Origin of the sequence: Kribbella sp. VKM Ac-2568 (genome assembly GCF_004345365.1) — a bacterium.
Classification (GTDB): domain Bacteria; phylum Actinomycetota; class Actinomycetes; order Propionibacteriales; family Kribbellaceae; genus Kribbella; species Kribbella orskensis.
Genome location: NZ_SLVF01000011.1, coordinates 282,236 through 330,777, shown reverse-complemented (window position 1 = coordinate 330,777; position 48,542 = coordinate 282,236). Strand labels below are relative to the sequence as shown.

Below are 48,542 nucleotides of genomic sequence, written 5' to 3'. Positions count from 1 at the left end.
CCCGCCCGCGCACACAGCATCAACACCTGCTCGAACAAGGCCTTGAACGCGGCTTCGTGCTCGCGGCGGAACGTCGAGATCGTGCTGTGATCAGGCACGTCTTGGGCGCAGATCACCCGGAACGCCACATCCACCGTGCACAACCGCTCGATCTGCCGCGACGAATGCACCTTGTGCGCATAGGCATACAACAGCAACGTCACCAACATGTCCGGGTCATAAGCCGCCCGGCCCTGCCCACTGCGGGCCCGGCCGGCATGGAACGCCGCCGTGTCCATCTCCTTGACCGCATCGATCACGAACCACGCCAGATGACCCTCTGGCAACCAGTCCGCCATGTTCGGCGGCAACAAGAACGCCTGATCACGATCAACCGGCCGATACGAATTCGCCATACCCAATACTCGAACGCCCACCCGGTTACCCACACCACCGCCACGCCCATTTCTCAACAGGCTCTGTAAGGCGCCAGCCGCCGGACAGGGTGCCAGTGGTGGGCTCGAGCCCGCGGAGGGCACTCTGCAGCCCCGCGAAGGGCGCGCCGCCGGGCGGGGCCGCAGAAATCTCAAGAAAATTCTGCTGATCTTTCCGGAATAGCCCGCAAAACGCTGATTTGAAGTCTACGCGGGAAACCCTGTGCGGCCACCCTGAGGGAGGGCAATTCCTAACCGATGATAGCGCGGCGACCGGTTTGACTGGGCGGTGATTGTTTGACTCCGGGCCGTTGTTGAACGGAGCAGCATCGCTCATTTTTCGCCAAATGTTAAGCGATCCGGAGCGCATTGCGAAGGGTAGTGGAGTCGTCACTTTCGGTCCGTAGCGGGACCGTCTGGTCGTGTCGTATCGTCGCCTCATCGCCAGGCCTTGGTGGGGGTGCTGGTGCTCTGAATCCTTTGTGTTCAAGGCGAACTTCGGAGCTCGGATGACCATGGACGGTACTGTCGTGGTGCCCGGAACCACTATGGGTGCCCAGTGGGTCGACGACGTTCTGCTGGCCGGACCGGCGAGCGACGTCTGCTTCCATCTCCCTACTCCCATTGATCGTGGAATGCTGCGCCGGCTGGTCCGGGACCGGCAATCCGAACTGGCGGAATCGGGCTTCCGCCCGGGTGGTGCCGCCGCATTGCGGTTGCCCCCGTCAATGGCATTCATCACGCATTTGCTGGCGGTTTGGCGCAGTGGCGGCCAGGCGATCCTGCTGGATCACCGGCTGACCGACTACGAGGTCCGCCGGGCGATCGAACGGCTGGTTCCGCAGGTCGTGGTGTCGCCCGAGCGGCCGGTCGGTTCAGGGCTGCGCACGTTCGTCGAGATCGACACCGACGTGGCCAGCTACTCCGGTCACCCGGCGAATACCTCGCACGCGGTGGTCCAGCTCAGTTCAGGCTCGACCGGGCCGTCGAAGGTGATCGGCCGGACTGCCGAGGACCTGGTCGAGGAGGTACTGCGGTACACCCGGATCGACGGGGTTCCGCAGCGCGGCGAGCGGGTCATCCTGCTGCCCTCGATGGTGCACGTGCTCGGTCTGGTCGGCGGCCTGCTGTACGGCCTGCACGCCGGCGTGACGCTGGTCCCGCCCGCGCGGTTGACCGGTGACGCGATCGTGCAGGCGATCGCTAGCGACGACAGCCCCGCCACCGTGCTGGGAGTGCCGTTCCACATCGGCCTGCTTGCCTCGGTCAACGAGCCGCCGCCGCTGCCGCAGTTCAAGCGGATGACGACCGGTGGCGAACTCGTGCCTGCCGCGATCTCGCGAGCGTTCGAGGAGAAGTTCCAGGTCCCGCTCGGCAACATGTACGGGATGACCGAGGTCGGGGTCATCGGCACCGACCTGTTCGGCCGCCACCGCCCGGCGATCTTGCCCGCGCCCGGCATCGAAGTACGGGCTGTCGACGGGGAACTGCACATTCGCCGGCCGGAGTCGCCGTACCTCGGGCTGTCGGATCCGGCGCGCTGGGCCGATGGGTGGCTGCGGACCAAGGACGCGGGGGTGGTCGACCCCGAGACCGGGCTCGTCAGTATCAAGGGGCGGCTCGACTCGCAGGTGTCTGTCGGCGGGCTGAAGGTGGACCTGACCGAGGTGGAGTACACGCTCGGCACGTTGCGCGGCGTGGAGGCGGCGGTCGTCGTCTTCGACGGCGGGATCACCGCCTACCTGCAGCTCAACGAGCCGCGCACCGTCGCCCGGATCGAGGCCGACCTGGCCCAGCAGCTCGCGTCGTACAAGCGGCCGCGGAGCGTGCGGCTGGTCGATCAGTTGCCACGGACAACCACCGGGAAGCTGGTCCGCGACGTCACCGTACTGCGCAAGGCAGTGCCGTGATGCTCGCAGACCTCCACGGACCGGACACCAGCCGGTACTGCGACCGCGAGCACGGCATCAGCGTGCAGGGTCAGGTAGAGCAGCGCCAGGGTGGGTTCGGAGGGCACCAGGCCGCCGGTCAGAGGGCCACCGGTCTGGGTGCCCGCATCGGGGGGCGGCGAGTCGAGGGGTTCCCGCGAGTGGACGGATTCCGGCGGAGGCAGGGGGCCCGCCGGAGCGAGGGGTTCTGGCGGGAGGGGCATCAATCGGCGAAGACCCGAGCCGCGCAGACCGCGGCCGAGTGCCTTGCCGACGGCTTCCTTCGCCGTCCACAACCGCAGGAACGCCTCGACCTCGTCGGGTTGAGCGGCCATCCAGGCCAGCTCGGCCGGGTCGAACCAGCGCTTGGCGAGGCCCGCGACCTCGAAGGACCGGCGGTTCTCGACGTCGACGCCGACCGGACCGGCGGCGCTCGCGGCGGCCGCGACCAGATCGTGCCCGTGACTGACGCTCACCCACAGGCCGTCCACGTGCGGGCGGCCGGCTTCGTCGTGCCGCAGTACCGGCTCGCCGCCGACGAGGGTGGCGGCGAGCGCGAGCAGCAGGGCGTGTGCGGCCGACCGCTGGTCACCGTCGACAGGCTTCACCCAGACGTGCACGGGCTCCGGACCGGATCCCGGACGTTCTTCCACAGAAAGAAGGTATCCCGATGAGGGAAGAGGTTCGCGAGTTCGTCCTCGCGCAGTTGCAGGACATGAACTACGACACCGAGGGCATCGACGACGACACCACCCTCGGCCCGGCCGGGGTGGATCTGGAGTCGCTGGCGCTGGCCGACCTGTCGGTCCGGGTGGAGGACCGGTTCGGGGTGCGCTTCTCCGACGACGAGTCCGAGGAGCTGGCCCTGATGACGGTCGGCGAGTTCACCACCGCGGTGGCCGGCCGGGTCGCGCAGCAGGTCTGATGAACTCGTCCGCCCCGCACCCCTCCATCACCCCGCCGCCGGCGGTCACCTCGCCGTCGCCCGCCTCGCCGTCGCCCGCCTCGCCGTCGGTCGCGTCGGTGCAGTCGCCGTCCGTCCCTGGGTCGCCTGGACGGGCGGAGATCGTGGACTGGCTGGCGGCGCTGGGTGACCGGCCCGCGGGGGAGGTCCGGGAACGGATCGACTCGATGGAGCTGGCCTGGCTGGTGCATCAGGTCGAGCAGCGCTACATGATCGAGCTCGACGACGACCAGCTGGACCGGATCAGGACCATCGGCGATGCCGTCGCCGTGCTCGCGGAGGTGATCCCGGGCCATGGCTGACCCGCGACCGGTCTCGATCACCGGGCTCTCGGTGCTGAGCGCTCTCGGCCGGGGTGCCGAGGCGCAACTCGCGGCGGCGCTGCCCGGCGCGGCCGCCTTCACCGAGGTTCAGCGCTTCGACACCACCAATCGGCGGGTCCACCGCGCAGCGACGGCCGCGGATGTCCGCTCGCTGGAGGAGGAGATGCTCGACGCGATCACCGGCGCCTGCGCGGAGGCCGGTCTCAACGCGGCACAACGAGCCACAACCCCTTTGTTCCTGGCGGTTCACGGCCGCGCCGGCGTTCGCGGCCTGGCGTCGCGAGCCACCCGCATCTACACCAGCGCCTGCGTCTCAGCCAGTACTGCGGTCGCCGACGGGGCCGCGCTGATCCGCGGGGGCTACGCGAACCGGATCGTGGTGGCAGCCGGCTACCTGGTCGAGGCGGATCAGTACGCCTTGTTCGACGCGGGCCGAGCGCTCTCGGACGACGGTGTGGTCCGCCCGTTCAGCCTTGACCGCAAGGGCTTGCTCCTCGGTGACGGCATGGTCGCGGTGGTTCTCCAAGCTGGTGAAGGCCAAGCGGAGATCGTTGGATGGGGCCGTGCGGGCGACGCCTATCACCCGTGCCAACCGGCCCCTGACGGCCGTGGGCTCGCGGCCGCGATGACCGCCGCACTCCGCAAGGCGGATCTCCCGCCCGAGGTCGTCGGCTACATCAACGCCAACGCCACCGGAACCAGCTTCAGTGATGCCTCCGAGGCGGCCGCGATCCGCAGCGTGTTCGAGGCGGATGTCCCCGTCAGTTCGACGAAGGCCGTGCATGGTCACGCCCTGGAAGCCTCCGGACTGCTCGAACTCGTGCTCACCGTGCTGGCCCTGCGCGCCGGCAAGTTGCCGGTGAACGCCGGATTCACCACGGCCGATCCGGACTGCCCGCTGGATCTGATCCTGGATGCCCCCAGGCCGGCCACAGCGCAGTACGGGCTGACTTTGAATGCCGCCTTCGGCGGCGCGGACACGGCCCTGCTGGTGCGTGCTGGATGAACCGCCTCGCCGGAATTCCTGAACCCCGCATGGTCACGGACAGTCACTGGCCGCAGTCGGCTGACGACGCGCTGGCAGGGCCTCCGCCACTGCCCGGTTTCGTCGGGTCATCGTTCAGCCCGCTCGTTGCCGCCGTGGCTGATGGTTGCCTGAAGCCCTGGTTCGGCGAACCGCCTTTGCAGCAAGGCGAACGGACCGGGATCGTGCTCGTCAGCCGGACCGGTGATCGGGCCAGCGCCGAGCACGTCCGCGCCGCGGTTGCCGACGGCAAACGAGTCGGCCCGCTCTACTTCTTCCAGTCTGTGCCGAACAGCGTGGCCGGCTATGTCGCAGCCCGCTGGGGATTGCGCGGACCGGTCGTTTGCCTGAGCCCGACCACCGACGCGCGGCGTACCGGGCTCGACCAGGCAGCACTCCTGATCGCGGACGGCGACGCGGACGACGTCCTCGTCGTACTCGTCGAACAAGCGGCCGCCGGCGACACCGCCGTGGCCCTGTTGGTAAGTGGGGGAGATCCGTCATGAAAAGTCTCAGGGCCCAGCTAGCCGCCGACCCGGCCATCGGTGCGGGCAACGTGCTGGCGACCGTGATCGCCCACGGCGCCGAGCTGCAGGGGCCGGGGTTGACCTTCGACACCGCGGTCGACCATTTCCCGGCCGAGCACCCGCTCACGCTGGGCGAGCTCGACGAGCGCGTCCAGGCCCGTACGGCGTGGTTGCGGGAGCACGGCATCGGTGGCCGGGACGTGGTCGCGATCTGGGCGACGGAGGCCGCGGACATCGTGCTGAGCTTCCTCGCGCTCACCCGGGTCGGCGCGATCCCCGCGCTGATGAACGGCAAGATGGCCCCGGCCATCGCGGAGGAGTACATCCGCCGCCTGCGCGTCACCGGCGTACTGGCTGATGCCGAGCATCGGGAGAAGCTCAGCGGGGCGCCGATCCTGGCCGAGCCGAAGGACCTCGGCACCGGCGATCCGGCCGCGGCGCCCGAGCACTACCGGCACCACCAGGACGATCCGGTCGTCATCACCCACACCTCGGGGACGACCGGCGTGCCGAAAGCCGTCCTGCACACGCACACCACCTTGTACGCCGCGCTGAAGCACCTGCTCACGATGCCGCAGGCGCAGGGCACCGACAGGATCCTCAACGCGCTCCCGATCCCGCACACGGCGACGATCCTGATGGTCAACCAGGTGCTCGGCAACCGGGCCGAGATGCTGCTGCTGTCCAGCCAGGACGCGCCGAACCTGCTGCGGCAGATCGAGCGGTGGAAGCCGCGCGGGGTCTACGGGTTCGCGGTCACCTGGGCCGGCCTGGCCCGCGAGGACCTGAGCCGGCACGACCTCGCCTCGGTCCGGATGTGGTTCAACACCGGCGACTGCGCGCACGAGCCGCACATCCGCAAGCTGGTCGCGGTCGGCTCGCGCGAAACCGTCACCAGCCAAGGCCGTACGACGGTCCCGGGGTCGCACTTCATCGACGGGCTCGGGTCCAGCGAGATGGGACACAACGGGTTCCACGTCACCCACACGATCGACAGCGAGCACTACGGCCGGTGCATCGGCAAGCCGTACCAGTTCGCCGAGGCGACCGTGCTCGACAGCCGTGGCGAGGAACTCCCGCCGGGCAACCCGGGCCTGCTCGGCTTCCGGTCGCCGTCGGTGTCGCCTGCCTACTGGAACGACTCGGTCAACACCTACAAGTTCCGGCTGAACGGCTGGTTCCTCACCGGTGACCTGGTCTACCGCGACGAGACCGGGCACTTCTTCCACCTGGACCGGGTCCCCGACGCGGTCGCCGGGTTCGAGGGACCGCAGCTCTACACGTCGATGTCGGAGGAGCGCATCCTCGCGGCCCTGCCGGAAGTCCTCGACTGCACGGTGATCATCGTCCAGGAGAACGGCCGTTTCCTCACCGACGTCCTGCTCGAACTCTCGCCCGACGCCGACCCCGCCGCAGACCGCACCGAGCCAGTACGCCGCGCCGTCGGCGAGGAGGTCGCGGCGACGATCCGGCGGATCGCGGTCATCGGCGAGGACGACGTACCGGTGACGGTGACGGGGAAGGTCCGCAAGGTCGCGCTGCGCCAGGAGCGCCTGGACGGCGTGGCGGCCGGAGCCGGGGTGCGTCGATGACCGCGGCAACCATCACCGGGATGGGCCTGCTCACCCCGGTCGGCCGAGGTGTGGAAAACGTCTTCGACGCGTTGCTGCACGGCAAGTCCGGCATCAGCCGCCCGCCGGCCGGCCATCCGGTCGCGAACTCGGTCGAGCTGGCGGGCTTCCTGCCGCCGTTCGACGCGGGCACGATCGCGAGCGGCCCTGACGGCAAGGTGATGGACCGCACGGTGATACTCGCCCAACTCACCGCCGAGGATGCGCTGGCCGATGCCGGTCTGGTCGTCGGCGAGAACGTCGACCGCGCACGCATCGGCGTGATCGTCGGCGGCGTGGGCGGCATGGCCACCCTCGAGAACCAGGTTCTGGCCCGGGCCGAACGCGGTCGCGCGGCCGTCAGCCCCTACCTGCTGACCGGGATCCTGCCGAACATGCCCGCGGCAAGGATCGCGATCCGCTTCGGCCTCCGCGGCTACACCTCATCAGTCGGTACGGCGTGCGCGTCCGGCGCGCAGGCGATCGCCGACGGCGTACGGCTGATCCGCACCGGCGAGGTGGATGTGGTGATCTGCGGCGCGAGCGAGGCGCCGCTCTTCCCGACCTTCGCGGAGACCTTTGCCAACGCCCGGGCGCTCGCCCGGAACTGGGATGACCCGACCCAGGCGAGCAGGCCGTTCGACCTGCGCAGGAACGGGTTCGTGCTGTCGGAAGGAGGCGCGCTGCTGGTGCTGGAGAGCGCCGAGCACGCCACCGCCCGGGGCGCTGCCGGGTACGCCGATGTCGCGGGCTACGGAGTGAACGCCGACGCGCATCACCCGACGGCGCCACGACCGGACGGGACGGGGGCCGCCGACTGTATGCGCAGGGCCTTCGCCAGCGCCCGGGTGAGACCCGAGCAGGTCGGTTACGTCAACGCGCACGGCACCAGCACGAAGCTCGGCGACGTCGCGGAGTCCGTCGCGATCGGCCTGGCCTTCGACGGATCCAGCCCGGCGGTGAGCTCCACCAAGGCCCTGACGGGCCACATGCTCGGCACCTCCGGCGTGGTCGAGGCGGCCGCCAGTGCGCTGGCGGTGAACGCCGGCCTGCTGCCGCCGACGTACAACCTCGAGGACCCGGATCCGGCCTGCCCGCTGGACCACGTCCGCAAGGAGCCGCGTGAGGTGCGCGTGGAGTACGCGCTGTCGAACTCGTTCGGGTTCGGCGGCCAGAACGTCAGCCTGCTGTTCGGACCACCGAGCACAGAGATCAAGAGTGAGGGGAAGGCCCGGTGAAGTCATCGTGATGGAGATCTACGGGATCGACCACGTGGAGATGTACGTCGGCGACGCGAAGCAGGCCGCGTTCTACCTGGGACACGCCTTCGGCCTGCAGGTCCACGGCCAGGCTGGTCCGGAGACGGGCCTGGCCGGCCAGCGATCGCTGTTGCTGCGGGAGAGCGCCGTACAGATCGTGCTGACCTCGGGGCTGGCCGCCGACCATCCCGCGGCGGAGTACGTGCAGCGGCACGGTGACGGAGTCGCCGTCGTGGGCCTGGAGGTGGACAACGCGTCCGTGGCCTACACCGAGTTGCTGGCCCGCGGCGCCGAGTCCGTGGCCGAGCCGGTGACGTACACGGACGAGCAGGAGACCACCGTGGTGATCGCGGAGGTGGCCGGTTTCGGCGACGTGGTCCACCGGCTGGTCGAACGGCACGGACCGCGGCGGGAGTTCCTGCCGGGCGCGTTCCAGATCACCGAGCCCGCGGGTGGTCCGGACGAGAAGCTGTTCAGCGAGATCGACCACCTGGCCATCTGCGTGCCGTCGGGCCGGCTGAAGCCGACGGTCGACTTCTACCAGAACGTCTTCGGGTTCCTGCCGATCTTCGACGAGTACATCGAGGTGGCCGGACAGGGGATGGAGTCGACGGTGGTGCAGAGCCCGTCGAAGCACGTCACCTTCACGCTGATCGAGCCGGATCCCAACCGCCGGCCGGGCCAGATCAACGACTTCCTCACCTGGCACGCGGGCGCCGGAGTACAGCACATCGCCTTGCGCACCAGCGACATCGTCGAGGCGGTCAGCACGCTGTCCGAGCGCGGGGTGAACTTCCTCGCCTCGCCGTCGGCGTACTACAAGGCGCTGCCCGACCGCGTCGGCGAGGTGGAGACGCCGCTGGAATCCCTGGAGGAGCTGGGCATCCTGGTCGACAAGGACCACTGGGGTCAGCTGCTGCAGATCTTCACCGAGTCGATGCACGTCCGCCGCACGCTGTTCCTCGAGATCATCGAGCGGCGTGGCGCGATGACGTTCGGCAGCGGCAACATCAAGGCGCTGTACGAGGCCAAGGAGCGCGAGCTGCAGGGGGTCGAGGTATGACGGCCCTGGAGTTCACGCTGTCCGAGGACGAGATCGCGCTGCTGCCGTCGGACGAGGATGTCGCGTTCTACCAGCAGCACGGCTGGTATCTGTCGAAGAAGCTGCTCACCGACGACGAGACCGACGAACTCGTCAACGCCAGCGAGCGGTACTACGCCGGCGAGCGGGACCGCAAGCTGCCGGCCAGGCCGCCGAAGCTCGCCTACTGGGACCCCTCCAAGGGCGATGTCCAGCGGCACAACGATTACGTGCACTACGAGCACGACGGACTGGCGAAGATCCTGCGCAAGCCGCTGATCGGCGCGGTCGCGGCCCGGCTGGCCCAGGTCGAGGAGATCCGGATCTTCCAATCCACTCTGATCTACAAGCCGCCGGTGCCGGGGGAGCCGTCGAACATCGTGCCCTGGCACTTCGACAAGCACTACTGGTCGTCCTCGTCGTCGGACCGGATGCTGACCGCGTTCATCCCGTTCCACGACTGCCCGCCGGAGATGGGCACCATCACGATGGTCGACGGCAGCCACCGGTGGCAGGAGATCGGCTCCGACGACACCGTGGTCCGGCACTTCGCCGAGCGGGACCGGTCCCAGCTCGACCAGATGCTGACGGAGAACGCGCAGTACAACGGCGTCGAGGTGGTCAAGGTGCCGATCACCATTCCCCGTGGCCACCTGAACTTCCACCACTGCCGGACGTACCACGGGTCCGGCGCGAACGTGAGCGACCGGCCGCGCCGGGCGATCTCGCTGCACCTGCAGGACGGCGGCAACTCCTACCGGGAGTTCCCGCTCTCCGACGGCACCCTCGCGGCGTACAACCACGACGCCGTGGTCCGCCGGACCCCGGACGGCCGACCCGACTACGCCGACCCGGACTTCTGTCCCACTCTCTGGGCCGATCGCTGACAAGGAGAACGACATGTCACGTTACGACTGGGGTCAGACCCACCCGGGCATCGAGCAGCTCGAGAAGGCCGTCGGCGACGCCCGGGACAAGGTCGTCCAGCACCCGCTCTACGCCAACCTGGACACGCACGAGTCGCTCGTCACCTTCATGGAGCACCACGTCTTCGCGGTCTGGGACTTCATGTCGCTGCTGAAGTCGCTGCAGCGCGAGCTGACCTGCGTCACGGTGCCGTGGATCCCGACCGCGCACACCAGCAGCCGTCGGCTGATCAACGACATCGTGATGGTCGAGGAGAGCGACGAGCTGGGCGACGGTTTCGTCAGCCACTTCGAGCTCTACGTCGACGGCATGAAGGAGGCCGGGGCCGACACGACCGCGATCGAGAAGCTGGTCGACCTGCTGCGCAACGGGGGTTCGGTCGTCGACTCGTTGAAGGAGGCCCGCGTCCCGCAGGCCTCGATCGACTTCGCCGCCACCACGTGGGACATCATCGAGAACCAGCCGGTGCACTGCCAGGCGGCCGCCTTCGCCTTCGGGCGCGAGGACCTGATCCCGGACATGTTCACCCAGGTGGTCGCGGTGAACGAGCGGTCGAGCAGGCTCAACACCTTCGTCGACTACCTGGAACGCCACATCGAGGTGGACGGCGAGCAGCACACCCCGATGGCGATGCAGATGGTCACCGACCTGTGCGGTGACGACGACGCCAAGTGGGAGGCGTGCGCGGACACCATCAACACCGCGCTCGCGGCCCGGGCCCGGCTCTGGGACTCGATCCTCGCCGCCGTGAAGGGCTGAGTCATGTCGACCGTCGATCTCTACCGGACAGTGCGGCTGATCCGCCGCTTCGAGGAGCGTGCGATCGAGTTCGTCCGGTCCGGCGAGATCGTCGGTGGCATCCACCCGTACGTCGGTCAGGAGGCCGTGGCCGCGGGGGTCTGCGCGGCGCTCCGGCCGGACGACCTGATCACCAGCACGCACCGGGGACACGGCCACGTGCTGGCCAAGGGGGTGAATCCGGCCCGGATGTTCGCCGAGCTGATGGGCCGGGAGTCCGGGCTGAACAAGGGGCGCGGCGGCTCGATGCACGCCGCCGACCTCAGCCTCGGCATCCTCGGCGCGAACGCCATCGTCGGCGCGGCCGGGGCGATCGCCACCGGCGCCGCCTGGGCGCAGCGCCGGCGCGGCCGGTCGACCGTCGCGGTCAGCTTCTTCGGCGACGGCGCGGTCAACGAGGGGATGTTGCTGGAGGCCTTCAACCTGGCCTCGCTCTGGCGCGTCCCGGTGCTGTTCGTCTGCGAGAACAACGGCTACGCCACCACGATGCCGGTGCACTCCGCGGTCGCGGGCAGCATCACCGGCCGGGCCAAGGCCTTCGGCATCCCGGCCTTCAGCATCGACGGGCAGGACCCGGAGAAGGTGCTCGCGGCAACCACTGCCGCGGTGGACCGGGCCCGGGCCGGCAAGGGTCCGACCTTCCTGGAGTGCCGGACCTATCGCTTCGACGCGCACCACACGTTCGAGCACCGGGCGCGTCTGAACTATCGCTCGACCGAGGAACTCTCCACTGGGCGGTCGCGGGACCCAGTGGAGATACAGGGCGCACGGCTGGCTGCCGAGGATCGGACAGCCGTCGATGCCGAGGTCGAGGCCCTGCTGGACGCGGCGGCCGGGATCGCGCTGGGCAGTGCCCATCCCGATCCCGCCGCCGCGCTCGAGTACCTCTACGCCACGCCGATGCCGGGACTCCGGAGGTGATGCGCTGATGCCCAAACTGTCCTACCTGAAGGCGTTGAACCGGGCGCTCGGTGACGAGCTGGACCGGGACCCGGACGTCTTCCTGCTCGGTGAGGACATCCGGGCGGCCGCTTCGAACCTGACCGCCGGGCTGTTCACCCGGTTCGGCCCGGACCGGGTGCTGGACACGCCGCTGTCCGAGCAGGCGTTCACCAACTTCGCCACCGGCGCGGCACTGGCCGGACTGCGGCCGGTGATCGAGTTCCAGATCCCGTCGCTGCTGTTCCTGGTGTTCGAGCAGATCGCGAACCAGGCGCACAAGTTCTCGCTGATGACCGGCGGCCAGTGCAAGGTGCCGGTCACGTACGTCGTACCGGGGTCGGGGTCGCGGACCGGGTGGGCCGGGCAGCACTCGGACCATCCGTACAGCCTGTTCGCGCATGTGGGGGTGAAGACGGTCGTGCCGGCCACTCCGGCCGACGCATACGGTCTGCTGCTGTCGGCGATCCGGGACGACGACCCGGTGGTGGTCTTCGCGCCGTCCGGCGCGCTCGGGGTCAGGGACGATGTCGACTTCGCGACATTGCGCCCGGTGCCGTTGGGCCTCGGCCGGATCGCCCGGGCCGGCAGCGACGTGACAGTCGTTGCCTTGGGCCACCTTGTGCAGGACGCACTGGCCGTGGCCGACGAGCTCGCGGGCGAAGCCTCGGTGGAGGTGTTCGACCCGCGCACTGTCTATCCGCTGGACGTCGACGGCCTAGCCGCTTCGGTGGCCCGGACCCGGCGGCTGGTGGTGATCGACGACTCGAACCGGACCAGCGGGTTCGGCGCGGAAGTCCTTGCCGTGGCAGCCGAACGGTTCGACCTGGACGCCCCGCCCCGGCGGGTCACCCGGCCGGACGGTGCGGTGCTGCCCTTCGCGCTCGCGCTGGACCGGGCCGTCCAGCCGGGCCGGGACGACCTGCTCGAGGCGATTCGCGGCGTACTGACTGAAGGGGGACGGCAGTGACCGAACGACCATCCGCGGCCGAGCTGTGGCCGGTGCTGTCGGAAGGCGTCCGCGACAAGTTGCTTGCCTACGGCCACAAGCACTGGCAGCAGGTCTACGAGGACGTCGCGCTGCAGAGCCAGAACTGGATCCCGCTCCGCTCACCGGTCGCGACGCGCGCCGGGTACGACGAGATGAACCGCATCACCCAGCGGGTCTCGCAGCTCGTCCTGGACGCCTGCCGCCGCCGGGCCCGGACCGCCGGTGAGCTACGGCAGGTTCTGCAGGTGCCGGCCGACCGGATCCAGTTGCTGGACGAAACAGAGCCGTTGACCGGTCGGCTGATCAACGCGATCCGTTCGGATCTCCTACTGGAGCAGGGCATTCCGCGGATGGTCGAGTGCAACGTCGAGAGCGCGCTGGGGGGCGTACTGGATGCCGACGGCGTGATCAAGCGATGGATGGACGTGTACGCCGGGGAGCCGCTCTTCCGGGCGATCGGCGCGGCGGCCCCACCGTCGGCGATCGACGCCCGCTACGACGCGATCCGGTCCGACGTCGGGCCGGGCAAGGTGACGGCGATGCTGTTCACCGCCGGCGGCGGCTACCCGGGCGCGGATCGGCCGAACTACATGATCAACCGGCTGAAGCCATTCGCCGACCGCGGTCGCGAGCTCGGCGTCGACCTGGTCGTCTACCCGGTCGAGTGGGTCGAGCAGGACGCCGACGGCCGGCTGATGGCCGGGGAGCAGACGATCGACGCCGTCTGGCGGATGTTCGTGCCGCCGTTCGTGAACGACAGCCCCGGCCTGCAGGCGCTGCGGCTGGCGAACAAGGCGGGCACCTTCCGGATGTACCTGCCGACCGCAGTCTGGCTGCTCAGCAACAAGACGATCTTCGCCTGGCTCTGGGACGACCTCGACGAACTGCCCGAGGAGGACGCCGAGATCGTCCGGGCGCACATCCCGCGCACCTGGATCTACGGACCGGAGCTGCGGCAGCGGACGCTCAACGAGCGCGAGCACCTCGTCTTCAAGCCGACCGACGACTATGGCGGCCACGGCGTCTTCATCGGCCCGCAGACCAGCACGGAGGGGTGGGCCGAGGCGCTCGACGCAGCCCAGGGCCCGCACGTCATCCAGGAGCTGATCGAGGCCGATCCGCTGACGATGCAGTTCCTCAAGCCGGAGACCGGGGAGGTGGTCGAGGCCGACGTCTCGTACTGCGTGTCCACCTACCTGTTCGACCGGATCCCGGCGGGGGTCTTCACCCGCTTCTCACCACCCGGCGCGGGCGGCGTCGTCAACCTGACCCAGGGCGCCCTGACCGGCGGCCTGCTGCTCGTGAACGGAGAGCTGACGTGACCTTCGACTGGCAGCGGACCTCGTTCGACTACTGGGACGAGTTGCCGCCGGAGACCAAGGACAGCGTGCTGGCGGCCGGCGCCGAGGACTGGAGCAAGGTCTTCAGCGGTGTGCTCACCTTCAACAAGTCCTGGCGACCGCTCCGCCCGGTGATGATCCACCAGGACAAGTACGCCGAGCTCGGCCGGGTGATGGACCGGCTGCTGCAACTGCTGCTGGAGACCGGGCTACGGCGTGCGTCGACGGCAGGCGAGCTGCGCAAGCTCCTGGGTACGCCGGACGGCCTGATCGAGTACCTCGACGATGACGAGGTGCTCGGCGACGACCTGATCCAGTCGGGCCGCCCGGACATCCTGATCGCCGGCGGCGTACCGAAGTTCGTCGAGTTCAACATCGGCAGCGAGGTGGGCTGCGTGTGGGACACCGAGAAGGTCTCCGGGCGGTTCCTGGAGCTGTTCGAGCGGCACGGCCTGGATCAGCTGGTGGCGGTCCAGGCGCCGCCCTCGCCGGTGGACGGCAGGTACCACGCGATCATCCAGACGCTCGGTCTCCGGCAGGGCGACCGGCTCACGATGGTGATGCGGACCGACGGGGAGTACCCGGGCAACGACGACATCCCCGCCATTGTCAGGTCGCTGGACCCGTTCGTCGAGCGGGGTCAGGCGCTGGGGATCGACATGGACGTCGCGCCGGTCCACTGGCTCGGGGCCGACGAGGACGGCAGGCTGCACAACCAGGGTCGTCCGGTCGACGCCGTCTTCCGGCTCTACGTCTGCACGGAAATGCCGCAGAACCCCGGCCAGGCGGCGCTGAAGGCCGCGGTCGAGGCTGGTGAGTCCAAGGTCTTCACGTCCTCGGCCGGCTGGCTGCTCGCGAACAAGATCATGCTCACCTGGCTCTGGGACGACCTCGACTCGCTCTCCCTGGAGGACCAGGAGCTCGTTCGGCAGCACGTGCCGTGGAGTCGCCTCATCACCGCCGAGCTGCTGGAGCACGCGACCGAGCGACGGGCCGAACTGGTCCTCAAACCAGCCGACGAGTACGGCGGCGCCGGGGTCCTGGTGGGGCACGAGTGCGAGCCGGGTGCCTGGCGCGAGGGACTGGAGGAGGCGATCCGCCGGGGTGACTTCCTGCTGCAGGACTACGTCCGGCCGGACCGCCTGACGATGGACTTCGTCAACCTGGAGACCGGCGAGCGCCTCCAGGCCGAGGTGCCGTACTCCGTCGGTCCGTACACGTTCGGCCGGAAGGCGTACGGGTGCTTCCTGCGGGTGGGCTGCCATGAGCAGGGCGAGGTCCTGAACCTCAAGCGGGCTGTCCACGTGACCGGCCCGCTGCTGGTCGGAAGTGCCTGATCAGGGCCGGGGGTACTTCTGATGCATCAGGGTGATGTCCTTCAGTTCCGCGTCGCGCGGGGTGTCGAGCACGGAGCGGATGGTCCGGGCCATGGTCTCGGGCTGTACCCACTCGTCCGGCACGTACTCCTTGCCCTCCTGGACGTGCACCTTGGCCTGCAGCGGCGTCGCCACCCGGCTCGCGTAGATGCTGGTCACCCGGATGCCACGGTCGAACTCCTCCAGCCGGAGCGTCTCGGCGAACGCGCGCAGGCCGTACTTGCTCATCGCGTAGCCGATCCAGCCGGGCCACGGGTAGAGGCCGACCAGCGAGTTCACCAGGACGACGCTGCCGCGGGCGGCCCGGAGCGCGGGGAGCGCCAGGCGGGTCAGCTCGGACGGTCCGACCAGGTTCACCTCGAGGTGCTCGCGGATGAGCGCGGGGTCGCTCTCGCTGAACGGTCTGCCCTCGCAGATGCCGGCCGCGTGCACCACCGCGCCGAGCCGCTCGGGAAACGTCACGCTGCCCGTCAGGGTGTCCGCCTTGCCGATGTCGCCGACCAGCACCTGGGCGCCGGGCAGTTCCGCGCCGAGCTTCTCCAGGTTCTCGGCGTTGCGCCCGAACAGCACCAGCGGCTGTCCGTCGGCGTGCAGGGACCGGGCCAGCGTGCTGCCGATGCAGCCGGTGGCGCCGGAGATCAGAATCGCGTCGTTGTCGGCCATGCCGGGACTGTAGACGAAGTGATGCCATTTCGGCAGTGTTCGGAAATCACCATCAGAGGATCACCAGATGAAGGAGCAGCCGGTGTCGAGTGCGCCCAACCCAAATGTCATCTACCCGTTCAGTGATCGTCGGCGCACTGTATTCCTGAAACCTCTTGTTACGGTTCCCTATGTCCAAATTGGGGAATTCACCTATTACGACGATCCGGACGATGCGGCCGGTTTCGAGCGGAACAATGTGCTGTATCCGTTCGGGCCGGAGAAGCTGATCATCGGCCGGTACTGCCCGATCGCGGCCAAGGCCACCTTCCTGCTGTCCTCGGCGAACCACCCGCTGGTCGGCGTCTCGGCGTACCCGTTCTTCATCTTCGGCGGGGACTGGGCGGAGCGGACGCTGGAGCCCGCCCTGGGGGCGCCGCGCAAGGGGGACACGGTGGTCGGCAACGACGTCTGGATCGGGTACGGCGTGACCGTGATGCCCGGCGTGACGATCGGCGACGGGTCGATCATCGCGACCGGGGCGGTGGTGACGTCCGACGTGCCGCCGTACTCGGTCGTCGGCGGCAACCCGGGCCGGGTGCTCAAGCGCCGGTACGACGACGAGGACGTCGACCGCCTACTCCGCGCGGCCTGGTGGAACTGGCCCGTCGACCTCGTCACCGAGCACGCCCACACCATCTTCACCGGCACCCCGAAGGACGTGGAGGAGGTGGCTCTGAAGCATGGGCTAGTGACTGAGGTGGGCGCCTAGGCGTCTGATCGTCTCGGCGGTGGCGACGGCGTCGCTGCGGGCGTTGCCGTGGCGGCCGTCGGTGCTGTAGAGGCTGGGGTCGGTGGAGAGAGGGTGGTCGGTGAGGTGGACGTGGATGGTGCCCAGGCGCTCGGCCAGCGCGCGGGTGCGCCCGGCCAGGGTCCCCATGCGGGCGCGGAGGCCGGGGCGGAGCCACTCGACGACCGCGGGGGAGTAGGACACGTCGAACATCCCGAGCGTGATCACGTCCGCCCCGACCGCCTGGAGGGCGGTCACCATCGCGCCCAGCTCGGCGTCCACGCGGTCGGCGTCGTACCGAGCGCTGAAGGCGTCGTTCCCGCCTCCGACCACGAGCGCGAGATCCGGTTCCAAGGCCAGCGCGGGAGCCAGCTGACGAGCGCGGATCTCATGCGCCCGGAGCCCGCTCTCGCCGAGGTTCAGGTAGGCCAGTGCCGGCGCGGACGCCCGCAGCTCAGCTGCCAACCGGTCAGCCCACTGCAGCTCGGAGTACCCCTCGACCGGCTCACACAGGCCCTCGGCCACGCTGTCACCCAGTACTGCGAACCGCCGCCAGGGGTGGCCCGCCAGCAGCTTGGCCGACTCGCCCTCGGCCAGGCAGTACTCGTCGGTGGCCTCGGTGATCACGCCGCCTCCTCGGACGCCGGGGACTGGTGGCGGGCGAGCTCGACCGGGTGCCGCCACCAGCGGTAGACCGGCACCAGGGTGACCACCAGCAGGATCATCCCGGACGCGATGAGGGCGGGCCGCAAGCCGAAGGTGGCAGCCGACCAGCCGGCCAGGACGCCGCCGATCGGGATGCCGATGAAGGCGATCGCGCCGGTCACGCCGAATACCCGGGTCTGCAGCGCGGCGGGCACCCGTTCGTACAGGGTCACACCCATCACCGGGTTCACCGCGGCGTTCGCGATGCCGCAGCAGAAGCTGACCGAGACGACCACCCAGAGCTGATGGGACAGGCCCAGCGCGAACAGCCGCGGCGCGCCGCCGATCGCCGCGCCGATCACGAACGACGCGTACTGCGGCAGGCGCGGGCCGAGCACTATGAAGATCCCGTTGCCCAGCAGCGCGCCCGCGGCGAACCCGCCGAACAGCAGCCCGAGGGCGGCCGGCGACTTGAGCACCTCCTCGACCCAGAGCGGTATGAAGACCGCCGTGCCGGCCTGGTTGAAGACGTTCAGGAAGAAGACCATCACGATCATGCCGAGCAGCAGCTGGTCCCTGCGCAGGTAGCTGAAGCCGCCTCGTAGCGCCTGGAAGTAGGGCTCTTTCGGCGGCGCCGGCGCGTCCTCCGCGGCAGGCGGCAGCCGGACCAGGGCGGCCACCAGCGCGGCGCAGACCAGGAACGAGATCGCGTCCACCCAGATCGCCTTGTTCGGCCCGATCCAGCTGATCAGCAGGCCACCGAGCGGTGCGCCGACGAGCGTCGCGGTCCGGGTGAACCCCTCGTAGGACGAGGTGATCCGGATCATCTGCACCCCGGCGGCGTCGGCCATCGGCTTCAGCATCACGTGCTTGACCCGGTCGCCGAGCCCACGCAGCGTCCCCGCGATCGCGACCAGCAGGCAGAGCCAGGCGAACGACGAACCCGGTGTCATCACGATCGCCGCCATCGCGACGGCGCTGCCGAGGTCCGTCACGATCGACGTCCGGCGCAGCCCGAACCGGTCCGCCAGCGGAGCCGCCAGCACGCCGGACACGACGTACGGGAGCATCTCGGCGCCGGCGATCAGGCCCATCTTTGCGGGGCTGCCGGTGGTGATCAGCACCAGCCAGGGGATCGCCACCATCGACACGCGGTTGCCGAGGACGGACACCACGTCCGCGGTGAAGAGGGCGATCAGGCCGGACCGGCGGCTCATCGCGACGCGTACCCGGACCGTAGGGCGACCTTGTCCACCTTGTGCGCCGAGGTCAGCGGCAGCTCGGCGAGGAACTCGATCCCGCGCGGCATCCACATCTCGTTGAACTCGTCGCGGACCAGGTCCTGCAGCTCCGCCGCGGTCACCTCGGCGTCGTCGTACCGGACCACGTAGGCGTGCGGGACCTCGCCGTACGCCTCGTCCGGTACGCCGATCACGGCGGCCGCGCGGACCCCCGGATGCGCCTGGAGCAGGTCCTCGATCGGGCGGCAGTAGACGTTCCAGTTGCTCGCGCCGGTGACGATCGTGTCCTGCACCCGGTCCACCACGTACAGGTAGCCGTCGGCGTCGAGGTACCCCAGGTCGCCGGTCCGGACCCAGCCGTCGACGATCGCGCGCTCGGTCAGGTCGGGGCGACCCCAGTACCCGGCGAAGCGGAGCTTGCTGGTCGCGTAGATCTCCCCGGTCTCACCCGGCGCGAGCGGGTTCCCATCGCGGTCGCGGATCTCCACCCGCACGTCGCCGTACGGCGTACCGGAGGAGCGCAGGCGCTCGGGATGGTCCGGGTCCTCGGTCAGCCCCGGCTGGGCGGTGACCACGATGACCTCGCTCAGGCCGTACACGATCCGCAGTACCGGGCCGAACCGCTCGATCGCCCGCCGCAGCCGGGACGGGGCGGCGGGGCCGGCGCCGACGTTGAGCATGAACAGGCTGCTCACGTCGGTGGCCGGCAGGTCCGGGTGGTCGAGCAGTTGGTAGAGCAGCGGCGGTGAGACGTAGGTGGAGTTGATCCGCTCGCGCTCGATCGTCGCCAGCGCGCGGCCGGCGTCCCACTCGTCCTCGAGGAACAGCACGCCGCCCATGAACAGGTTGAAGAAGCTGGTGATCTGGCCGCTCGCGAAGGCCATCGGCGAGTGCGACAGGTGCCGCAGCACGGGCAGCCCGGCGGCCAGGTAGTCGGCGGCCAGCGTCAGGATCTGCTCGTAGAACGCCTGGCGGTGATGCACAAGCTTCGGCTCGCCGGTCGTGCCGCTGGTCTGCAGGCAGGTGGCCGGCTCGACATCGTGCAGCTCCGGCGCGAACTCGGTCGTCGCGGGGACCAGCAGGTTCCGCCCGAGGCCGCCCTCGCCCAGGCAGTGCACCGGTACGCCGAGGCTGACCGCGAGGCGCTCCCCGAGCACGGCCTTGGTGGTCGCGTCGTAGACGAAGACGTCCGCGTCCGACAGCCGGGCGAACGCCTCGATCTCCCGGCGGCCCGCGATCGGCGCGATCCACATGGTCCGCGCGCCGACCAGGTGCAGGGCGAGCTGGAGCGCGGGCAGTTCGGGGGTGTTGCCGGCCAGCACGAGCACGCCGGTGCCCGGGCCGACGCCCCGGTCCTGCAGGGTGGCGGCCACGTCGAGCACCTGGGCCCGCAGCCCGGCGAAGCTGATCCGGCGGTCGCCGGCCACGATCGCCTCGGCGTCGCCGTAGCGCTCGAACAAACGCAGCGCGGCCACCACATAAGAACCGGACTGCTCCAGGTTCTCCTCCAGCACGACATCGACCGACATGGCTGCCTCACCCTTCCCGATCCGGAAGGACTGTACTTCGAGAATTACGCCGCGGCCAGGTTCCGGAAGAATTCAATCGGCCAATTCAAAACCGCCGTTGACGTGTCAGGAATCCGGAACTAGGTTTCCGTCACCGCCACTCGCGCCGGGTATTTCTCGCCCGTCGCGCGCCAACCCATTTGGGGGGTTGTTCCATGCGCATTCCCAGTACCGTCAGATCCGCCGCTCTCGCGGCCGCCGTGTCGCTGGCCGGGTCCGCCCTGGTCTTCACCGGCTCCGGCGCCGTCCAGTCCGAGTCGTCCGGGCACGGGGGCCGGTCGGAGTGGGTCGGCAGCTGGTCGGCCGGCACCTCGAAGGCCGAGGCGACCGGCTTCACCGCCACCGGGCTCAACAACCAGAGCGCCCGCTACGTGGTCCGGCCGTCCGTGGGGGGCGACAGGGTGCGGATCCGGTTCTCGAACATCTACGGCGACCGGCCGATCCAGATCGGCGCCGCGACCGTGGCCAAGGCCGACACCGCGACGCCGGTGCAGTCCGACCTCGACCCGGCCTCCAAGCGCACGCTGACCTTCGGCGGATCGCCGACAGCGGTGATGAACAAGGGCGCCGAGCTGCTCAGCGATCCGGTGAACCTGCGGGTCGCCGATCTGACCACGCTGGTGATCAGCGTCTACTACCCGACCGCGACCGGGCCGACCACCTGGCACGCCTCGTCGACGCAGCAGAACTTCTTCGGCCCCGGCGACCTGACCGGCGCGACCGACGGCACGCCGTACATCACCACGCGGGCCTGCTGCTGGACGTTCCTGTCCGGCGTCGACGTGCAGACCGACGAGGCGGACGGCGCGATCGTCGTCCTCGGCGACTCCATCGCCGACGGCCTGCTCAGCACCCTGAATGGCAACAACCGCTGGCCCGACCAGCTCGCCGAGCGGCTCGCCGCCGACCGGCGCAACGACGTACCGGGCGTGCTGAACGTCGGCATGGCCGGCAACCGGCTGCTGCACGACAGCCCGGACCCGATCCTCGGCGCCCCCAACGGCATCGAGCAGCTCGGCGTGAACGCGCTGGCCCGGCTGAACGAGGATGTCTTCAGCCAGACCCGGCCGAGTGTGGTGATCACCCACCTGGGCGTGAACGACATCTGGATGGACAACGCCACCACCGACCAGGTCGTCGCGGCGCTGAAGCAGCTCAACGCCCAGCTGCACCAACGGGGCATCCGCAGCCTGGGAGCCACCATCACTCCGTTCGAGGGCTTGTCCAACCCGGGCGGCTGGACGCCGGAGAAGGAGGCGACCCGGCAGGCGGTCAACTCCTGGATCCGCACCAACCACGAGTTCGACGGGGTGATCGACTTCGACCAGGCGGTCCGCGATCCGCAGGCGCCGAGCAAGCTGCGGGCCGAGTTCGACGGTGGCGACCACATCCACCTGAACGACGCCGGCTACCAGGCGATGGCCGACGCGGTCCCGCTGCAGCTGGTCCGGTGAGGTCGAAGTGACCACCGCCGCCGATCAGGTGCTCAAGGGACTCTTCAGCGAAGCCGGCCTGGACGATCCGTATCGGTACTACGCGGAGCTCCACCGGTTGGGTCCCGTGTCACTCCTCGCCGGCACCGGCTCCTACGCGGCGGTGGTCACTGGTTACGAAGCCGCGGACCAGGTCCTGCGCGACCCGCGGTTCCGCGTCACCGACGACGCGTACACCGACGAGCGGAGTGGGCCGGCCTGGCGCGACCACCCGCTGCTCGCGGTGCTCAACAACTCGATGATGTACAGCAACGGCAGCCGCCACTCGCAGGCCCGGCGGCTCTTCCACCAGGTGTTCACGCCGCGCCGGGTGGCGCAGCTCGAACCGGACGTCAGCCGGCTGGTCGACGGCCTGATGGACGGACTGGCGGACCGGCTCGCGACCGACGGGCAGGCGGACTTCATGACGGAGTTCGCCTACCCGTTGCCGAGCAGCGTGGTCGCCGCGCTGCTCGGCATCCCGCAGGCAGACCTGGCCTGGTTCCGGCCCAGGGTCGAACGGATCAACGACTTCCTCGACGTGACCGGCAAGTCCGACGAGATCCTCGCGGCCGCGGATCAGGCGACCGTCGAGTTGTCGGAGTACTACGGGTCGCTGATCGTGGAGCGGCGGACCAAGCCGCGGGACGACCTGATCAGCCAACTGGTGGAGGCCATCGACGCCGGCGAGCACGACGTCTCCGACCACGACCTGATCTGCAATCTCCTGGTGCTCTTCAACGCCAGCTTCGTGACCACGATCCACCTGATCGGCAACGGCGTGCGGCTGCTGCTCGACGACCCCGCGTTGCACCAGGCGGACACGGACAACTTCGTGGAAGAAGTACTGCGGTACGAGGCGCCCGTGCAGTTCGTCGCGCGATTCGCCGTGGAGGAGGTCGAGGTGGCCGGCACGGTGATCCCGCCCAAGCAACTGGTACTGGTGATGGTCGGCGCCGCCAACCGGGACCCGCGCCGCTACGAGGAGCCCCAGGTGTTCGATGCCGGGCGACCGGAGATCAGGCCGTTGAGCTTCGGCGCCGGACCGCACTTCTGCCTCGGTGCCGCACTGGCGCGGGCCGAGGCGCGGATCGCCTTTCCGCAACTGCTCGAGCGGTTCCCGTCGCTACGCGCGGCGGGCGACCCCGTGCGCAACCCACAGCAGTTCCTGCGCGGCTACAAGTCGATGCCGGTGGCAACATGACGGCCGACGAGCTCCTCGCCGAGTTGCAGACCGACCACGGCCGCCGGGCGCCATACCCCTTGTACGCGAGGCTGCATGAGCTCGGGCCGGTCAACCTGACACCCGCCAGCCCGGCGTACGCCGCGGTGGCGAACGGCTATGCGGCGGTCGATCAGATCCTGCGAGACCCGCGCTTCGTGAAGGGTGGTCCGCCGCCCGCGGCCGACGCCGACCCGATCACGACCGCGCTGAGCAACTCGATGATGTTCCGAACCGAGCCGGACCACGGCCGGATGCGCAAGGCCTTCCATCAGGCCTTCACCCCGCGCCGGGTCGCCGCGCTCGAGCCGCAGATCACCGCCTTGACCGACTCCCTGCTGGACCGGCTCGCCTCGCTCGGCGCGGACGGGCCGGTCGACTTCATCGCCGAGTTCGGCTACCTGCTGCCGGCCGGGGTGATGAGTGCGCTGCTCGGCATCCCCGCGCCTGATCTCGACTGGTTCCGGACCCGGGTGCAACGGGTCGAGGACTACCTGGACTTCGGCGGGCGAACCCCCGAGAAGGTTGCCGCCGCCAACGGAGCCGCCACCGAGATGAGCGCGTACTACGCGGCGCTGATCGTCGAGCGGCGGGTGTCACCGGGGGACGACCTGATCAGCGGGCTCGTCCAGGTGATCGACGCGGGGGAAGGCCAACTGACCGACGAGGAGCTGATCGGGAACCTGCTGGTGCTGTTCAACGCCAGCTTCGTCACCACCATCAACCTGCTCGGCAACGCGCTGCCGCCGTTGCTCGAACGCCCTGCCCTGGTGAAGTCGCTGGCCACCGATCCCGCCGTCGCCGAGGCTTGTGTGGAAGAGGTCCTCCGGTACGACGGGACCGCGCAACTGGTGGTCCGGACGGCCTCGGAGGACCTCGAGGTCGGTGGCGTAGTGATACCGCAGGGCGGCCTGGTGCTGGTCATCCTCGGCGCGGCGAACCGTGACCCGGCCCGCTTCCCGTCGCCCGAGGTGTTCGATCCCGAGCGGCCCGACAAGCGGCACATCACCTTCGGTGCAGGCGCCTACTTCTGCATCGGGGCCGTGCTGGCCCGGGCGGAGGGACGCCTCGCGTTGCCGCGGTTGTTCCAGCGGTTCCCGGATCTCGCCCTGGCCGAGCCGCCCGTGCAGAGCGCGGGACTCGCGCTGCGTGGCTTCGCCACCATGCCTGTTTCACTGGGTCTATGACCGTCGCTGGATGAGGGGATTCGTCGTGCCGTTGGATCCACAGGTCGAGGCGATGCGCGCGAAGCGTGAGGCCGACGACGTGCCGCAGTTGTACACCCAGACTCTCGCCGAAGCCCGGGCAGCCGATCTGGCGTCCATCCGGGCCGCGGGCGGCGAGGTCGAGCACGTTCACCACGTCGAGGACGTCCTGCTGGCCGAATCAGGGCTGCCGCTCCGGATCTACCGGCCCGAAGGCGAAGGACTGCTGCCGACGCTGGTCTACTTCTTCGGCGGCGGCTGGACCCTGGGCAGCATCGACACGGCTGACCGGATCTGCCGTCAACTGGCGAACTCCGTGCCCTGTCAGGTGATCACCGTCGGCTATCGCCTGGCGCCGGAGAACCCGTTCCCCGCCGCTGTCCACGATTGCCACCAGGCGACCCAGTCCATCGTCGCCCACGCTGCGGAGTTCCACGTCGACGTGGAGCGGATCGCGGTCGGCGGAGACAGTGCCGGGGGCAACCTAGCGGCCGCGACCACCTTACTGGCCAGGGAATCCGGGCCATCTCTCGTTGGGCAGCTGCTGGTCTACCCGAACACGTTGTACGGCTCGGACACCGCCTCGATGCGTGCGGGCGACGACCCGTTCCTCTTCAACAAGACCTCGGTCGGCTGGTACTGGGAGCACTACCTCACCGACCCCGCCGACGGCCTCAACCCGCTGGCCTCGCCACTGCTGGCCACGTCGCACGCCGGGTTGCCGCCGGCACTGGTGATCACCGCCGAGTACGACCCGCTGCGCGACGAGGGCGAGTTCTACGCCGAGAAGTTGTACGCCGCGGGCGTACCGACCGAGCTCTCCCGGTACGACGGGATGGTGCACGGGTTCTTCGCCATGTCCGGCGTCCTCGACGGCGGCCGCAAAGCCATCGCCGAGTCCGCCACCTGGCTCCGCAGGACCTTCGATGGCTGACTCTCTCACTGATTATGAGGAGTTGGCTGCTGCGGTACTGCCATCGGCTGTTCGGGATTTTGTTGCCGGAGGCAGCGGGTTCGAGACGACGCTGCAGTTGAACCGGGCAGCCTTCGACGCTGTGACCTTGACCCCGCGCGTGCTGGGCGGGATCTCTTCTGTCGACACCACCTGGCAGTCCTTCAGCGGTGCGTCGATGCCCGTGGTGGTGGCTCCGATGGCCTACCAAAGGTTGCTCCATCCCGAGGGGGAGTTGCTGCTGGCAAGAGCAGCCGCCGACGCCGGCATTCCCTACACGATCAGCACCTTGAGCAGCTATCCGCTGGAGAAGATCGCCGGGACCGGCCCTTCGTGGTTCCAGCTGTACTGGGTGAGAGATCGCTTGCTAGTGGAGTCTCTGGTGGACCGCGCCGAGTCCGCCGGTTGTACGGCGCTGATGGTGACCGTCGACGTGCCGGTGATGGGCAGGCGACTGCGCGACATGCGCAACTCGTTCGCCCTGCCTCTGGACGTCGTTGCTGCCAACCTGGTCGATGCCGTCACCGAGGCCCACGTCGGTGTACCTGGTCTGTCGGCTGTCGCAGCCCACACCGCTTCCGCTTTCGAGCCCGCCGTCTCGTGGCAAGATCTGGAGTGGTTGCGATCGAGGACCCAGCTTCCCCTTCTGATCAAGGGTATTCTCGACCCACGCGACGCCGTACGAGCTACCGAGATTGGTGCTACGGGCATCGTCGTGTCGAATCACGGTGGCCGGCAGCTCGACGGAGCCGTTGCCTCGATCGACGCTCTACCCGCTGCGGTGGATGCCGCAGGCAAACATTGCCAGGTGCTCGTGGACAGTGGCGTACGCAGCGGCACCGATGTACTGCGAGCACTCGCGCTCGGAGCGTCCGCGGTACTGGTCGGTCGGCCGTTGCTGTGGGCGCTGGCCGTTGATGCGTGTGCAGAGGCTTTGGGGCTGCTCCGCAAGGAGTTGGAAGACGCGATGCTGCTCGCCGGGTGCGCGGATCTCGCCGCTGCCGGGCGGTTGACGACCGGGAGGATCTGATGGCCGACCTGCAGTTGGAGGACCTGCACGGCTCGCTCACCGACCGGGCGCTGAACTCGATGAACTTCCTCAACGAGGTGGCGAACCACTACCCCGACGCGATCTCGCTCGCGGCCGGCCGGCCCTACGAGGAGTTCTACACGCTGGAGGACCTGCACTCCTACCTGGACACCTTCAGTCGGCACCTCCGCGACGAACTCGGGTACGACGAGGCTAGTGTCCGGCGGACCGTCTTCCAGTACGGGCGGACCAAGGGCATCGTGCACCGGCTGGTGGCGCGCAACCTCGCGATCGACGAGGGGATCGAGGTCGACCCCGAGGCGATCGTGGTGACGGTGGGCTGCCAGGAGGCGATGGTCCTGGTCCTCCGCGCCCTCCGGGCCGATCCGTCGGACGTGCTGCTGGCGGTCTCGCCCGCCTACGTCGGGATCACCGGCGCCGCGCGGTTGCTCGATCTCCCGGTGCTGCCTGTCGCCGGCGGCAGTGACGGGGTGGACCTGGAGGATCTGGTCGCGGTGCTGAAGTCAGCCCGGGCCGAAGGACTGCGGCCGCGAGCTTGCTACGTGATGCCGGACTTCGCCAACCCGTCCGGGCTCAGCCTGGAGCTGGAGACCCGGCGGCGATTGCTCGAGGTGGCGGCGGAACAGGACCTCCTGCTGCTCGAGGACAACCCGTACGGGCTGTTCCCGGCGGCCGGCGTGGATCGAGTGCCCACGCTGAAGGCCCTGGACACCGACAGGCGAGTCATCTACCTCGGCTCCTTCGCCAAGACCGCACTGCCCGGCGCCCGGGTCGGCTACGTGGTCGCGGACCAGACGGTGGCGTCGCCGGATGGAAGCACCGGACTGCTGGCGGACGAGTTGTCGAAGATCAAGAGCATGGTGACCGTCAACACCTCGGCCGTCGCGCAGGCGGTGATCGGCGGCAAACTGCTGGAGAACGGCTGCAGCCTGGTCTCCGCGAACCAGCGCGAGCGGACTGTCTACGCGGCCAACCTGCGTGCCATCACGGACGGCCTGGCCGCCCGGTTCCCCGGCGGCGAGGTGACCTGGACCGTGCCGTCCGGCGGGTTCTTCGTCGTCGTCACCGTGCCGTTCCCGGTCGATGACGCGCTGCTGGAGAAGTCCGCCCAGGAGTACGGCGTGCTCTGGACCCCGATGAGCCACTTCTACGACGGCGACGCACCGGTGAACGCCCTCCGGCTGTCCTGCAGCACGGTCACCCCGGCCCAGATCGACGCCGGCCTGGACCGCCTGGCCGCCCTGATCGCCGACCAGCCCTGAAATTGGTCCTGTCACGGGTCTCAGAACTGGATCTGTAGAGCAGACCGGTCTGTTCCTACGGTGAAGTCATGACTGACATCGCCTGTGAGATCCAGACCCTCGGTACCGCCGACCGGCTTGTCACGCCGCAGTTCGCGCGGCTGCTGGTGATGGTGTTCGGCTCCGGGCTGAGCATGTACCTGCTGACCTCGGTGGTTCCGCTCTACCTGGCGGCCAGCGGGTCCGGCGGGATCGGCGCGGGCCTGTCCACCGGCGCGATGATGCTCTCGGCCGTGGCGATGGAACTGCTGGTCCCGGCCATGCTGGTCCGCTTCGGGTACCGCGGCACGCTCGGCCTCGGGCTGATCCTGCTCGGCGCGCCTTCCCTGGTCCTGGTGGTCACCTCGTCGCTGCCGCTGGTCCTCGCGGTCTGCGTGGTGCGAGGAGCCGGCCTGGCCATCCTGGTCGTCGGCGCGGTCGCCCTGGTCGCCGAGATCACCCCGGCTCATCGTCGCGGCGAGGGCCTCGGCGTCTACGGCATCGTGGTCGGGCTGCCGGCCGGGATCGGCCTGCCGCTCGGGGTCTACCTGACCAACGTGGTCGGCTTCGAGGTGCTGTTCGTGCTGGCCGCGGTCGCGTCGCTGGCGGGACTGGCCGTACTGCCGGGGATGCCTCAGCGCAGTACCGAAGGTGCCGGCGAGGAGCAGCACGTAAAGGTGCTGGGCGGGCTGCGGGGGAGCGGGCTGTTGATGCCGACCTTCGTGTTCGCGGCCGTGACAGTTGCCGCGGGCATCAGTGTCACCTTCCTGCCGCTGGCCGCGCACAGTCACGCGGTGGTCGCCGTGGCGCTGCTGATCCAGTCCGTCACCGCTCCTGCCGCCCGTTGGCTGGCGGGCCGGTTGGGTGACCGGTTCGGCCCGGTGAAGCTGCTGGCGCCGGCGCTGGTGCTCGCCGCTCTGGGTGCCGCCTCGCTGATCTTCATCGGCAGCCCGGTGGCCGTCATCGTCGGCTCGGCCTCCTTCGGCATCGGCTTCGGCGCCGCGCAGAACCTGACGCTGGCGACCATGTACGACCGCTCGCCCAAGTCGCGGTACGGCCAGGTCAGCGCGCTATGGAATCTCGCGTACGACGGCGGCTGGGGCGTCGGCGCGATCCTCTTCGGCCTGGTGGTCGCGGGCATCGGCTACCCCGTGGCCTTCGCCGTCACCGCCGCCATCGTGGCCGTCGCCGTCATCCCGGCTGTGAAGGCGTCACTTTCCGCCTGAAGCCGGCCCCGGGTCAGAGTTTGCGTAGCCGGACCCAGCGGACGGCGTGGTCGGCGCCCTTGCGGAGGACCAGCGTGGCCCGGGACCGGGTGGGGAGGATGTTCTCCCGCAGGTTCGGGCCGTTGATGCCGTCCCAGAGAGACTCGGCCTTGGCGATCGCCTGTTGCCGGCTGAGCTCGCCGTACCGGACGAAGTACGACTCGGGGTTGCGGAAGGCCGTCTCCCAGAGCTTGAGGAAGCGGTGCACGTACCAGGACCGGATGTCGTCGGCGGCGGCGTCGACGTACACCGAGAAGTCGAAGAAGTCGCTGACCGCGAGGCCGCTCTTGCCGTCCGCGTGCCGGGGTGCGGGCTGGAGCACGTTCAGGCCTTCGAGCAGCAGGATGTCGGGCTGCTCGACGGTGGTCCGGACACCCGGCATCCGGTCGTAGTGCAGGTGCGAGTAGACCGGCGCCTCGACGTTGTCCATCCCGGACTTCACCTCGACCACGAAGCGCAGCAGCGACTTGCGGTCGTAGGACTCCGGGAATCCCTTGCGCTGCATCAGGCCGCGGCGTTCCAGCTCGGCGTTCGGCCAGAGGAAGCCGTCGGTGGTGACGAGCGCGACCCGGGGGTGCTCGGGCCAGCGGGCCAGCAGCTCGCGCAGCAACCGGGCGGTGGTGGACTTGCCGACGGCAACGGACCCGCCGATGCCGATCACGAACGGGGTGCGGGCCACGGTCGGCTTGCCCAGGAACGACTCGGTGTCGGAGTGCAGCGCGCGGGCGTGCCTCACATAGAGTGACAGGATCCGAGACAGCGGCAGATAGACTTCGCGCACCTCGTCGATGTCGATCTCGTCGCCGAGGCCGCGCAGCCGCTCGATCTCCTCGGCCGTCAACGGTGACTCGGTCGTCTCGGCGAGCTGTGCCCAGGCGGCGCGATCGAGCTCGGTGTACGGGGTCACCTCCCGCGACGGCTGCAGCATGGCACCCATTCTTCCCACAGATGCCCCGGCTACGCTGACCGGCATGTGCGGCTACCAGACTGCGGGTGTGTCAGTTGTCACATCAGGAACCCCATGATCGTCGGCGTCGGAATCGATGTGGTGGACGTCGAGCGGTTCATCAAGACGCTCGAGCGGACACCGGGGCTGCGGGACCGGGTCTTCACCGAGACCGAGGCCAGGAAGCCACCGGCCTCGCTGGCGGCGCGGTTCGCCGCGAAGGAGGCGCTCGCCAAGGCGCTCGGCGCCCCCGCCGGCATGCAGTGGCACGACGCGGAGGTCCGGACCGACGACACCGGCCGGCCCTGGCTGGAGATCACCGGCACGGTCGCCGCGCAGGCATCCCAGCTGGGTGTCCAGAGCCTGCACCTGTCCTTGAGCCATGACGCCGGCATCGCGTCGGCGGTCGTCATCCTGGAGGGCTGAGATGCGCCACGCCCACACCGTCGAACAGGTCCGCGCGGCCGAGGCCGACCTGATGGCGCGGCTCCCCGAAGGCACCCTGATGCAACGCGCGGCCTCCGGCCTCGCCGTTGCCATCGGCAACTTCATCGGCCACGTGTACGGCGCTCGCGTGGTGCTGCTGGTCGGTTCGGGCGACAACGGCGGCGACGCCCTCTACGCAGGCGAGAGGCTGGCTCGCCGCGGCGCCGGCGTGATCGCCGTTCTGCTGTCCGACAAGGCCCACCCGGCTGGGCTCGCTGCTCTTCTCGTCGCAGGCGGCGGGGTCGGGTCCATCGCGGACATCGCCACAGCTGACGTGGTCGTCGACGGAATCGTGGGCATCGGCGGCCGCCCCGGCCTCAAGCCCGAAGCCCTCGCCGCCGTGCAGGCAGCCGAGAAGCACGGAGTGCCGATCGTGGCCGTCGACATGCCGTCCGGTGTCGATGTCGACACCGGCGAGACCCCGGCCGAGCACGTGAAGGCCGCGCTCACCGTCACCTTCGGCACCCACAAGATCTGCCACCTCATCGACCCCGCGGCAGCAGCCTGCGGCCCGGTCCACCTGGTCGAGATCGGCCTCGACCTGCCACCGGCCGAGGTCCAGTCCCTCCAGACCGCCGACGTCCGCGCCCTCTACCCAGTACCGAGCGGCGAGTCCGACAAGTACTCCCGCGGCGTGCTCGGCCTGATCGCCGGCTCCAGCCAGTACCCCGGCGCCGCGGTCATCGCCGCCACCGGAGCCCTCGCCGGCCCGATCGGCATGCTCCGCTACATCGGCCCCGACTCCGTCGCCGAAGCAGTCCGCGCCGCCCACCCGGAAGTAGTAGCCGGCGAAGGCAGAGTCCAAGCCTGGGCGGTCGGCTCCGGACTCGGCGACGAGCTGGACGTCGCGAAAGTGCGCGAGCTGCTCGACGCCGAGGAGCCGGTTCTGCTGGATGCGGACGGGCTGAAGGCCCTCGACGAGTCCGGCGACCACGACGAGGTCCTGATCACGCCGCATGCGGGCGAGCTGGCGCGCCTGCTGGGTGTAGAGCGGACGGTCGTCGAAGCGGAGCGGCTGAAGCATGCACGGCTGGCGGCGGAGCAGTTCGACGTGACAGTCCTGCTGAAGGGCTCCACCACGGTGATCGCCCGGCCCGACGGTGCGGTCCGTGTCAACACGAACGCGACCGCCTGGCTTGCCACTGCCGGCGCCGGCGACGTACTGGCCGGCCTCTGCGGCTCCCTCCTAGCGGGCGGCCTGAATCCCCTCGACGCGGCGAGCATCGGCGCCTATCTGCATGCGGCGGCAGCCAACCTCGCGTCGGCCGGCGGACCGGCGACGGCGATGCAGGTTGCGGGGAAGGTTGCGGAAGCCACGCGGCTGGTGTTGCTTGAAAGGGACTCAGGCGGGTAGGACGGATGAGGGCGCATCTGCGCGGGACGAGCAGTCACGCCCGACCAGTGCCTCCACCGCCCGAGGAGTCCGCACATGAAGCGTCTGTTCAGTCTGCTTGCCGCGTCGATCCTGCTCACTGGTCTGGCGGTCAGTGTTCCCGCCGAGGCCGGCCCACCGCCGCAGTACGGGTCGGGGGGCAACTATGTGGCCGATCGGGACACCAAGATCGATGTGATGGGGGAGTGGGCGCACCCCGATGACGACACCAGCATCATCGGGCCGTGCGGCGTCTGGCATCAGCTGTACGGCGTGAAGTGCGGCGTGATCATGGTGACCCGCGGTGAGGGCGGCGGGAACGCCGTCGGCACCGAGCTGGGCCCGGACCTCGGGTTGCGCCGGGAGAACGAGGACCGGGTGGCGCACTACCGGTCCGGCACGCTCGACATCTTCAACCTGGACCGGGTGGACTTCTTCTACAACCAGAGCGCGCCGCTGACGCAGTACTTCTGGGACGAGGAGGAGACGCTGCGCCGCGTCACCCGGGTGATCCGGACGACGCAGCCGGAGATCTACATCGGGTTCACCCCGACCCTCGCGGCCGGGCACGGCAACCACCAGCAGGCGGGCCGGCTGATCTGGGAAGGCGTGCTGGCCGCGGCCGACCCGACGAAGTTCCCCGAGCAGTTGCGGGGACCGGACGCGTTGAGCACCTGGCAGGTCAAGAAGGTGTTCTCCGGCGGCAGCACCACCGGGACCGGCGGAACGACCACGGCCGCCAACTGCACCACCGGGTTCGTCCCGACGCCGGGCACCAACCTGGACACGGTGGCAGGCGTCTGGACCGGCTACGACTCGCCGTACAAGTGGCCGGCCGGCAACCTGCAGGGGAAGCCGGTGGGGTCGGCGAAGATCTGGCAGCAGGTCGCGGACGAGGGGCGCGCGGCGTACCCGACGCAGAGCCGGGTGATGTTCAAGGGTGCGTCGGCGCCGGCCTGTTCGCGGTTCGGCATGACGCAGTCGTTCGTCCCGTTCCAGCCGAACACCGCGGCAGACGGTACGGCGAATCCGGCGGCCGGTCGTGACGACGCGATCCTGTTCGGGGCCACCAAGGCGGATCCGGGTGGGTTGCCGAAGGGGACGCTGGAGTATCTGACGTTCTCGCGGTTCCTCAACGTGGCCGGCGAACCCTTCCAGGCGACGCTGCACCTCAAGGCCGGCTCCGGCCGGTTGAAGCCCGGCCAGGTCGCGCTGACGGTGCCGGCGGGCTGGACGGTCGACGGACCGAAGCAGGTCGGCGAGGTGTCCGACAAGCAGGAGACCACGGTGACCTTCACTGTCACCCCGAGCGCGACGGCGCCGGTCAACCAGAACGCGAAGATCTCCGCGCTCTACACGAGCCAGGCGAGGACGGGGTACACGGACAACGTGGTCCGGATCGTCTCGCCCACGGAGGGCCGGTTCGAGCGCTGGGGCAACTGGGCGGAGTACGACGAGTGGCTCGCCGACACGGCCCCGCAGGCGATCCGGCTCGGCCGGTCGGCGGCGATCCAGTCGATGAGCATCGGCAGCACGCTCGCCGTGCCGGTGGTCGTGCACAACTGGTCGAACCAGCCGCAGAGCGGAACAGTCGGCCTCACCCTGCCCGCGAACTTCACCGCCGACGCAACGTCGAAGCCGTACTCCGCATTGGCGCCGGGCGCCGAGACCACGGTGACCTTCCAGGTCACGAACGCCGATACGGCCTTGCCTGCAACGCAGAACGTGTCGATCCCGATCACCACGACCTACAGCGCACCAGCCGGAACGGGCAACGAGACGCTCACCCTGTCGCTGGTCCCGTCGACCGCGATCGCGCAGTCCACGGCGACGCCTGTCGTCGACGGCACCGCGGCACCCGGTGAGTACTCCGGTCCGACGCTCGACCTCGGGCGGATCTGGCAGGGCGCCGCGACGTGCACCGGTGTCGACGACTGTGGGGTCTCGCCGACCGGTGCAGGCAGCACGGCCAAGGTGAGCTGGTCCGAGGACGCGCTCTACTTCTTCATCCACATCCGCGACGACTACCAGTCGTACGCCGTCACCCCGCAGGAGTGCGTCGGTCACTGGCAGGCCGACTCCGTCGAGATCCTGCTCGACCCGCGCGGTACCGCGTCGCAGGTACTCAAGGACACCGCGAACACCTTCAAGCTCGGCATCTTCCCGTTCACGAACGACCCGAGTGCGAGCAACGGGAACGGCGCGAACGGTGCGTGCTGGTCGCGCGACGCCGACAACCACCAGGGCTACTCGACGGGTCCGTTGGCCGGCACGGTCAGCGATGCGCCGAACGCCCCCGGAGTGCAGGTGGCGTCCACGGCGACGTGGGTCGGCACCAACGAGACCACGACTCCGCACGCGTATGCGGGTGGCGGGTACGACCTCGAGGTGAAGATCCCGCTCGCCGACCTGCCCGCGGCGGTGGACCCGGCGAAGCTGGGGCTGAACATCACGCCGTACGACAACGACGACACCTCGGCGGCCGGGACGACGACCCTGCGGCACATCGACATGAGCACGCGGCTCGGGTGGTCCGCGCTCGGCTCGGTCCAGTCGGACCCGTATCGCTGGGGACGGGCGACGATGCCCGGGTACACCCCGCCGGCGGATCGCCCGACCATACCGTCCGCGCCGAACGTGTCGAGCCCGAACCTGAACGGGGCGCTGTCGCCGCAGACGATCGCCCAGTCGGCGAGGAACGAAGTACCGATCTCGGGGCGCGTCCCGACCTCGGGGCTCCAGGTTCTGTCCGGCAAGCTGGGGGAGAGCTCGGTGGAACTCCTTACGCTGTCAAGAGTTTCCGGGACGGCTCGGATGTTCCTGACCAGCGGTGGGCTCGGCGCGATCCCCGTCTACACGACGAGTTGCTCGCCGGCGGCCGATCCCGCGCCGGACTACGGGCTGACGCCGTGTGCCGTCACCGATGGCGGGATTCCTGCCTGGTCGCCGGACATGAGCGGTCACCTGGTGAAGCAGGACAGCAAGCAGATCACCGGTGGAGTGCAGAAGTTCTCGATCCCGCTGACCGCCGCCCAGCGCGCGAAACTGGCGGCGGACGGCCACCTGCTCATCTCGTTCGAAACTCCCCAGAACGAGGTCCAGGCCTTCGACCTGAAACTCAGCGAGTGAGCCAACCTGCAGCCGACGGCCTCGCCGCCGGCTGCAGGCCTCGGTCAGTTGTCTCGGTGCCGGGTCACTGGCTGGTGAGGTCGATGCCGTTCCCGTCGGGGGTGCGGAGCTTGAGCCGGTTCGCCTCGATGCTGTAGGTCACCTCGCCCTTCAGCGCGGCCAGGACCGCCTTCTCCAACGTGGCGGCCTCTCCTGTGCACGCCTTGAGGGTGACGCTCAGTTCGCCGAAGGTCAGCTTGTTGCCGGTCCGCGCCACGATGCCCTGCAGGTCGTTGCACCCGGTCGACCCGGTGATCCGTTCGCCGCTGATGGTGAGGTGCGCCCGCTCCGAACCCGCCGAGTGCGAGGCGGTCTCCCCGGCGATGACCGTTTCAAGCGACCACCTGGTGCCGTCGAGGGGTTTGTCGGGTTCCGCGGTCTCCCGATCCTGTAGGACCAGTTCGGTACCGCCCTTGGTCACGCTTAGCTGGTCCGCCTCGAGCTTCCAGGCCGGTTCGTCCTGCAGGAGTTTCGCGAGCCAGCCGTCCTGGGTGTGCCGGGGTGCGTCGCATCCCCTGTCGGTGATCGCGAGATCCTGGACCGACAACTTCCCGCCGTCGGTCGAGACCTTGCCGCCCATCGAGTTGCAGCCGGCGTCCGCGATCAGCCGGCCGTCGTCGGTGAACTGCATCCGGATCCGCGTCTTGGCGACGAGTTCCTTCGGCTTCCCGTCCGCCGTCACGGCGGTGGACAGGTACGACCTGCCCTTCAGCGACCCGCCGCCCGCACTCGACTCGTCCCCGCAGCCGGCGAGCGTCAGCAGCAACCCGGCCCCAGCGACGGCGATCATCCGCATCCTCACACCCTACGGACGCTCCAGCCCCTCCAGACGTTGCAGCCGACTTCTGCGCTCCGAGACGCGCTCGAATCCGGCCGTCGCGGCTGCGATTGACGGGTTGGACGTCGTACGGCGCCGGGCCCGGGACGGCTCGGATACGCTGCGTGAAAGGGGTACCCCGAGTTGGCTTTTCGGATCACGGTTGGATAACGTCGGCCGCCGTACGCGCGAGAGCGAACGAGAACGACATGGCCGGCAAGCCTTCATCGCCGGTCTGCCGGGACCGGATCGGCGCTTCGGGGGCGTCGGCTGTCCTGGCCTCTCTGGGGATCTGACAGAAGAGTTTTTGTGGGCCATCGCTGGAGTGCTGGGGCAGTCAGTGGTGGCCCGTCGAGCAGAGGAATGTTTCGTATGCCCCCCATCCGAACTGCCCGAAGCCGCGTCGTCATCCCAGCGGTGTTCCTTGCCCTCGGTGCGCTGGTAGCCGCACCGATCGCCGTTCAGGCGGCCAAGGATTCTCCCGTCGCTGCGACCGCGACCGCCGCGGACAGCACGGTTTCGACCCTCCCTGGCGTCGGCCGCGTGGAGACCTGCGTCCTGGACGCGTCCTCCAGCTGTACCGTCGTGCACGGCTTCGGCGTCAAGCCGGCCGCGATCACGGCGACCGCGGCCGGACCGGCGATCATCTCGATCGACCCGAACCAGACCAACGACAAGACCTACCGCCTCCGGGCGTTGAGCCGCAACGGTGAGAACTACCGCGCCGGGGCCAAGGTGCGCTACACCGCGCACTACGACTTCGCCGAGGTTCCAGCGCAGCCGACCACCCCGACGCCGACGACCACGACGACCCCGACCCAGCCGCCGGCGAGCACCCCGACCCCGACCACCACCACGACGACGCCGACCAAGCCGCCGACGTCGACCCCGACGACCACGTCGACTCCGACCGCCAGCCCCACCACGTCGACCCCCACGTCGACGACCAGCCCGGTGGGGACCTGCACCAACCCGGTGTGGACCACCACCTCGAGCAACAACCAGGGCGATGGCCGGACCTTCGGCGCGTACTACGTCCACAACAACATGTGGAACAACGACAACGGCACCTACTCGCTGGGCGCCTGCAACTACAACAGCTGGTACGTCGACGTCACTCAGCCGCTGCCGGGTGACAAGGGCGTCCAGGCGTACCCGAACGTGCACAAGGACTACAACGACGTCGCGCTGTCCAAGATCCAGTCGGCCAAGTTCGCCGCGACGACCCCCGCCAACTGCGCGGCCTGCATCTACAACGTCGCGTTCGACGCGTGGATCGGCGACGGTCTGAACAACGAGCTGATGATCTGGACCGACAACAAGGGCCAGGTCCCGGCCGGGCGGAAGGTCGGCACCGTGGCGTTCGGTGGCTTCACCTACGACGTCTGGCACCAGGACGGCTACACCGCCTACGTGTCCCAGGTGACCCAGAAGTCCGGCACCATGCCGCTGGCCAGCTTCTTCAACGACATGGTCTCCCGGGGCTGGGCCCCGAAGGCCACGACCTGGCAGGTCGACTTCGGCGTCGAGGTCGTGTCCACCGGCAACACCAAGCAGCGCTTCAACTTCAACGACTTCTCCATCCAGGAGAACTGACCCGCCTCACTCTCGCGCTCCCCGCGGCCGCCGTGACGCTCGACGTCACGGCGGCCGCGTTGCATAGGGTGCAGCTGTGACTGAACTGGTGATCTTCGACAACGACGGCGTGCTGGTGGACTCGGAGCGGTTGGCCAACACGATCCTGGCTGGACTGCTGACCGAGGCGGGGTTGCCGTACACGTTCGAGGAGGCGGTCCGGGACTTCATGGGCGGCAGCATGGTCTCGATGCGGCAGAAGGCCGAGGCGCAACTGGGTTCGCCGCTGCCCGCCGACCTGGAGGACCGCTACCACCAGCGACTCTTCGACGGCTTCGCCCACCTCCGGCCGGTCCCCGGTGTCCGCGAGGTGCTCGACCAGTTGGACGCGGACGGCATCACCTACTGCCTGGCGTCTTCCGGCACCCACCGGCGGATCCACACCGCACTGACCGCGGTCGGTTTCTGGGAGCGGTTCGAGGGCCGGATCTTCAGCTCGGAGGATGTGCGGCACGGCAAGCCCGCGCCCGATCTCTTCCTGCACGCGGCGAGCACGATGGGCGTGAAGCCGGCCAACTGCGTCGTCGTGGAGGACAGCCCGCTCGGAGTAGCCGCGGCCAACGCGGCAGGCATGAAGGTCTTCGGCTTCGCCGCCATGACCGCCCCCGAGAAGCTGTCCGCCGCAACCGCGACCTTCTACGAAATGACCGCCCTGCCCGAACTCATCCGAGCAGCCTGAGAGACTGGAGGGGCTATGTCTGAGCCCCAAGAGTCCTCCAACGTTCGTGCTGAGGCGGTTGTCGACCTCGGCGCGATCCGCCATAACGTGGCCACGCTGCGTGCGCGCGTCGGTACTGCCCAGCTGATGACGGTCGTGAAGGCCGACGGTTACGGGCACGGAATGGTCCCCGTCGCCCGCGCTGCCCGGGAAGCCGGTGCCGACTGGATCGGGGCTGCCGTGCTCGAAGAAGCACTGGCACTGCGCGCGGCGGGCGACACCGGTCCGATCTTCTGCTGGCTGACCACGCCTGGTGAGCCGCTGGAGCAGGCGATTGCCGCTGGCATCGACTTGTCCGCCGCCGCGCCTTGGGAGATCGACGAGCTCGCGGCGGGGGTGACGGACAGGCCGGCTCGGGTGCACCTCAAGATCGACACCGGCATGAGCCGCGGCGGCGCAGTACCGGAGGAGTGGCCGGCGTTGATCCGCGCTGCCCTGCGCGAGGTGAAGGCCGGCCGGCTGGAGATCACCGGGATCTGGTCCCACCTTTCCTCGTCGGACGAGCCGAAGAGCGCGGCGAACGAGGCGCAGGTCGCGACGTTCGAGTCGGCGGTGGAGATCGCGGCGTCCCTCGGGGTCGAGCCCTCGCTGCGTCACCTCGCGAACTCCGGCGGCACGCTGGCCCTGCCCGAGACCCACTTCGACCTGGTCCGGCCCGGCATCGCGACGTACGGGTTGTCGCCGTTCGGGCATGAGCTGCCGTCGTCCGAGCTCGGGCTGCGGCCGGCGATGACGTTGCGCGCGCGGCTCGCGATGGTCAAGCGGGTTCCGGCCGGCGCCGGGGTGTCGTACGGGCTGACGTGGACCGCGCCCCGTCCGTCGACGCTCGGGCTGATCCCGCTCGGGTACGGCGACGGGCTGCCGCGGCACGCGTCGAACGGTGCGCCGGTCCAGGCCGGCGGCGCGCGTCGTACCATCGTCGGCCGGATCTGCATGGATCAGTGCGTGGTCAATCTCGAGGACGCCGAGGCCACGGCAGGCGACGAGGTCGTGCTGTTCGGGCCGGGTACCGGTGGCGAGCCGACCGCGGACGACTGGGCGGATGCGGCAGGAACCATCAACTACGAGATCGTCACCCGACTGGGCGCCCGGATCCCCCGTCGGTACGTCGACAGCGGGAGGTGACCGGCGTGGCCAAGGTAGGTCGCACCGCCGGCCTGATCGGCGCCGCGGTCGGCGTGATCGCCGCCGGCGCCGCCGCGGGTGTCGCCGTCGAGCGCCAGGTGATCGGCCGGCGCTCGGGCCAGCGCGCCCAGCTCGAGGCCGAGCCGTTCGGATCGCTGCGCGGTACGCCGCACGTCTTCACCGCCGACGACGGCGTCGAGCTGTACGTCGAGGTCGACGAGCTGAAGCGGTCCCGGCGTCCGGCGCCCCCGGCCAAGCGCCGGCTGCGGCGCAAGGTGGAGGTGAACGCGCCGGAGGACCTGACGCTGATCTTCGCGCACGGCTACGGGCTGAACATGGACTGCTGGCATTTCGAGCGCCGCGACCTGGCCGGGATCGGCACGATGGTGTTCTACGACCAGCGGTCGCACGGACGCTCCGGCCGGTCGCCGAAGGAGCACGTCAGCATCGAGCAGCTCGGCCGGGACCTGTTCGGGATCATGGAGGAGTTCGCGCCGACCGGCCCGGTGATCCTGATCGGGCACTCGATGGGCGGCATGTCGATCATGGCGCTGGCCGAGCAGCACCCCGAGATCTTCGGCGACCGGGTGATCGGAGTCGGGCTGTGCTCCACCAGCGCCGGCGGCCTGGACCGGGTCCCGATCGCGCTGCCGGGCAAGGCCGGGATGCTGATCCGGGCGCTGGCGACTCCGACCGTCTCGGCCCTGGCCCGGGTCCCCGACGTGGTCGAGCGCAGCCGCAAGGCCGGCACGGACATCAGCTACCTGCTGACCCGGAAGTACTCGTTCGGCTCCGAGGTGCCGCCGGCCTTCACCGAGTTCGTCAACGAGATGATCGCCGCCACGCCGATCTCGGTGATCGCGGAGTTCTATCCGATCTTCGCGATGCACCAGCGATACGACCATCTGGAACCGTTGCAGAAGGTGGAGTGCGTGGTCATCGGTGGCGACTCCGACCATCTGACCCCGTTCGAGCACTCGGAGGACATCGTCCGGCACGTACCGGGGGCGGAGCTGGTCGAGGTGAAGAACTGCGGGCACCTCGGCCTGATCGAGCACCACCGCGAGTTCACCGCAGCCCTGCTCGGCATGATCGAGCGGGCCGAGACATCCCTGGGACAGACATGACCGACCTGCACGTGGTGGACGCGACCGCGGAGCACGTGGAAGAGATCGTCGACGTCATCCACCACGCCTTCTCCGCCCGGCGGGTGCTCGACCCCCCGTCGACCGCGCTCTCGGAGAACGCCACCACCGTCGCCGCCGCGGTCGCCGCGCACGGCGGACTGCTCGTCCTCATCGACGGCGTACCGGCCGGCGCGATGCTCTTCGAGGTCGACGGCGACGTGCTCGGCCTGCGCCGGGTCTCGGTGAACCCGCGCTTCCAGGGCCGCGGGGTCGCCTCCGCGATGGTCGGCTGCGCCGAGGACACCGCTCGCAAGCGCGGTCTTCGCCGGGTTCGGTTGATCGCGCGGGTCGAACTGCCCGACACCGTGGAGTTCTGGCGGCGCCGTGGGTATTCCGTGGTCGATCGCGGGGGGCAGAACCTGATCTATGCGAAGGCGATGCCGATCGAGCTGACCATCCCCACCGCGGACGACATGCGCGCGGCGGGGGAGGAGCTCGCCGGGCAGTTGCGGGCGGGCGACGTACTGGTGCTGTCGGGTGATCTCGGCGCCGGCAAGACGACGTTCACCCAGGGGCTGGGCGCCGGGCTGAAGGTGCGCGGTGACATCACCTCGCCGACCTTCGTGATCTCGCGGGTGCATCCGTCGCTCGCGGGCGGTCCCGCGCTGGTGCACGTGGACGCCTATCGGCTGGGCGGTATCGCCGAGCTGGACGACCTCGACCTGGACGCCAGCCTCGACGACGCGGTCACCGTGGTCGAGTGGGGCCACGGCCTGGCCGAGTCCCTCGCCCCGGACCGCCTCGACATCGTCATCACCCGAGGCGACGACGACATCGACGAGACCCGCGACCTCCGCATCACCCCAGCCGGCCCCCGCTGGGCCGAAACCGGTGTCTCGCTCACCTCGCCGGTCCTGTCCGCGGCGGAGAGAGACTGACCATGCTGCTTGGTTTTGACACTTCGAGTGCTGCGGTGACTGTTGCTGTGGCCGATCCGATCAGCGGTGCTGTGCTGGCTTCCTCGTCGACTGTGGATGCGCTGCGGCACGGTGAGCTGCTGGCGCCGGCGATCGCGGAGGCACTGGCAACCGCCGGCTGTACTCCGCGCGACCTGACCAGGATCGCCGTCGGTGTCGGACCAGGTCCCTTCACCGGCCTGCGGGTCGGCCTGGTGACAGCCCGGACCATGGCGGACGTGCTCGAGATCGAGGTCGCCGGGGTCTGCAGCCTCGACATCCTCGCCCGGCAGTCCTCCCTGACCCTGCCCGTCGCCGTCGCGACGGATGCCCGCCGCAAGGAGATCTACTGGGCCCTGTACGACGGACCCGCCGCTGACGGGAGTCGCCGACGCCTCGAGGGGCCCGCGGTGGATCGCCCGGCCGATGTCGCGCACGTTCTCGCCGGGCTGCCGGTGATCGGACGCGGCGCCGTTCTCTATGCGGAGGCACTCGGGCTCGACACCAACGACGTGCCCGAGTACCCGTCGGCCGAAGTACTGGCATTGGGGGTGGCGACCGGGACTCTGCCTGTGGTCGCGCCGGACCCGCTGTATCTGCGACGCCCCGACGTCACGATGTCCGGTGGCCCCAAGAGCGTGCTGCCGAAGTGAGACCTCGCATCCGCCCGGCCGAACCCGCAGACCTGGTGGCGCTCGTCGCGCTCGACCAGGTCTGCTTCGGCGCGTCCGCGTGGAGTTCCGCCTCCTGGGCGGAGGAGTTCGCCCGGTTGGACGACGATCGTGTGGTGCTCGTCGCGGACGAAGGTGCTGTGGTCGGGTACGTGGTACTGCTGGTTCCTGTCGCTCTGGAAGACCCGGTGGATCTGCTGCGGATCGCGGTGGCGCCGGACGAACGGCGTACCGGGATCGGCGGGCAGTTGCTGACCAACGCGCTGGAGTGGTGCGCGGGACGGACCATCCTGCTGGAAGTTGCTGCGGGCAACGAGTTGGCGGGGGCGCTGTACCGGAGCTTCGGCTTCGGGGAGATCAGCCGGCGGCGCGGGTACTACGCGGGCGGCGAGGACGCCGTCATCATGCGGTGGCCGGGAGACGTGGTGGCAGGAGATTTCGGATGAGTGAGAACGAGCCCTTGATCCTGGGCATCGAGACGTCGTGCGACGAGACCGGGGTCGGCATCGTCCGCGGGCAGACGCTGCTCGCCGACGCGATCGCCTCCAGCGTCGAGGAGCACGCCCGGTTCGGCGGTGTCGTCCCGGAGGTCGCCAGCCGCGCGCACCTCGAGGCGATGGTGCCGACGATCCGCCGGGCGTGTGAGACCGCGGGGATCAAGCCGTCCGACGTCGACGCGGTCGCCGTCACGAGCGGACCCGGCCTGGCCGGCGCTCTGCTCGTCGGCGTCGCCGCCGCCAAGGGCCTGGCCCTCTCACTCGACAGGCCCTTGTACGGCGTCAACCACCTCGCCGCGCACGTCGCCGTCGACACGCTCGAGCACGGGGACCTACCGAAGGGCGCGATCGCGATGCTCGTCTCCGGCGGGCACTCGTCGCTGCTCGCGGTCGAGGACATCACCGCCGGCGTCGAGCCGATGGGCGCCACCATCGACGACGCCGCGGGGGAGGCCTTCGACAAGGTCGCCCGGGTGCTGGGGCTGCCGTTCCCAGGAGGTCCATATGTCGACAAGGCGGCACGGGACGGCGGTGACGCGCTCTACGTGCGGTTCCCGCGCGGGCTGACCAGTCAACGGGATCTCGAGCGGCACCGGTTCGACTTCTCCTTCTCCGGCTTGAAGACCGCCGTCGCCCGGTGGGTCGAGGCGAAGCGTCGCGACGGCGAGGACGTGCCGGTGAACCACGTGGCCGCCGCGTTCCAGGAGGCTGTCTGCGATGTGCTGACGCGCAAGGCGATCGATGCGTGCAAGGACCGCGGCTACGAACACCTGCTGATCGGTGGCGGTGTCGCGGCGAACTCCCGGTTGCGGGCTATGGCCGAAGAGCGTTGCTCCGCGGCCGGCATCGCCGTACGGGTGCCGCGGCCGGGGTTGTGCACGGACAACGGAGCGATGGTGGCGGCGCTCGGCTCGGAGCTCGTGCGGGCCGGGAAGTCGCCGTCGCCGCTGGGGCTGCCGGCCGACTCGTCGATGCCGATCACGACGGTGCTGAACTCATGAGGTGGGAGCACCCGGACGGGTTCGTCGCCGACGACGACACCGCACGGATCGATCTGGATGTGGTGCACGGGTTCCTGCGTACGTCGTACTGGTCGCCGGGAGTTCCACGGGACGTGGTGGCCAAGGCGGTTGCGAACAGCCTGAATGTCGGGGTGTATGCGCCGGACGGAGCTCAGGTCGGCTTCGCGCGGGCGGTGACGGACCGGGCGACGTTCGCGTGGATCGCGGACGTCTTCGTGCTGCCGTCGTCGCGCGGGCATGGGCTCGGGCGCTTCGTGGTCTCCACCCTGCTCGAGCATCCGGATCTGCAATTGCTGCGGCGCACGATGCTGGCGACGGCCGACGCGCACGACCTCTATCGTTCCTACGGGTTTGAAGATCTCCCTGACCCGAGTCTGTTCCTGGGCGTCGCTCGCAGTCCCGCCGAGATCTACGGCCAGCCGTGAAGTGTCTGCTGGGTGGGGGTCGGCCGGCATGAGTCTTCCCGGGATCGATCTGCTCGCGGCGCCGGAGAAGGCGACGGAGCTCGTACTGCTCGCGCATGGCGGGGTGGTGGACTCGCTGGATCCGGCCGGTGGCTGGCGAGGGCCGATCCTGCGGATGTGGCCGTTGGCCCTGGCCGCGCGCTCGGCTGCTCCCGGCGCCGCTGTCGGCCTGATGCGCTACCGGTATCGCGGTTGGAACGGGACCGAGGCCCATCCGGCGCACGATCTTGGCACGGTGCTCGACGGACTCCCGTCGTCCATCCGCCGGGTGGTCCTGATCGGCCACTCGATGGGCGGTCGCGCGGTGGTTGCCGCTGGCAATCACCCGTTGGTCTCGGGCGTTCTGGGGCTTGCTCCGTGGCTCCCCACCGGCGAACCACTCGTCGCGATGCGCGGGCCCGTAGTACTGGCGCATGGGACGTTGGACCGGATGACGGATCCCGCGCAGACGGCTGCTTATGCCAGGCGCCTGCGGGCCACCGGAGTACCGGTTGCGCTGTTGTCCGTGGAAGGCGAGAAGCACGCGATGCTCCACCGCTACGGCGATTGGAATGAACTCGTACGCCGTTTCGTCGCCGCCGCTCTCGGTGGTCCCACGGATTGCCCGGCCCTCACCACCGAGCCCGATCGGGTGGATCCGCTGCCGTTGTGGAATCGCCCGGGTGGCAACGCGGCCGGAGTACGAGACATCGCCGCGGCCCGTCTCCGCCTTCGGGTCCTGGGCTCCCAGGCGTTCGAACAGGTCTGAGTATTCGAGCAGGATTGGCTGCGTCTCAGGTCGAGCGCTCCTGCAGGCAAGGTGCTCCTGCAGCGCGGGGAAGGGCGCGGCAGGCAAGAGCCCGTGGACCTGAACTCACCGCTAGGTCCCCAGGAAACGGTCAGCGGCAGACCGGTTCCCGCCCAACCCTTACGCACCGAGGTGAACAGCCGGCGACACCGACGTGATGCCTAGTGGCGGGCTCCTGGCCGGGTGCGGCAACAGACGCAGCACCTCGTCCGTCGGCTGGCCGACCAGGAGCCCGCTCGTGAGGTCGATCATATGTTCGAATGTGCCGCGAAGGCAAATCGGCGACCTGTCATGTCGCAAGACATCGGTGACAGTTCTGCATCAGGACATCGGTGACACTCCAAGGGTTCTTGGCGGTGACACTTCCGCCCCGAGGCTCGGGCGGTGGCTGCCAACGAACCCATCGATCCTCGTGTCCGTCTCGCGATCGCGCAGTGGCCGGATGACGCTGCACGTGGCGCGGTCTCGACGTTCTGTGCCGAGCACGGCATCTCTCGCAAGTCGTTCTACGAGCTGCGCAAACGTGCTCAGGTCGAGGGGCCGGCCGAGGTGCTCGAGCCCCGGACCCGGCGTCCGAGGTCGAGCCCCTCGAAGCTGACCAACGAGGTCAAGGACCAGGCGGTGCAGGTGCGGGCGGCGTTGGAGGCGTCCGGGCTGGACCACGGGCCGATCAGCGTGCACGACAAGATGCACGCGATGGGGCTGGCCCCGGTGCCATCGACGGCGTCGCTGGCCCGGATCTTCCGCGAGGCCGGCGTCGCTCGTCTTGAGCCGAAGAAGAAGCCACGCTCGGCATGGCGCCGGTTCGTGTACCCCGCCCCGAACGCGTGCTGGCAGTTGGACGCCACCGAGTACGTGCTGACCGGCGGGCGCAAGTGCGTGATCTTCCAGCTCATCGACGATCACTCCCGCTACGCGGTTGCGTCCCACGTCGCTTCGAGTGAGACCGCCAAGGCCGCGATCGCCGTGTTCGACAAGGCAGTAGCCGCGCATGGTGTTCCCCAGCGGCTGCTGTCCGACAACGGACTCGCGCTCAACCCCTCGCGGCGCGGATTCGTGGGCCAGCTCGTGGAACACGTGTCGAGCCTGGGCACCGAGGCGATCACCGGCAAGCCGTACAAGCCGACCACCCAGGGCAAGAACGAACGCTTCCACCAGACCCTGTTCCGCTACCTCGACAAACAGCCGCTCGCCGCCAACCTGGCCGAACTGCAGGCCCAGGTCGACGCGTTCGACCTCATCTACAACACCGAACGTCCCCACCAGGGTCTACCGGGCCGCGTCACGCCCCAGACCGCCTGGGAGGCCACGGAGAAGGCCGAGGCTCCTCGGCCCAAGCCCGAGCAGCCGTTGTTCGTCCAGTCGGTCGCCAGACGTCTTCGTCCTGCACCGGCGCCAACCGATCTGCCCGCCGGCACCCATGTGAAGAAGCTGACAAGCGCCGGCTCCTTCTGGCTGGCAGGGGTCCACTACATGGTCGGCGGACCATACGGCTTCCAGCAGGTCTTGATCATCACCGACGGAGACAAGATCACCGTCGCCGACCTCGAAGGCGAGATCCTCATCGAGCACACCCGACCCGCACCTGGAGTGACCTACGTCGGCAACGGCCGGCCCCGCGGCCTACGGCAAGACCACTGAAACGTCACCGATGTCCTGACACATCGAGTGTCACCGATGTCCTGATGCAGAACTGTCACCGAAGTCCTGAGACATCACAGGCAAATCGGCGACCGACGGTCAGGCGGCCTGCGTGGACACCCGGCGGCAGGAGTAGGCGACAGCGTCCCGGCCGATCCGGGTCACGATGAGCGTCGCGCTCGCGGAGCCCTTCGGGGCCAGCTTCTTGCGGAGCTGTGCCGGGTCGAAGTCGACGCCGCGCTTCTTGATCTCCAGCGTGCCGATGCCGTTCGATCTTGCCCAGGCTCGCAGTGCCTTCTCGCGGTACGGCAGTTCCTCGATCACCTCATAAGCAGAGGCCAAGGGGGTCGCCACCAAGGATGAGCCGGTCACATAGGCGATCCGCGGATCCAGCAGCCAGCCATCGACCGCCGCGGCAACGGCGGTGACCAGTCCGGCCCTGACGACAGCCCCGTGCGGCTCGTAGATGTACTGCCCCACAGGGCCGCTGTCTACCTCCGGCGCCGACGTAACTGTCGCGCCGCCAGGTAGTAGGGTCGCCCGGCGGCTCGTGCCGGCGTAGAGCTTCCCGGACCACAGTGCGGCCTCCTTGACCTCGCCTGCGTCGCTGACCCACTCCGCCTCGACACCGTCCGGCACCGCGTCGTGCGGAATGCCCGGAGCCACCTTGACGCACGCAGTACCCGCCAGCAGATCGGTGATGAACGACCACGTCGGCGAGTAGGCGTTGTGGTCGAACACCCGCTTCCCATCGGCCCGCCGTGCGGGATCCGCGAAGACCACCTCGTACTGCGTGACGTCCTGCGCCTCGGCGTCTCCCACCAGGACCTCGCCGGGCAGTTCCAGTGCTGCGAGGTTCGCCTGCGCTGCAGCGGCTGTCGCGGGGTCTCGCTCCACGCCCGTGACGCGCAGGCCGGCGCGCGCGGCGCTGATGAGGTCACCACCGATCCCACAACCAAGGTCGACCACAGTGGCGCCAGGAAGAGTGCTCGCGATGCGTGCGGCCCGGTGGACCCCCACTGTGGTCCGCGTGGCCTGCTCGAGCCCGTCCGGCGTGAAGTACATCCGTGCCGCGTCCTCCGCGCCGAACTTGGCGGTCGCACGATGCCGCAGCGACGCCTGCGTGACCGCGGCGGTCACCACGGCAGCGTCGTACCGGCGTCTGAGCTGTTCGACCAGCTTGAGCTCACCGCCAAGCGTGAACGCGGCACAAGCCTCGGCCAGTACTGCGTCCCCGGGTGCGGTGAGCAGTGAGGTGATCGATGAAGGGTCCACCCGCCCAAGTCTGCCCGGGGACTACAGCGGGCTGGAGCAGGCCTTGCTCCAGGTGTTCGTCTTCGACGAGAACAGCCGCCAGTTCATCGCCGAGCGGGTGTTCGGGCCGTAGATGCCGTCGGCCGTGAGCTTGTGCCGCTTCTGCACCGCCTTGACCACTCCGCGGGTGTTGCTGCCGTACACGCCGTCCACTGTGAGGCGGTACCCGTAGCAGTAGTTCAGGTTGCGCTGCAGGGTCCGGATCGCCGTGTCGGGATCACCGGTGCGCGCGGAACCGCGGTACGGGTCGTCGCCGGACATGAGATTGCAGGTCGTACTGGGGCTGTTCCACACCGACGGCATCGGGACACCCCAGCCGGTCTTGCCGACCGGCACCAGCCGCGCGGACCGGCACTGCGTCAATGCGGCCGCGGCCCGGGTCTCCGCCTGTGCGTCCGTCTTCGCTTCGGCTGAGTCAGCCTTCGGCGGCTGTACTGCGGGGGCGGCGCCACCCGAGGCGGCGGAGCCTTCCTTGGGTGGGTTGTTCCCGCTGGCCGCGACGGCCGCCACGGCGATAGGGCTGACGAGGATCGCGACGACGGCGACGGCCTTACGCGGGGTGAGCTTGAAGAGGGACAGGTTCCGGAGCGACGGGATGCGGACGGCCATGTTCTCTCCTGGTGCGGTCGATCCCGGGGCGGCCGGGAATGCCTCCACGCAAGACGGTCCCACGCCGGTGGCCCCGCCGCCTAGGGCTCGGTGGCGGAAAGCGCACGGACGATCACCTTCGGTGCGGTTGTCCGCCGTGGGCGAGAATCTGGCACTCGAGTTGACCGAGTGCTAATCGCCGCCTAGATTCGGTGTTGGCACTCTCCACTCGAGGGTGCCAGCGGCCCGGCCTCTGATCCCCGCGACGGCAGAGGTGAACGGCCGCTCGCAGCACCTGCAGAACACACCAAGAACTCGACCGTGGAGGTCAGCAAGTGTCGGTCACGATCAAGCCGCTCGAGGACCGCGTCCTCG

General features: G+C 69.3%; 48 protein-coding genes (1 of these 48 cut by a window edge). 37 read left to right on the top strand and 11 right to left on the bottom strand.

The window, feature by feature from the left end; all coding sequences use genetic code 11:
• Nucleotides 1-428 (bottom strand): transposase (locus EV648_RS30630; RefSeq protein ID WP_132298588.1); only part of this gene is annotated, 428 nt, incomplete at its 3' end.
• A 494-nt stretch (nucleotides 429-922) separates the two neighbouring features.
• On the opposite strand from EV648_RS30630, the gene EV648_RS30625 reads away from it, so the two are divergent.
• The gene (locus EV648_RS30625; RefSeq protein ID WP_199234898.1) at nucleotides 923-2,323 is read left to right on the top strand and encodes a class I adenylate-forming enzyme family protein; all 1,401 of its coding nucleotides are present in this window, start codon (nucleotides 923-925) and stop codon (nucleotides 2,321-2,323) included.
• Here the strand turns inward: EV648_RS30625 and EV648_RS30620 are convergent.
• The gene (locus tag EV648_RS30620) at nucleotides 2,254-2,994 is read right to left on the bottom strand and encodes a 4'-phosphopantetheinyl transferase superfamily protein (RefSeq protein ID WP_132298587.1); all 741 of its coding nucleotides are present in this window, start codon (nucleotides 2,992-2,994) and stop codon (nucleotides 2,254-2,256) included. The two genes, EV648_RS30625 and EV648_RS30620, sit on opposite strands and share 70 nt — an antisense overlap.
• A 17-nt stretch (nucleotides 2,995-3,011) precedes the next feature.
• Here EV648_RS30620 and EV648_RS30615 point away from each other — a divergent pair, with 17 nt between their 5' ends.
• From EV648_RS30615 to EV648_RS30555, 13 genes are read left to right on the top strand one after another with little or no spacing between them, the layout of a single operon-like run.
• Entirely contained in the window at nucleotides 3,012-3,266 is a 255-nt protein-coding gene (locus EV648_RS30615; RefSeq protein ID WP_132190667.1) for an acyl carrier protein, read from the top strand.
• Nucleotides 3,266-3,607, top strand: a complete 342-nt coding sequence (locus EV648_RS44355) for an acyl carrier protein (RefSeq protein WP_241995728.1) — start codon at nucleotides 3,266-3,268, stop codon at nucleotides 3,605-3,607. The genes EV648_RS30615 and EV648_RS44355 overlap by 1 nt, the downstream gene beginning before the upstream one ends.
• Nucleotides 3,600-4,634 (top strand): beta-ketoacyl synthase N-terminal-like domain-containing protein, encoded by a 1,035-nt coding sequence (locus tag EV648_RS30605; RefSeq protein WP_132298586.1) that lies wholly within the window; start codon nucleotides 3,600-3,602, stop codon nucleotides 4,632-4,634. Before EV648_RS44355 ends, EV648_RS30605 begins: the two co-directional genes overlap by 8 nt.
• 29 nt (nucleotides 4,635-4,663) lie before the next feature.
• Nucleotides 4,664-5,158, top strand: coding sequence for a beta-ketoacyl synthase chain length factor (locus EV648_RS30600; protein WP_241995726.1), 495 nt, complete (start codon nucleotides 4,664-4,666; stop codon nucleotides 5,156-5,158).
• A complete protein-coding gene (locus EV648_RS30595) occupies nucleotides 5,155-6,771 on the top strand; it encodes a class I adenylate-forming enzyme family protein (RefSeq protein ID WP_132298584.1) in 1,617 nt (538 codons plus the stop codon). Before EV648_RS30600 ends, EV648_RS30595 begins: the two co-directional genes overlap by 4 nt.
• The gene (locus EV648_RS30590; protein WP_132298583.1) at nucleotides 6,768-8,027 is read left to right on the top strand and encodes a beta-ketoacyl synthase; all 1,260 of its coding nucleotides are present in this window, start codon (nucleotides 6,768-6,770) and stop codon (nucleotides 8,025-8,027) included. Before EV648_RS30595 ends, EV648_RS30590 begins: the two co-directional genes overlap by 4 nt.
• Before the next feature lie 10 nt (nucleotides 8,028-8,037).
• On the top strand, nucleotides 8,038-9,111 hold the full coding sequence (hppD, locus tag EV648_RS30585; protein WP_132298582.1) for a 4-hydroxyphenylpyruvate dioxygenase: 1,074 nt from the start codon (nucleotides 8,038-8,040) through the stop codon (nucleotides 9,109-9,111).
• Complete coding sequence (locus tag EV648_RS30580; RefSeq protein ID WP_132298581.1) at nucleotides 9,108-10,016, top strand: phytanoyl-CoA dioxygenase family protein; 909 nt, start codon at nucleotides 9,108-9,110, stop codon at nucleotides 10,014-10,016. Before hppD ends, EV648_RS30580 begins: the two co-directional genes overlap by 4 nt.
• Before the next feature lie 13 nt (nucleotides 10,017-10,029).
• Nucleotides 10,030-10,815 (top strand): DUF3050 domain-containing protein, encoded by a 786-nt coding sequence (locus tag EV648_RS30575; protein WP_132298580.1) that lies wholly within the window; start codon nucleotides 10,030-10,032, stop codon nucleotides 10,813-10,815.
• A 3-nt stretch (nucleotides 10,816-10,818) separates the two neighbouring features.
• Complete coding sequence (locus tag EV648_RS30570) at nucleotides 10,819-11,775, top strand: thiamine pyrophosphate-dependent dehydrogenase E1 component subunit alpha (protein ID WP_132298579.1); 957 nt, start codon at nucleotides 10,819-10,821, stop codon at nucleotides 11,773-11,775.
• 7 nt (nucleotides 11,776-11,782) lie between these two features.
• On the top strand, nucleotides 11,783-12,763 hold the full coding sequence (locus EV648_RS30565; RefSeq protein ID WP_132298578.1) for an alpha-ketoacid dehydrogenase subunit beta: 981 nt from the start codon (nucleotides 11,783-11,785) through the stop codon (nucleotides 12,761-12,763).
• Complete coding sequence (locus tag EV648_RS30560) at nucleotides 12,760-14,106, top strand: hypothetical protein (protein ID WP_132298577.1); 1,347 nt, start codon at nucleotides 12,760-12,762, stop codon at nucleotides 14,104-14,106. Before EV648_RS30565 ends, EV648_RS30560 begins: the two co-directional genes overlap by 4 nt.
• A complete protein-coding gene (locus EV648_RS30555; protein ID WP_132298576.1) occupies nucleotides 14,103-15,461 on the top strand; it encodes a hypothetical protein in 1,359 nt (452 codons plus the stop codon). Before EV648_RS30560 ends, EV648_RS30555 begins: the two co-directional genes overlap by 4 nt.
• Here EV648_RS30555 and EV648_RS30550 read toward each other — a convergent pair whose 3' ends face one another.
• On the bottom strand, nucleotides 15,462-16,163 hold the full coding sequence (locus EV648_RS30550; protein ID WP_132298575.1) for an SDR family NAD(P)-dependent oxidoreductase: 702 nt from the start codon (nucleotides 16,161-16,163) through the stop codon (nucleotides 15,462-15,464).
• Between the two features lie 67 nt (nucleotides 16,164-16,230).
• On the opposite strand from EV648_RS30550, the gene EV648_RS44960 reads away from it, so the two are divergent.
• On the top strand, nucleotides 16,231-16,914 hold the full coding sequence (locus EV648_RS44960; RefSeq protein ID WP_132298574.1) for a CatB-related O-acetyltransferase: 684 nt from the start codon (nucleotides 16,231-16,233) through the stop codon (nucleotides 16,912-16,914).
• Here EV648_RS44960 and EV648_RS30540 read toward each other — a convergent pair.
• From EV648_RS30540 to EV648_RS30530, 3 genes are read right to left on the bottom strand one after another with little or no spacing between them, the layout of a single operon-like run.
• Nucleotides 16,891-17,559, bottom strand: a complete 669-nt coding sequence (locus tag EV648_RS30540; protein ID WP_132298573.1) for an SGNH/GDSL hydrolase family protein — start codon at nucleotides 17,557-17,559, stop codon at nucleotides 16,891-16,893. The two genes, EV648_RS44960 and EV648_RS30540, sit on opposite strands and share 24 nt — an antisense overlap.
• Nucleotides 17,556-18,794 carry an MFS transporter gene (locus EV648_RS30535; RefSeq protein WP_132298572.1) on the bottom strand — a complete coding sequence of 413 codons (1,239 nt, stop codon included), beginning with the start codon at nucleotides 18,792-18,794 and terminating at the stop codon, nucleotides 17,556-17,558. The genes EV648_RS30540 and EV648_RS30535 overlap by 4 nt, the downstream gene beginning before the upstream one ends.
• Nucleotides 18,791-20,347, bottom strand: coding sequence for a class I adenylate-forming enzyme family protein (locus EV648_RS30530; RefSeq protein WP_132298571.1), 1,557 nt, complete (start codon nucleotides 20,345-20,347; stop codon nucleotides 18,791-18,793). Before EV648_RS30530 ends, EV648_RS30535 begins: the two co-directional genes overlap by 4 nt.
• A 194-nt stretch (nucleotides 20,348-20,541) precedes the next feature.
• Here EV648_RS30530 and EV648_RS30525 point away from each other — a divergent pair, with 194 nt between their 5' ends.
• The 7 genes from EV648_RS30525 to EV648_RS30495 all read left to right on the top strand — a co-directional run bounded on the left by EV648_RS30525 (nucleotide 20,542) and on the right by EV648_RS30495 (nucleotide 28,794).
• Nucleotides 20,542-21,840 (top strand): SGNH/GDSL hydrolase family protein, encoded by a 1,299-nt coding sequence (locus EV648_RS30525; protein WP_132298570.1) that lies wholly within the window; start codon nucleotides 20,542-20,544, stop codon nucleotides 21,838-21,840.
• A gap of 7 nt (nucleotides 21,841-21,847) precedes the next feature.
• Nucleotides 21,848-23,062: a cytochrome P450 gene (locus EV648_RS30520; RefSeq protein WP_132298569.1), complete on the top strand. Its 1,215-nt coding sequence runs from the start codon at nucleotides 21,848-21,850 to the stop codon at nucleotides 23,060-23,062.
• Entirely contained in the window at nucleotides 23,059-24,267 is a 1,209-nt protein-coding gene (locus tag EV648_RS30515) for a cytochrome P450 (protein ID WP_132298568.1), read from the top strand. Before EV648_RS30520 ends, EV648_RS30515 begins: the two co-directional genes overlap by 4 nt.
• A gap of 10 nt (nucleotides 24,268-24,277) precedes the next feature.
• Nucleotides 24,278-25,219: an alpha/beta hydrolase gene (locus tag EV648_RS30510; protein ID WP_132298567.1), complete on the top strand. Its 942-nt coding sequence runs from the start codon at nucleotides 24,278-24,280 to the stop codon at nucleotides 25,217-25,219.
• Nucleotides 25,212-26,267, top strand: a complete 1,056-nt coding sequence (locus EV648_RS30505; RefSeq protein WP_132298566.1) for an alpha-hydroxy acid oxidase — start codon at nucleotides 25,212-25,214, stop codon at nucleotides 26,265-26,267. Before EV648_RS30510 ends, EV648_RS30505 begins: the two co-directional genes overlap by 8 nt.
• A complete protein-coding gene (locus tag EV648_RS30500) occupies nucleotides 26,267-27,550 on the top strand; it encodes a PLP-dependent aminotransferase family protein (protein WP_132298565.1) in 1,284 nt (427 codons plus the stop codon). Before EV648_RS30505 ends, EV648_RS30500 begins: the two co-directional genes overlap by 1 nt.
• Nucleotides 27,551-27,618: 68 nt before the next feature.
• Nucleotides 27,619-28,794: an MFS transporter gene (locus tag EV648_RS30495; protein WP_132298564.1), complete on the top strand. Its 1,176-nt coding sequence runs from the start codon at nucleotides 27,619-27,621 to the stop codon at nucleotides 28,792-28,794.
• 13 nt (nucleotides 28,795-28,807) lie between these two features.
• Here EV648_RS30495 and coaA read toward each other — a convergent pair whose 3' ends face one another.
• Nucleotides 28,808-29,761 (bottom strand): type I pantothenate kinase, encoded by a 954-nt coding sequence (gene coaA / locus EV648_RS30490; protein ID WP_132298563.1) that lies wholly within the window; start codon nucleotides 29,759-29,761, stop codon nucleotides 28,808-28,810.
• A gap of 93 nt (nucleotides 29,762-29,854) precedes the next feature.
• Here coaA and EV648_RS30485 point away from each other — a divergent pair, with 93 nt between their 5' ends.
• From EV648_RS30485 to EV648_RS30475, 3 genes are all read left to right on the top strand, one after another.
• The gene (locus EV648_RS30485; RefSeq protein ID WP_132190688.1) at nucleotides 29,855-30,205 is read left to right on the top strand and encodes a holo-ACP synthase; all 351 of its coding nucleotides are present in this window, start codon (nucleotides 29,855-29,857) and stop codon (nucleotides 30,203-30,205) included.
• Nucleotide 30,206: 1 nt separating this feature from the next.
• On the top strand, nucleotides 30,207-31,619 hold the full coding sequence (locus EV648_RS30480; protein WP_132298562.1) for an NAD(P)H-hydrate dehydratase: 1,413 nt from the start codon (nucleotides 30,207-30,209) through the stop codon (nucleotides 31,617-31,619).
• A 75-nt stretch (nucleotides 31,620-31,694) separates the two neighbouring features.
• Nucleotides 31,695-34,766 carry a PIG-L family deacetylase gene (locus EV648_RS30475; protein ID WP_132298561.1) on the top strand — a complete coding sequence of 1,024 codons (3,072 nt, stop codon included), beginning with the start codon at nucleotides 31,695-31,697 and terminating at the stop codon, nucleotides 34,764-34,766.
• 64 nt (nucleotides 34,767-34,830) lie between these two features.
• Here the strand turns inward: EV648_RS30475 and EV648_RS30470 are convergent, their stop codons facing one another.
• Complete coding sequence (locus EV648_RS30470; protein ID WP_241995724.1) at nucleotides 34,831-35,601, bottom strand: META domain-containing protein; 771 nt, start codon at nucleotides 35,599-35,601, stop codon at nucleotides 34,831-34,833.
• Between the two features lie 393 nt (nucleotides 35,602-35,994).
• Between EV648_RS30470 and EV648_RS42780 the strand changes: the two genes are divergently transcribed.
• The 10 genes from EV648_RS42780 to EV648_RS30410 all read left to right on the top strand — a co-directional run bounded on the left by EV648_RS42780 (nucleotide 35,995) and on the right by EV648_RS30410 (nucleotide 44,585).
• A complete protein-coding gene (locus EV648_RS42780; RefSeq protein ID WP_158294107.1) occupies nucleotides 35,995-37,218 on the top strand; it encodes a hypothetical protein in 1,224 nt (407 codons plus the stop codon).
• Nucleotides 37,219-37,294: 76 nt separating this feature from the next.
• Nucleotides 37,295-37,936 (top strand): HAD family phosphatase, encoded by a 642-nt coding sequence (locus EV648_RS30450; protein ID WP_241995723.1) that lies wholly within the window; start codon nucleotides 37,295-37,297, stop codon nucleotides 37,934-37,936.
• 15 nt (nucleotides 37,937-37,951) lie between these two features.
• On the top strand, nucleotides 37,952-39,100 hold the full coding sequence (gene alr, locus EV648_RS30445) for an alanine racemase (protein WP_132298558.1): 1,149 nt from the start codon (nucleotides 37,952-37,954) through the stop codon (nucleotides 39,098-39,100).
• A 5-nt stretch (nucleotides 39,101-39,105) separates the two neighbouring features.
• Complete coding sequence (locus EV648_RS30440; RefSeq protein ID WP_132298557.1) at nucleotides 39,106-40,227, top strand: alpha/beta fold hydrolase; 1,122 nt, start codon at nucleotides 39,106-39,108, stop codon at nucleotides 40,225-40,227.
• Nucleotides 40,224-41,165 (top strand): tRNA (adenosine(37)-N6)-threonylcarbamoyltransferase complex ATPase subunit type 1 TsaE, encoded by a 942-nt coding sequence (gene tsaE, locus EV648_RS30435; protein WP_132298556.1) that lies wholly within the window; start codon nucleotides 40,224-40,226, stop codon nucleotides 41,163-41,165. The genes EV648_RS30440 and tsaE overlap by 4 nt, the downstream gene beginning before the upstream one ends.
• Nucleotides 41,166-41,167: 2 nt before the next feature.
• Nucleotides 41,168-41,836, top strand: coding sequence for a tRNA (adenosine(37)-N6)-threonylcarbamoyltransferase complex dimerization subunit type 1 TsaB (gene tsaB, locus EV648_RS30430; RefSeq protein WP_132298555.1), 669 nt, complete (start codon nucleotides 41,168-41,170; stop codon nucleotides 41,834-41,836).
• The gene (locus EV648_RS30425; RefSeq protein WP_132298554.1) at nucleotides 41,833-42,300 is read left to right on the top strand and encodes a GNAT family N-acetyltransferase; all 468 of its coding nucleotides are present in this window, start codon (nucleotides 41,833-41,835) and stop codon (nucleotides 42,298-42,300) included. Before tsaB ends, EV648_RS30425 begins: the two co-directional genes overlap by 4 nt.
• On the top strand, nucleotides 42,297-43,352 hold the full coding sequence (gene tsaD / locus EV648_RS30420; RefSeq protein WP_132298553.1) for a tRNA (adenosine(37)-N6)-threonylcarbamoyltransferase complex transferase subunit TsaD: 1,056 nt from the start codon (nucleotides 42,297-42,299) through the stop codon (nucleotides 43,350-43,352). The genes EV648_RS30425 and tsaD overlap by 4 nt, the downstream gene beginning before the upstream one ends.
• Nucleotides 43,349-43,798, top strand: a complete 450-nt coding sequence (locus EV648_RS30415; protein ID WP_132298552.1) for a GNAT family N-acetyltransferase — start codon at nucleotides 43,349-43,351, stop codon at nucleotides 43,796-43,798. The genes tsaD and EV648_RS30415 overlap by 4 nt, the downstream gene beginning before the upstream one ends.
• A gap of 28 nt (nucleotides 43,799-43,826) precedes the next feature.
• Complete coding sequence (locus EV648_RS30410; RefSeq protein WP_132298551.1) at nucleotides 43,827-44,585, top strand: dienelactone hydrolase family protein; 759 nt, start codon at nucleotides 43,827-43,829, stop codon at nucleotides 44,583-44,585.
• A gap of 159 nt (nucleotides 44,586-44,744) precedes the next feature.
• Here the strand turns inward: EV648_RS30410 and EV648_RS44835 are convergent, their stop codons facing one another.
• The gene (locus tag EV648_RS44835; protein ID WP_255512883.1) at nucleotides 44,745-44,876 is read right to left on the bottom strand and encodes a hypothetical protein; all 132 of its coding nucleotides are present in this window, start codon (nucleotides 44,874-44,876) and stop codon (nucleotides 44,745-44,747) included.
• Between the two features lie 174 nt (nucleotides 44,877-45,050).
• Here EV648_RS44835 and EV648_RS30405 point away from each other — a divergent pair, with 174 nt between their 5' ends.
• Nucleotides 45,051-46,265, top strand: a complete 1,215-nt coding sequence (locus EV648_RS30405) for a DDE-type integrase/transposase/recombinase (RefSeq protein WP_158294108.1) — start codon at nucleotides 45,051-45,053, stop codon at nucleotides 46,263-46,265.
• Nucleotides 46,266-46,364: 99 nt separating this feature from the next.
• Here the strand turns inward: EV648_RS30405 and EV648_RS30400 are convergent, their stop codons facing one another.
• Both EV648_RS30400 and EV648_RS30395 read right to left on the bottom strand, forming a co-directional pair.
• Entirely contained in the window at nucleotides 46,365-47,540 is a 1,176-nt protein-coding gene (locus tag EV648_RS30400; protein ID WP_132298549.1) for a class I SAM-dependent methyltransferase, read from the bottom strand.
• A gap of 21 nt (nucleotides 47,541-47,561) precedes the next feature.
• Entirely contained in the window at nucleotides 47,562-48,188 is a 627-nt protein-coding gene (locus tag EV648_RS30395) for a peptidoglycan-binding protein (RefSeq protein WP_132298548.1), read from the bottom strand.
• A gap of 314 nt (nucleotides 48,189-48,502) precedes the next feature.
• Between EV648_RS30395 and groES the strand changes: the two genes are divergently transcribed.
• Nucleotides 48,503-48,542, top strand: partial view of a co-chaperone GroES gene (groES, locus tag EV648_RS30390; RefSeq protein ID WP_132190703.1) — the start only. 257 nt of this gene lie beyond the right edge of the window; 40 of the gene's 297 nt are visible here — the first part of the coding sequence; its start codon is at nucleotides 48,503-48,505; its stop codon lies beyond the right edge, outside the window.

Bases quoted from the DNA above. Each gene is read 5' to 3' on its own strand.
- EV648_RS30625 (WP_199234898.1), top strand. From the start codon at position 923: ATGACCATGGACGGTACTGTCGTGGTGCCCGGAACCACTATGGGTGCC.
- EV648_RS30615 (WP_132190667.1), top strand. From the start codon at position 3,012: ATGAGGGAAGAGGTTCGCGAGTTCGTCCTCGCGCAGTTGCAGGACATG.
- EV648_RS44355 (WP_241995728.1), top strand. From the start codon at position 3,266: ATGAACTCGTCCGCCCCGCACCCCTCCATCACCCCGCCGCCGGCGGTC.
- EV648_RS30605 (WP_132298586.1), top strand. From the start codon at position 3,600: ATGGCTGACCCGCGACCGGTCTCGATCACCGGGCTCTCGGTGCTGAGC.
- EV648_RS30600 (WP_241995726.1), top strand. From the start codon at position 4,664: ATGGTCACGGACAGTCACTGGCCGCAGTCGGCTGACGACGCGCTGGCA.
- EV648_RS30595 (WP_132298584.1), top strand. From the start codon at position 5,155: ATGAAAAGTCTCAGGGCCCAGCTAGCCGCCGACCCGGCCATCGGTGCG.
- EV648_RS30590 (WP_132298583.1), top strand. From the start codon at position 6,768: ATGACCGCGGCAACCATCACCGGGATGGGCCTGCTCACCCCGGTCGGC.
- hppD (WP_132298582.1), top strand. From the start codon at position 8,038: ATGGAGATCTACGGGATCGACCACGTGGAGATGTACGTCGGCGACGCG.
- EV648_RS30580 (WP_132298581.1), top strand. From the start codon at position 9,108: ATGACGGCCCTGGAGTTCACGCTGTCCGAGGACGAGATCGCGCTGCTG.
- EV648_RS30575 (WP_132298580.1), top strand. From the start codon at position 10,030: ATGTCACGTTACGACTGGGGTCAGACCCACCCGGGCATCGAGCAGCTC.
- EV648_RS30570 (WP_132298579.1), top strand. From the start codon at position 10,819: ATGTCGACCGTCGATCTCTACCGGACAGTGCGGCTGATCCGCCGCTTC.
- EV648_RS30565 (WP_132298578.1), top strand. From the start codon at position 11,783: ATGCCCAAACTGTCCTACCTGAAGGCGTTGAACCGGGCGCTCGGTGAC.
- EV648_RS30550 (WP_132298575.1), bottom strand. From the start codon at position 16,163: ATGGCCGACAACGACGCGATTCTGATCTCCGGCGCCACCGGCTGCATC.
- EV648_RS44960 (WP_132298574.1), top strand. From the start codon at position 16,231: ATGAAGGAGCAGCCGGTGTCGAGTGCGCCCAACCCAAATGTCATCTAC.
- EV648_RS30535 (WP_132298572.1), bottom strand. From the start codon at position 18,794: ATGAGCCGCCGGTCCGGCCTGATCGCCCTCTTCACCGCGGACGTGGTG.
- EV648_RS30530 (WP_132298571.1), bottom strand. From the start codon at position 20,347: ATGTCGGTCGATGTCGTGCTGGAGGAGAACCTGGAGCAGTCCGGTTCT.
- EV648_RS30525 (WP_132298570.1), top strand. From the start codon at position 20,542: ATGCGCATTCCCAGTACCGTCAGATCCGCCGCTCTCGCGGCCGCCGTG.
- EV648_RS30515 (WP_132298568.1), top strand. From the start codon at position 23,059: ATGACGGCCGACGAGCTCCTCGCCGAGTTGCAGACCGACCACGGCCGC.
- EV648_RS30510 (WP_132298567.1), top strand. From the start codon at position 24,278: ATGAGGGGATTCGTCGTGCCGTTGGATCCACAGGTCGAGGCGATGCGC.
- EV648_RS30505 (WP_132298566.1), top strand. From the start codon at position 25,212: ATGGCTGACTCTCTCACTGATTATGAGGAGTTGGCTGCTGCGGTACTG.
- EV648_RS30500 (WP_132298565.1), top strand. From the start codon at position 26,267: ATGGCCGACCTGCAGTTGGAGGACCTGCACGGCTCGCTCACCGACCGG.
- EV648_RS30495 (WP_132298564.1), top strand. From the start codon at position 27,619: ATGACTGACATCGCCTGTGAGATCCAGACCCTCGGTACCGCCGACCGG.
- coaA (WP_132298563.1), bottom strand. From the start codon at position 29,761: ATGCTGCAGCCGTCGCGGGAGGTGACCCCGTACACCGAGCTCGATCGC.
- EV648_RS30485 (WP_132190688.1), top strand. From the start codon at position 29,855: ATGATCGTCGGCGTCGGAATCGATGTGGTGGACGTCGAGCGGTTCATC.
- EV648_RS30480 (WP_132298562.1), top strand. From the start codon at position 30,207: ATGCGCCACGCCCACACCGTCGAACAGGTCCGCGCGGCCGAGGCCGAC.
- EV648_RS30475 (WP_132298561.1), top strand. From the start codon at position 31,695: ATGAAGCGTCTGTTCAGTCTGCTTGCCGCGTCGATCCTGCTCACTGGT.
- EV648_RS30470 (WP_241995724.1), bottom strand. From the start codon at position 35,601: ATGCGGATGATCGCCGTCGCTGGGGCCGGGTTGCTGCTGACGCTCGCC.
- EV648_RS42780 (WP_158294107.1), top strand. From the start codon at position 35,995: ATGCCCCCCATCCGAACTGCCCGAAGCCGCGTCGTCATCCCAGCGGTG.
- alr (WP_132298558.1), top strand. From the start codon at position 37,952: ATGTCTGAGCCCCAAGAGTCCTCCAACGTTCGTGCTGAGGCGGTTGTC.
- tsaE (WP_132298556.1), top strand. From the start codon at position 40,224: ATGACCGACCTGCACGTGGTGGACGCGACCGCGGAGCACGTGGAAGAG.
- tsaB (WP_132298555.1), top strand. From the start codon at position 41,168: ATGCTGCTTGGTTTTGACACTTCGAGTGCTGCGGTGACTGTTGCTGTG.
- tsaD (WP_132298553.1), top strand. From the start codon at position 42,297: ATGAGTGAGAACGAGCCCTTGATCCTGGGCATCGAGACGTCGTGCGAC.
- EV648_RS30415 (WP_132298552.1), top strand. From the start codon at position 43,349: ATGAGGTGGGAGCACCCGGACGGGTTCGTCGCCGACGACGACACCGCA.
- EV648_RS30410 (WP_132298551.1), top strand. From the start codon at position 43,827: ATGAGTCTTCCCGGGATCGATCTGCTCGCGGCGCCGGAGAAGGCGACG.
- EV648_RS44835 (WP_255512883.1), bottom strand. From the start codon at position 44,876: ATGATCGACCTCACGAGCGGGCTCCTGGTCGGCCAGCCGACGGACGAG.
- EV648_RS30395 (WP_132298548.1), bottom strand. From the start codon at position 48,188: ATGGCCGTCCGCATCCCGTCGCTCCGGAACCTGTCCCTCTTCAAGCTC.